The 57488-nt window shown below is 75.3% G+C and carries 52 protein-coding genes (2 of these 52 cut by a window edge); 30 read left to right on the plus strand and 22 right to left on the minus strand.

The window, feature by feature from the left end; translation table 11 throughout:
• From IEY37_RS22295 to IEY37_RS16965, 3 genes are all read left to right on the plus strand, one after another.
• Positions 1-442: the 3' portion of a sulfurtransferase gene (locus tag IEY37_RS22295; RefSeq protein ID WP_229674552.1), read on the plus strand. Its footprint begins 701 nt before the window's first position; only the last 442 of its 1143 coding nucleotides appear in the window; its start codon lies beyond the left edge, outside the window; its stop codon occupies positions 440-442.
• 583 nt (positions 443-1025) lie between these two features.
• Positions 1026-2210, plus strand: a complete 1185-nt coding sequence (locus tag IEY37_RS16960) for an acetoin utilization protein AcuC (RefSeq protein ID WP_188943687.1) — start codon at positions 1026-1028, stop codon at positions 2208-2210.
• A complete protein-coding gene (locus IEY37_RS16965) occupies positions 2203-5073 on the plus strand; it encodes a bifunctional acetate--CoA ligase family protein/GNAT family N-acetyltransferase (RefSeq protein WP_229674553.1) in 2871 nt (956 codons plus the stop codon). Before IEY37_RS16960 ends, IEY37_RS16965 begins: the two co-directional genes overlap by 8 nt.
• 112 nt (positions 5074-5185) lie before the next feature.
• Here the strand turns inward: IEY37_RS16965 and IEY37_RS16975 are convergent, their stop codons facing one another.
• The 3 genes from IEY37_RS16975 to IEY37_RS16985 all read right to left on the minus strand — a co-directional run bounded on the left by IEY37_RS16975 (position 5186) and on the right by IEY37_RS16985 (position 8455).
• Positions 5186-6211 (minus strand): sigma-70 family RNA polymerase sigma factor, encoded by a 1026-nt coding sequence (locus IEY37_RS16975; RefSeq protein ID WP_229674554.1) that lies wholly within the window; start codon positions 6209-6211, stop codon positions 5186-5188.
• A gap of 263 nt (positions 6212-6474) precedes the next feature.
• Positions 6475-6900 (minus strand): D-aminoacyl-tRNA deacylase, encoded by a 426-nt coding sequence (dtd, locus tag IEY37_RS16980; protein ID WP_188943689.1) that lies wholly within the window; start codon positions 6898-6900, stop codon positions 6475-6477.
• Between the two features lie 4 nt (positions 6901-6904).
• A complete protein-coding gene (locus tag IEY37_RS16985) occupies positions 6905-8455 on the minus strand; it encodes a DUF7782 domain-containing protein (RefSeq protein ID WP_188943691.1) in 1551 nt (516 codons plus the stop codon).
• Positions 8456-8529: 74 nt separating this feature from the next.
• Between IEY37_RS16985 and IEY37_RS16990 the strand changes: the two genes are divergently transcribed.
• The 5 genes from IEY37_RS16990 to IEY37_RS17010 all read left to right on the plus strand — a co-directional run bounded on the left by IEY37_RS16990 (position 8530) and on the right by IEY37_RS17010 (position 15581).
• Positions 8530-9132 carry an HhH-GPD-type base excision DNA repair protein gene (locus IEY37_RS16990; RefSeq protein WP_188943693.1) on the plus strand — a complete coding sequence of 201 codons (603 nt, stop codon included), beginning with the start codon at positions 8530-8532 and terminating at the stop codon, positions 9130-9132.
• A gap of 128 nt (positions 9133-9260) precedes the next feature.
• Entirely contained in the window at positions 9261-9605 is a 345-nt protein-coding gene (locus tag IEY37_RS16995; RefSeq protein WP_229674555.1) for a DUF3099 domain-containing protein, read from the plus strand.
• A gap of 198 nt (positions 9606-9803) precedes the next feature.
• A complete protein-coding gene (locus IEY37_RS17000) occupies positions 9804-12650 on the plus strand; it encodes an ATP-binding protein (protein WP_188943694.1) in 2847 nt (948 codons plus the stop codon).
• A gap of 32 nt (positions 12651-12682) precedes the next feature.
• Positions 12683-14203 carry a CYTH and CHAD domain-containing protein gene (locus IEY37_RS17005; RefSeq protein ID WP_188943696.1) on the plus strand — a complete coding sequence of 507 codons (1521 nt, stop codon included), beginning with the start codon at positions 12683-12685 and terminating at the stop codon, positions 14201-14203.
• A 118-nt stretch (positions 14204-14321) separates the two neighbouring features.
• Positions 14322-15581: an acetyl-CoA C-acetyltransferase gene (locus IEY37_RS17010; protein WP_188943698.1), complete on the plus strand. Its 1260-nt coding sequence runs from the start codon at positions 14322-14324 to the stop codon at positions 15579-15581.
• Between the two features lie 155 nt (positions 15582-15736).
• Here the strand turns inward: IEY37_RS17010 and glpK are convergent, their stop codons facing one another.
• Together glpK and IEY37_RS17020 are read right to left on the minus strand one after the other, a co-directional pair.
• On the minus strand, positions 15737-17260 hold the full coding sequence (gene glpK, locus IEY37_RS17015; RefSeq protein WP_188943700.1) for a glycerol kinase GlpK: 1524 nt from the start codon (positions 17258-17260) through the stop codon (positions 15737-15739).
• A 37-nt stretch (positions 17261-17297) separates the two neighbouring features.
• On the minus strand, positions 17298-18038 hold the full coding sequence (locus IEY37_RS17020; RefSeq protein ID WP_188943702.1) for an MIP/aquaporin family protein: 741 nt from the start codon (positions 18036-18038) through the stop codon (positions 17298-17300).
• A 568-nt stretch (positions 18039-18606) separates the two neighbouring features.
• On the opposite strand from IEY37_RS17020, the gene folP reads away from it, so the two are divergent.
• Both folP and IEY37_RS17030 read left to right on the plus strand, forming a co-directional pair.
• Positions 18607-19419: a dihydropteroate synthase gene (gene folP, locus IEY37_RS17025; protein WP_188943775.1), complete on the plus strand. Its 813-nt coding sequence runs from the start codon at positions 18607-18609 to the stop codon at positions 19417-19419.
• Positions 19416-20234: a class III extradiol ring-cleavage dioxygenase family protein gene (locus tag IEY37_RS17030; protein WP_188943704.1), complete on the plus strand. Its 819-nt coding sequence runs from the start codon at positions 19416-19418 to the stop codon at positions 20232-20234. Before folP ends, IEY37_RS17030 begins: the two co-directional genes overlap by 4 nt.
• Here IEY37_RS17030 and IEY37_RS17035 read toward each other — a convergent pair.
• Complete coding sequence (locus IEY37_RS17035; RefSeq protein ID WP_188943706.1) at positions 20204-21127, minus strand: carbohydrate kinase family protein; 924 nt, start codon at positions 21125-21127, stop codon at positions 20204-20206. The two genes, IEY37_RS17030 and IEY37_RS17035, sit on opposite strands and share 31 nt — an antisense overlap.
• Complete coding sequence (locus IEY37_RS17040) at positions 21127-22041, minus strand: pseudouridine-5'-phosphate glycosidase (protein WP_188943708.1); 915 nt, start codon at positions 22039-22041, stop codon at positions 21127-21129. Before IEY37_RS17040 ends, IEY37_RS17035 begins: the two co-directional genes overlap by 1 nt.
• 73 nt (positions 22042-22114) lie before the next feature.
• On the opposite strand from IEY37_RS17040, the gene IEY37_RS17045 reads away from it, so the two are divergent.
• Positions 22115-22354, plus strand: a complete 240-nt coding sequence (locus tag IEY37_RS17045) for a DUF3039 domain-containing protein (protein WP_188943710.1) — start codon at positions 22115-22117, stop codon at positions 22352-22354.
• Between the two features lie 197 nt (positions 22355-22551).
• On the opposite strand, the gene IEY37_RS17050 is transcribed toward IEY37_RS17045, so the two are convergent.
• Positions 22552-23574, minus strand: a complete 1023-nt coding sequence (locus IEY37_RS17050) for a YihY/virulence factor BrkB family protein (RefSeq protein WP_229674557.1) — start codon at positions 23572-23574, stop codon at positions 22552-22554.
• 831 nt (positions 23575-24405) lie between these two features.
• Between IEY37_RS17050 and IEY37_RS17055 the strand changes: the two genes are divergently transcribed.
• The 3 genes from IEY37_RS17055 (at position 24406) to IEY37_RS17065 (ending at position 27693) form a co-directional block, all read left to right on the plus strand.
• The gene (locus IEY37_RS17055; protein ID WP_229674558.1) at positions 24406-26217 is read left to right on the plus strand and encodes a DEAD/DEAH box helicase; all 1812 of its coding nucleotides are present in this window, start codon (positions 24406-24408) and stop codon (positions 26215-26217) included.
• Between the two features lie 92 nt (positions 26218-26309).
• Entirely contained in the window at positions 26310-26918 is a 609-nt protein-coding gene (locus IEY37_RS17060) for a sulfite oxidase-like oxidoreductase (protein WP_188943781.1), read from the plus strand.
• Entirely contained in the window at positions 26911-27693 is a 783-nt protein-coding gene (locus IEY37_RS17065; RefSeq protein ID WP_229674560.1) for an FAD-binding oxidoreductase, read from the plus strand. Before IEY37_RS17060 ends, IEY37_RS17065 begins: the two co-directional genes overlap by 8 nt.
• A gap of 49 nt (positions 27694-27742) precedes the next feature.
• Here IEY37_RS17065 and IEY37_RS17070 read toward each other — a convergent pair whose 3' ends face one another.
• From IEY37_RS17070 to IEY37_RS17085, 4 genes are all read right to left on the minus strand, one after another.
• On the minus strand, positions 27743-28285 hold the full coding sequence (locus tag IEY37_RS17070) for a hypothetical protein (protein ID WP_188943712.1): 543 nt from the start codon (positions 28283-28285) through the stop codon (positions 27743-27745).
• Between the two features lie 112 nt (positions 28286-28397).
• On the minus strand, positions 28398-29231 hold the full coding sequence (locus IEY37_RS17075) for a GAF and ANTAR domain-containing protein (protein WP_188943714.1): 834 nt from the start codon (positions 29229-29231) through the stop codon (positions 28398-28400).
• Positions 29232-29611: 380 nt separating this feature from the next.
• Positions 29612-30406, minus strand: coding sequence for a DUF2231 domain-containing protein (locus IEY37_RS17080; protein WP_188943716.1), 795 nt, complete (start codon positions 30404-30406; stop codon positions 29612-29614).
• A gap of 157 nt (positions 30407-30563) precedes the next feature.
• Positions 30564-30758: a DUF7455 domain-containing protein gene (locus tag IEY37_RS17085; RefSeq protein ID WP_188943718.1), complete on the minus strand. Its 195-nt coding sequence runs from the start codon at positions 30756-30758 to the stop codon at positions 30564-30566.
• Between the two features lie 451 nt (positions 30759-31209).
• Between IEY37_RS17085 and IEY37_RS17090 the strand changes: the two genes are divergently transcribed.
• The 4 genes from IEY37_RS17090 to IEY37_RS17105 all read left to right on the plus strand — a co-directional run bounded on the left by IEY37_RS17090 (position 31210) and on the right by IEY37_RS17105 (position 35133).
• The gene (locus IEY37_RS17090) at positions 31210-31557 is read left to right on the plus strand and encodes a BlaI/MecI/CopY family transcriptional regulator (RefSeq protein ID WP_188943785.1); all 348 of its coding nucleotides are present in this window, start codon (positions 31210-31212) and stop codon (positions 31555-31557) included.
• A 7-nt stretch (positions 31558-31564) separates the two neighbouring features.
• Complete coding sequence (locus IEY37_RS17095) at positions 31565-32590, plus strand: M56 family metallopeptidase (protein WP_188943720.1); 1026 nt, start codon at positions 31565-31567, stop codon at positions 32588-32590.
• Positions 32591-32616: 26 nt separating this feature from the next.
• A complete protein-coding gene (locus IEY37_RS17100) occupies positions 32617-32919 on the plus strand; it encodes a hypothetical protein (RefSeq protein ID WP_188943722.1) in 303 nt (100 codons plus the stop codon).
• A gap of 162 nt (positions 32920-33081) precedes the next feature.
• The gene (locus IEY37_RS17105; protein ID WP_188943787.1) at positions 33082-35133 is read left to right on the plus strand and encodes a S9 family peptidase; all 2052 of its coding nucleotides are present in this window, start codon (positions 33082-33084) and stop codon (positions 35131-35133) included.
• Between the two features lie 87 nt (positions 35134-35220).
• Here IEY37_RS17105 and IEY37_RS17110 read toward each other — a convergent pair whose 3' ends face one another.
• The 3 genes from IEY37_RS17110 to cei all read right to left on the minus strand — a co-directional run bounded on the left by IEY37_RS17110 (position 35221) and on the right by cei (position 38749).
• A complete protein-coding gene (locus tag IEY37_RS17110; protein WP_188943724.1) occupies positions 35221-36600 on the minus strand; it encodes an RNA polymerase sigma factor in 1380 nt (459 codons plus the stop codon).
• A 450-nt stretch (positions 36601-37050) separates the two neighbouring features.
• Positions 37051-37812 (minus strand): polyphosphate--glucose phosphotransferase, encoded by a 762-nt coding sequence (gene ppgK, locus IEY37_RS17115; protein WP_229674563.1) that lies wholly within the window; start codon positions 37810-37812, stop codon positions 37051-37053.
• Positions 37813-37975: 163 nt separating this feature from the next.
• Positions 37976-38749 (minus strand): envelope integrity protein Cei, encoded by a 774-nt coding sequence (gene cei / locus IEY37_RS17120; protein WP_229674573.1) that lies wholly within the window; start codon positions 38747-38749, stop codon positions 37976-37978.
• A 613-nt stretch (positions 38750-39362) separates the two neighbouring features.
• On the opposite strand from cei, the gene IEY37_RS17125 reads away from it, so the two are divergent.
• From IEY37_RS17125 to IEY37_RS22300, 4 genes are read left to right on the plus strand one after another with little or no spacing between them, the layout of a single operon-like run.
• Entirely contained in the window at positions 39363-39662 is a 300-nt protein-coding gene (locus tag IEY37_RS17125) for a DUF4193 domain-containing protein (RefSeq protein ID WP_188943728.1), read from the plus strand.
• Positions 39655-40110 carry a pyrophosphohydrolase domain-containing protein gene (locus IEY37_RS17130; RefSeq protein WP_229674564.1) on the plus strand — a complete coding sequence of 152 codons (456 nt, stop codon included), beginning with the start codon at positions 39655-39657 and terminating at the stop codon, positions 40108-40110. Before IEY37_RS17125 ends, IEY37_RS17130 begins: the two co-directional genes overlap by 8 nt.
• Before the next feature lie 32 nt (positions 40111-40142).
• Positions 40143-40511: an OB-fold nucleic acid binding domain-containing protein gene (locus IEY37_RS17135; RefSeq protein WP_188943730.1), complete on the plus strand. Its 369-nt coding sequence runs from the start codon at positions 40143-40145 to the stop codon at positions 40509-40511.
• A complete protein-coding gene (locus tag IEY37_RS22300; RefSeq protein WP_229674565.1) occupies positions 40508-41410 on the plus strand; it encodes a DUF3159 domain-containing protein in 903 nt (300 codons plus the stop codon). The genes IEY37_RS17135 and IEY37_RS22300 overlap by 4 nt, the downstream gene beginning before the upstream one ends.
• A 16-nt stretch (positions 41411-41426) precedes the next feature.
• On the opposite strand, the gene IEY37_RS17145 is transcribed toward IEY37_RS22300, so the two are convergent.
• Together IEY37_RS17145 and IEY37_RS17150 are read right to left on the minus strand one after the other, a co-directional pair.
• Complete coding sequence (locus IEY37_RS17145) at positions 41427-42080, minus strand: potassium channel family protein (RefSeq protein WP_188943732.1); 654 nt, start codon at positions 42078-42080, stop codon at positions 41427-41429.
• Entirely contained in the window at positions 42080-42745 is a 666-nt protein-coding gene (locus tag IEY37_RS17150) for a potassium channel family protein (protein ID WP_188943734.1), read from the minus strand. Before IEY37_RS17150 ends, IEY37_RS17145 begins: the two co-directional genes overlap by 1 nt.
• Positions 42746-42918: 173 nt before the next feature.
• Between IEY37_RS17150 and IEY37_RS17155 the strand changes: the two genes are divergently transcribed.
• The 6 genes from IEY37_RS17155 to IEY37_RS17180 are packed head-to-tail and all read left to right on the plus strand — an operon-like array spanning position 42919 to position 49923.
• On the plus strand, positions 42919-45168 hold the full coding sequence (locus IEY37_RS17155) for an APC family permease (RefSeq protein WP_229674566.1): 2250 nt from the start codon (positions 42919-42921) through the stop codon (positions 45166-45168).
• Entirely contained in the window at positions 45161-46741 is a 1581-nt protein-coding gene (locus IEY37_RS17160; RefSeq protein WP_188943737.1) for a class I SAM-dependent RNA methyltransferase, read from the plus strand. Before IEY37_RS17155 ends, IEY37_RS17160 begins: the two co-directional genes overlap by 8 nt.
• Before the next feature lie 18 nt (positions 46742-46759).
• Entirely contained in the window at positions 46760-47149 is a 390-nt protein-coding gene (locus tag IEY37_RS17165; RefSeq protein WP_229674567.1) for a lycopene cyclase domain-containing protein, read from the plus strand.
• A complete protein-coding gene (locus IEY37_RS17170; RefSeq protein WP_188943739.1) occupies positions 47142-47528 on the plus strand; it encodes a lycopene cyclase domain-containing protein in 387 nt (128 codons plus the stop codon). The genes IEY37_RS17165 and IEY37_RS17170 overlap by 8 nt, the downstream gene beginning before the upstream one ends.
• Complete coding sequence (locus IEY37_RS17175; protein ID WP_188943741.1) at positions 47525-48340, plus strand: class I SAM-dependent methyltransferase; 816 nt, start codon at positions 47525-47527, stop codon at positions 48338-48340. The genes IEY37_RS17170 and IEY37_RS17175 overlap by 4 nt, the downstream gene beginning before the upstream one ends.
• Entirely contained in the window at positions 48337-49923 is a 1587-nt protein-coding gene (locus IEY37_RS17180) for an FAD-dependent oxidoreductase (protein ID WP_188943742.1), read from the plus strand. The genes IEY37_RS17175 and IEY37_RS17180 overlap by 4 nt, the downstream gene beginning before the upstream one ends.
• Here IEY37_RS17180 and IEY37_RS17185 read toward each other — a convergent pair.
• The 5 genes from IEY37_RS17185 to IEY37_RS17205 form a co-directional block, all read right to left on the minus strand.
• Complete coding sequence (locus IEY37_RS17185) at positions 49887-50810, minus strand: Rieske (2Fe-2S) protein (RefSeq protein WP_188943795.1); 924 nt, start codon at positions 50808-50810, stop codon at positions 49887-49889. The two genes, IEY37_RS17180 and IEY37_RS17185, sit on opposite strands and share 37 nt — an antisense overlap.
• A gap of 100 nt (positions 50811-50910) precedes the next feature.
• The gene (locus IEY37_RS17190; protein ID WP_188943744.1) at positions 50911-51918 is read right to left on the minus strand and encodes a phytoene/squalene synthase family protein; all 1008 of its coding nucleotides are present in this window, start codon (positions 51916-51918) and stop codon (positions 50911-50913) included.
• On the minus strand, positions 51915-53399 hold the full coding sequence (locus IEY37_RS17195) for a phytoene desaturase family protein (protein ID WP_188943746.1): 1485 nt from the start codon (positions 53397-53399) through the stop codon (positions 51915-51917). Before IEY37_RS17195 ends, IEY37_RS17190 begins: the two co-directional genes overlap by 4 nt.
• The gene (gene idi / locus IEY37_RS17200) at positions 53396-53956 is read right to left on the minus strand and encodes an isopentenyl-diphosphate Delta-isomerase (RefSeq protein WP_188943748.1); all 561 of its coding nucleotides are present in this window, start codon (positions 53954-53956) and stop codon (positions 53396-53398) included. Before idi ends, IEY37_RS17195 begins: the two co-directional genes overlap by 4 nt.
• A gap of 114 nt (positions 53957-54070) precedes the next feature.
• The gene (locus IEY37_RS17205; RefSeq protein ID WP_188943750.1) at positions 54071-54898 is read right to left on the minus strand and encodes a glycerophosphodiester phosphodiesterase; all 828 of its coding nucleotides are present in this window, start codon (positions 54896-54898) and stop codon (positions 54071-54073) included.
• A gap of 297 nt (positions 54899-55195) precedes the next feature.
• Here IEY37_RS17205 and dxs point away from each other — a divergent pair, with 297 nt between their 5' ends.
• Positions 55196-57208 (plus strand): 1-deoxy-D-xylulose-5-phosphate synthase, encoded by a 2013-nt coding sequence (dxs, locus tag IEY37_RS17210; RefSeq protein WP_188943797.1) that lies wholly within the window; start codon positions 55196-55198, stop codon positions 57206-57208.
• A 1-nt stretch (position 57209) separates the two neighbouring features.
• Positions 57210-57488 carry the 5' end (the start) of a response regulator transcription factor gene (locus IEY37_RS17215; RefSeq protein ID WP_188943752.1) on the plus strand. 393 nt of this gene lie beyond the right edge of the window, so only the first 279 of its 672 coding nucleotides appear in the window; the start codon lies at positions 57210-57212; the stop codon falls past the right edge of the window.

A 57488-nucleotide genomic window follows, 5' to 3' on the forward strand; every position in this document is an offset into this window, starting at 1 on the left:
CGTGAACCTGCCGTTCGCGGAGCTGTACACCGAGCGGGGCACCCTGCGACCGCCCGCCGAATTGCGCGAGCGGCTGGAGGCCGCCGGCGTAGCCGTCCGCCATCAGGCATCGGAGGTGTCGGGGGACCCGTCGGCCACGCCCGAGGCCGACCGGCGTCGAGGGCTGGCGGACCGGGACGGGCCCCGCGGGACGGGCGCCGACGACAGCCACGACGACGGAAGCGCCGACAGCGACGACGACAGAAGCGCCGACAGCGACGCCGACAGGGGCGCGGACAGGGCGGTGGCGTCCTGCGGTTCCGGGGTGACCGCCTGCCACCTGGTGCTCGCGGGACGGGTCGCCGGCATCGACCTGGCGCTGTACCCCGGCTCGTACAGCGAGTGGTCGGGGGCCGGGCGCCCGGTGGCGACCGGGCCGGAACCCAGGTCCGCGGCCGGCTGATGGGGGAAGGGCGCCGTGCCGCGCCGGCAGTCGAGGCAGCACTCCGGTCCCGCGTGTCCTACCCACCGCGGCTCGTGCGTCCCGACCGACCCGAGCCCGCAAGTACCTGCCGTCGCCCGACCCGGGTCAGGCGCTGCGCGGAGCGGCTGACGAGCAGCGCCGCCCGGCGGCACAGCATCGACGGCGCTGCTCGGAGCAGCGCGGCAATGCTCCAGGTCCGCGCCAACAGGACCGCGCCGACAGGACGGCGCTCGGCGGCACGGCGTCGACCACGCTGCGCGGACCGCGCCCCAGCGCTCCGGGACCGCGCTCGGCGGCACAGCGTCGACCACATCTGCACGTAGCCCGCCGTAGTGCTCCAGGTCCGCGCCGGCAGGTCCGCGCCGACAGGACGGCGCCCGGCGGTGCGGCGTCGACCACGCTTCGCGGACCGCGCCGCAGCGCTCCAGGACCGCGCCGACAGGTCCGCGCCGACAGGGCTGCGCTCGGCGGCACAGCGTCGACCACCATGCTCGGAGCGCGCCGCAGTGTTGCAGGTCCGCGCCGACAGGTCCGTGCCCGCGTCCCGGTCTAGCCTGTGCCGATGGCAGCGCCGTTGGTCGTGTGGGACCCGGCCATGGCCGAGTACGACCTCGGGGGCCGCCACCCGCTGCACCCGTTGCGCTGGCAGCTGACCTGGTCGCTGGCCCGATCGCTGGGCGTGCTGGACGGCGTGGACCTCGTCCCGCCGCCGCCGGCCACCGACGACGAGCTGCTGGCCGTGCACCGGGCCGACTACCTGGCGGCGGTGCACGCCGCGTCCGCGGTCCCGCCGCTCCGGCATCCCGGCCACGGGCTCGGCACCACCGACAACCCGGTGTTCCCGGACATGCACCGCACCGCCGCGCTGATCACCGGCGGGTCCATCGCCGCCGCCAGGGCCATCGCCCGCGGCCAGGTCCGTCGGGCGGTCAACATCGCCGGCGGCCTGCACCACGCGATGGCCGACCACGCGTCCGGCTTCTGCGTCTACAACGACCCGGCGCTGGCCATCCACGCCCTCCTCGACGAGGGCGTGCGCCGCGTCGCCTACGTGGACGTCGACGTGCACCACGGCGACGGCGTCCAGGCCGCCTTCTACGACGACCCGCGAGTGCTGACCGTCTCGCTCCACCAGTCGCCGGCCACGCTCTGGCCGGGGACCGGGTGGCCGGCCGAGGTGGGTGCCGGCGCGGCGGCCGGCACGGCGGTCAACGTCCCGGTCCCGGCCGGCACCGGCGACCGCGCCTGGCTCCGGGCCTTCCGCGCCGTCGTCCCGGGGGTACTGCGTGCGTTCCGACCGGACGTCCTGGTCACCCAGCACGGTGCGGACTCGCACGCCGAGGACCCGCTCGCCGACCTCCGGCTGACCGTCGACGGGCACCGCACCGCGCAGCAGGAGCTGCGCGCGCTCGCCGAGGAGCTGACCGGCGGCCGGTGGCTCGCCCTGGGCGGCGGCGGCTACGCCCTGGTCCGTGTGGTGCCGCGGTCGTGGACGCACCTGCTGGCCGCCGTCCTGGACCGGGACCTCGACCCGCGCACGCCCGTCCCCGCCGATTGGCAGGAGGAGGCCCGGCAGTCCCGGCCGGGGACCCGGCCGCCGGAGGACATGTCGGACGGGTCCCCGGACGGCATCCCGGTCACGCCCTGGTCCGGCGAGACCGAGGAGCCGGTCGACGTGGGCATCGACCAGGTACGCCGCGCCGTCTTCCCACTGCACGGGCTGGACCCGTTCGATCCCCGTGACTGAGCGCCCCTACCCCCAGCACTGGGAAGCCGACGTGGTGCTCACGGACGGCGGGGTGGTGCACGTCCGGCCGATCGGAGCCGAGGACGGCCCGGCCATCCTGGACATGCACCGGCGGATGAGCGACCGGACCCGGTACCTGCGGTACTTCAGCGCCACCCCGGTGATCGGCCCGGCGCAGCTGCGGGTGTTCACCGAGGTCGACCACCACGACGCCATCGGGCTGGTCGCCGAGCTCGGCGGGCAGGTCATCGCCGCCGGCACCTGTCACCGCGACGACCGGGACCCGGTGTCGGCGGAGGTGGCCTTCGTCGTCGAGGACGCCCAGCAGCGGCGCGGTCTCGGGTCGATCCTGCTGGAGCACCTGGCCGCTGCGGCCGCCGAGGTGGGCATCCGCCGGTTCACCGCTGAGGTGCTGGCCGAGAACCAGCAGATGGTGCGGGTCTTCGCCGACGCCGGGTACGCGGTGCACCGCCGCTACGAGTCCGGCGTCGTCGACGTGACCTTCGACATCGCCCCGACGGCCCGGTCGCGGGAGGTGCTGGCCGGCCGGGAGCACCGGGCAGAGGCCCGCTCGCTGGCGCGTTTGCTGGCGCCCCGGTCGATCGCCGTCATCGGCGCCTTGGCGGAGGTCGGCAAGGTGGGCCACGCGGTGCTCGAGAACCTCCTGCGGGCCGGGTTCACCGGTCCGGTCTACCCGGTCAACCCCGACGCCCGGTCCGTGCAGGGTGTCCGCGCGTACGCCCGGGTCACCGACATCCCCGACCCGGTGGACGTCGCGGTGGTGACCGTCCCGGCCGGCACGGTCGCCGAGGTCGTGCAGGGGTGCCGCGCCAAGCAGGTCCACGGTCTGGTGGTGGTCACCAGCGGTTTCGCCGACGCCGGCGGGAACGGCGCGGAGGCGCAGCGGCACCTGGTCGCGGTGGCCCGCGGCAGCGGCATGCGGGTGCTCGGGCCGAACTGCCTGGGCATGGTGAACACCGACCCGGCGGTCCGGCTCAACGCCACGCTCGCCCCGGTGGTGCCGGGGCCGGGGCGGGTGGGGTTCTTCTCGCAGTCGGGCGCGCTGGGCATCGCGATCCTCGCCGACGCCGCCCGCCGCGGTCTCGGCCTGTCCAGCTTCGTCTCGGCGGGCAACCGTGCGGACGTCTCCGGCAACGACCTGCTGCAGTACTGGTACTCCGACGACCGCACCGAGGTGGTGCTGCTGTACCTGGAGTCCTTCGGCAACCCGCGCAAGTTCGCCCGGCTGGCCCGGGTGCTGGCCAGGACGAAGCCCGTCATCGCGGTCAAGTCCGGCCGGCACGCCCTGGTGCCGGCCGGCCTGGCGGCCAGCAGCGCGCCGCTGTCGAACACCTCGGTCGCCGCGCTCTTCGCCCAGTCCGGCGTGATCCGCACCGACACCCTCGGCGACGCCTTCGACGTCACCCAGCTGCTGTCGACACAACCGGTGCCGCAGGGCGACCGGATCGCGATCCTGGGGAACTCCACGGCGCTGGGCATCCTCGCCGTCGACGCCTGCCTCGACGCCGGCCTGCGGGTGGTCGACGGCGAGCCGCGCGATCTCGGCGTGGACGTCACCGCCGCCGAGCTGGGCGTCGCGGTGCACGCCACCGTCCGGCGGGACGACGTCGACGCCGTGGTCGTGGTGTTCGTGCCGCCCGTCGCCGTGGACGGGCGCGACCACGCCACCGCGCTGAAGGTCGCCGCCCAGGGCGCCGCGGTGCCGGTGCTGAGCACCTTCCTGGCGGTCACCGGGCTGGCCGATGCGCTGCAGGTGGCCGACGGTCAGGGAGGCGCGGCGCGCGGCTCGGTGCCGTCCTACGCGACACCGGAACGGGCGGTGGCGGCGCTGGCGCACGCGGTGCGCTACGGCGAGTGGCTGCGCCGGCCGCCCGGCGCGCCCGTCCGGCCGTCCGGCATCGACGCGGCCGCCGCCCGGACCCTGGTGGACGGCTGGCGCGCGGCGCCCGGCGGGGCGGGCAGCGGGGCGGGCAGCGGTGCGGGCATCGACGCGGGCATCGACGGGAGCACGGAGAGCGCCGGCAGCGCGAAGAGCACCGGCCGTGCGGGAAGCACCGACAGCGGGGCAGGCACCGGCACCGGCAGCACGGACGGCACCGGCAGCGGGGCAGGCATCGGCAGCGGGGCAAGCACAGGCAGCACCAGCCCCGTCACCGGTCCAAGGGCCGTGCAGGACCTGACCGACGCGCAACTGGTGGCGCTGCTCGGCTGCTACGGGGTGACGCTGCTGCCGTTCCGGACCGTCCCCGGCGCGGACGAGGCGGTGGCCGCCGCCGGGGAGCTCGGCCTGCCGGTCGCCGTCAAGGCGTTCGACGAGTCGTTGCGGCACCGGATGGACCAGGCAGGGGTGCGGCTGCACCTGGCGACCGAGGACGACATCCGCCGGGCGGTCGGCGAGCTGGCCGCGGTGGGCTCCTCGCGGGTGTACGTGCAGCAGATGGCACCGGCCGACCGGTCGACGGTCCCGACGGTGTTCCAGGTGACCGCCGACCCGAGCTTCGGCGCGCTGGTGTCGTTCGGCGTCGGCGGGGTGGCCACCGACCTGCTCGACGACCGCGCGTACCGGATCGTCCCGTTGACCGACGTGGACGCGGCCGAGTTGGTCCGCGGCCCCCGGGCGGCGCCGCTGCTCGAGGGCTACCGCAATGCGCCGCCGGTGGACCTGGCGGCGCTGGCCGACGTCGCGCTGCGGCTGTCCTGCCTGGCCGACGACGTCCCGGAGCTGCTCTACCTGCAGCTACAGCCGGTGCTCGCGGGACCCGCGGGCGTGGCGGTCACCGGTGCGGTCGGCCGGCTCGGGGAGGCGTCACCGGCCGTGGACGACCGGCGCCGGCTCCGGTGACCGGATCCTGCGCCGACCGGTCCCGGAGAAACGAGAGACCGGGCTCGCTGTGCACGAGCCCGGTCCCTCCGGCCTGCGGCGTGGCGCCGCTCTCGACGTCGTGTGCCAGGTGTCAGCTGGCGTAGGCGCGCAGCGCCTCGCTGCGGTCCCCGGTGCGCAGCTTGGCCATCGAGTCGCGCTCGATCTGCCGCACCCGCTCGCGGGAGATGCCGAACGCCCGCCCGATCTCGTCCAGCGTGCGCGGCCGGCCGTCGTCGAGCCCGTAGCGCATCCGCACCACGGTGCGCTCCCGGTCGTCCAGCGTCCGGAGCACCTTGTTGATGTCCTGGTGCATGAACCCGGCGACCACCATCGCCTCGGCCGAGGTCGACTCGGCGTCCTCGATGAAGTCACCCAGCGGGGCTTCCTCGTCGCTGCCGACCGGCATGTCGAGGCTGACCGGGTCACGGGCGTGGTCCAGCAGGTCCGCGATCTTCTCCTCGGGGATGCCGGACTCGGCGGCCAGCTCCGCCATGGTGGCGTCGCGGCCGAACTGCTGGTGCAGCTCCCGCTTCAACCGGGACAGCTTGTTCACCTGCTCGACGAGGTGGACGGGCAGCCGGATGGTCCGACCCTGGTCGGCCATGCCCCGCGAGATGGCCTGGCGGATCCACCAGGTGGCGTACGTGGAGAACTTGAAGCCCTTGGTGTAGTCGAACTTCTCGACCGCCCGGATCAGCCCGAGGTTGCCCTCCTGGACCAGGTCCAGCAGCGGCATGCCGCGGCCGGTGTAGCGCTTGGCCAGCGAGACGACGAGCCGCAGGTTCGCCACCAGGAGGTGGTTGCGGGCACGGTTGCCGTCCCGGACCACGGCCCGCAGGTCGGCCCGCTTCTGCGGGGACAGCCGGGTCGCGGTGTCCAGCTTGTGCTGCGCGAAGACGCCGGCCTCGATCCGCTTGGCCAGCTCGACCTCCTGCTCGGCGGTCAGCAGCGCGGTCTTGCCGATGCCGTTCAGGTAGACGCGCACCAGGTCCGCCGAGGGACCCTGGGCGTCGAGGTCCTCCGCCGCCTCACGACGGGCAGCGGCCGAGCTGTCAACAAGTGTGTCGCCGGCCGACGTATCGTCGAAGGCGTCGTCCACCATGGGGGAGACGGACATGTGGTGCTCCCTTCCGTATCAACTGCCGGACGCGGAGATGAGCGGCGCCGGCATATCATTCGAACGTCGACCTGCACCGAATCGTTCCCCGATCCGGTGGCGATGACGCGTCGACGGGTATCCGGAGTCCTGCGGCGCACCGATCGGGTGATGGGAGTAGATCCCGCGCACCGCCACAGCGCGCTGTGCCGCCCATGGGAACCGCATGGGAACGGACCTCGCCCGGCGGGACGCCGGATCGCCCGGAGCCCAGCGCCGGGCCGTCAGTTGTCCAGGACGAGGGTGAACGGTCCGTCGTTCTCGCTGGTCACGACCATCTCGGCGGCGAAGACGCCGGTCCGGACCTCGGCGCCGCGGCGGCGCAGCTCGGCCACCACCTCGTCGACCAGCGGCTCGGCGACCGGTCCCGGAGCCGCGTCGGACCAGCTCGGCCGGCGTCCCCGGTCGGTCCGGCCGTACAGGGTGAATTGGCTCACAACGAGCACCGGGGCACCCGTCTGGGCGCTGGACCGCTCGCCGGGCAGGATCCGCAGCTCATGCAGCTTGGCGGCCATCGCCCGCGCGGTCTCCGAAGTGTCGGTGTGCGTGACGCCGACCAGCGCCAGCAGGCCCGGCGCGGAGAGCTCGCCCACCACGTGACCGTCGACCCGGACGCTGGCCGACCGGACCCGGGACACCACGACGCGCACCGGATCAGGCCGCCGGGTCGGTGTGTTCGACGGGGTGCAGGAGCCCGCGGGTGATCCCGTCCCGCACCGACGGCAGCACCGCGGCCGCCACGGCGTCGGGGTCCAGCCCGTGCGCGCCGGCCAGCAGCTCCACCAGCAGACCCAGCGGCGCCAGCCCGGTGCAGCCGGCCAGCAGGGACCGTCCCCACTCGTCGACCTGCAGCGTCGCCCCGGGGCCGGTGGGCCGGCGCAGCATCCGCAGCACGCCCGTCCAGCCGTCCGGGCCGGGCAGCGAGCGCTCTTCGAGCAGCACGTCCGGCGCCAGGGACAGCCGGGTCGCCAGAAGTCCGCGGTCGTCGACGGAGCGCAGCCACCGCCGCCGGGCCAGGAAGGCCGCCGCCTCCTCACCGGTCACCTCGTCGCCGGGGCCGGTCAGCTCGTCGAGCACCACGTCGGGATCGTCGGCGCCGGACCTGCGCAAGGTGATCACGCCCATCCCGATCGCCTCGACGTCCTGCTGCTGCAGCCAGTCCAGCCACCGACCGGCGACCGCGTCCGCGGCGGCGCCGGTCTCGCCGGCGTCCTTGCCCCACAGCGCCACGTACTCGGCCGGGTCGGCGAGCTCCCGCTGCACCACCCAGGCGTCGCAGCCGGTCTCCTGCACCCAGCCGCCGACCCGGCTCCGCCAGTCGGTGCCGGTGCGCACCACCCAGTTGGCCAGGAACTGCGCGGTGCCACCGGGCCGCAGCCGCTGCGCCGCGCCGGTCACCAGCGCGCGGCACACCTCGTCGCCGGCCATGCCGCTGTCCCGGTAGGTGTAGCGGGTCTCGCCGGGGCCGACGACGAACGGCGGGTTCGACACCACCAGGTCGAAGGTCTCCGTCCCGACCGGCTCGTACAGCCCGCCGAGCCGCAGGTCCCAGTCCAGGCCGTTCAGCCGGGCGGTGGCGCCGGCCAGCGCCAGCGCCCGCGGGTTGGTGTCGGTCGCCACGATGGAACCGGCGTGCGACGACAGGTGCAGCGACTGGATGCCGCAGCCGGTGCCGATGTCCAGCGCGTGGTCGACCTCCGCGCGGATCACCGCCCGGGCCAGGCTGAGCGACGCCGCGCCGATCCCCAGCACGTGGTCGGGCCGCACCGGTCCCGGCCGGAGCTCGAAGTCCGGGTCGGAGACCACCAGGTACTCGGCGACGTCGTCGGCGTGCGGCCGGACGTCCAGCGCCGCGCGCAGCCGGTCGCCGGCCCGCTCCAGCACGCCCTCCGCGACGGCCCGGTCGGCGCCGAGCCGGGGCAGCGCGGCGGCCACCGCGGACGCGGGCTCGTCCAGCCCCAGCAGGAACAGCCGCACCAGGGTCTCCAGCGCAGCGCCGCCCCGGGTCACCCGCTCGGCGGCGAACACCTCGCCGCGGCCCAGCGCCCGGTGCGCGGACGTTCCGAGCAGTTCGGGCACCGTGCCGGCGTCGAAACGGGCCTCGCGCAGGTCGTCGCCGAAGGCGTCCACGGCCGCCGGGTCGGCCAACGGGGACGGTGGTCCGGCCGTCGCGGACGGGGGCGGGGCGGCGTCGGGACGCGTCATGGCGGCCCACGCTATCCCGCGCCGACTCCTCCGCGGGCGGCCCGGACCCGGCGTCGGTGTGCCAGGCTCGGCCCATGGCTCGCACGCTGTACCTGACCGGGGACCCGGACGCCGACACCCTGCTGGCCGCCGACCCCAACGCGCTGCTCCTGGGCATGGTGCTGGACCAGCAGATCCCGATGGAGAAGGCGTTCTCCGGGCCCGCGGTGCTGGCCCGCCGGATGGGCGCGCTCGACGTCCGCGCGATCGCCGACGCCGATCCCGACGGCTTCACGGCGCTGTTCGCCGGGCCGCCCGCCGTGCACCGCTTCCCCGGCTCGATGGCCGCCCGGGTGCAGCAGGTCTGCCGCACCCTCGTCGAGCAGTACGACGGGGACGCCACCGGGCTCTGGGACGGCGTGGCATCCGGCGACGAGTTGCGCGGGCGCATCGCCGCGCTCCCCGGCTTCGGGGCGCAGAAGGCGGCGATCTTCGTCGCGCTGCTGGGCAAGCAGTACGGCGTGACGCCGCCCGGGTGGCGGGAGGCCGCCGGGGACTACGGCCAGGAGGGCAGCTTCCGGTCGGTCGCGGACGTCGTCGACGCGGACAGCCTGGAACGGGTGCGGGCGGCCAAGCGGGCGGCGAAGGCCGCGGCCAAGCAGGCGGCCGGCCAGCAGGCGGCGTCCCGGAAGGGGTGACCGGCGGCACCGGCGACGCCCACAGCGTGGCCCTACAGCGGGCGTACCGTGGCGATGGGTGGCCGGCCAGACCGCCCCGCGGCTCCGGTTTCTCGCCGGTCGGCCGCCGACCGAGCAGGAGGCCGCCGGTGTCCGCACCGGGTGTACCCACGGAGGGCTCGTCACGGGCCCGCTCCGACGTCGCGGTGATCACCGCGGCGGAACTGCCCTACGACGCCCAGGTCCGCGCCCGCCGAAAGCGGTACGTGCTGATGATGAGCATGCGCGTGCCGCTGCTCGTCGCCGCGACGCTGTGCTACCGCATCCCGTGGCTGGCGATCGCCCTGCTCGTGGTGTCGATCCCGCTGCCCTGGATGGCGGTGCTCATCGCGAACGACCGGCCGGCCCGCAAGGCGCGCATGGCCGTGCCGGGCACGCTCAACCACGAGCGTGCGCTGCCGCCGGCGCCGCGGGAGATCATCGACAGCGAGTAGGCCCGAGGCGGAGGGCGACCCGCCGTCCGCCCACATCCGCACCGACACCCACGCCGACACCCACACGGCACGTCCGGACGAGGCCGGCTCCCCGCAGCGGGAGCCGGCCTCGTCCGCGTCCGCGGGACCTCCCACCCCCGTACCATCACCTGACCGGCCCCGGCGCGTCGGGGCCGATCGGGTGAACGGGGAGAGTTCGTGGAGTTCGGCGTTCTGGGACCGCTGCGCGTCCTCGGTCCGTCCGGTCCGGTCGCGGTGGGGTCGCCGCAGCTGCGGACCGCGCTGGCCGCGCTGCTCGTCGACGTGGGGTCCGTGGTGTCCGTCGACGTGCTGGTGGAGCGGCTCTGGGGGCCGGACGCGGTGGGCCGCGCCGCCCAGCGGCTGCACCCCTTGATCTCCCGATTGCGGTCCGCGGTGGGTCCGGACGTCGTCGCGCTGCAGGCGCCCGGCTACCGATTGGCCGCCCCGCCGGACTCCGTCGACGCGGTCCGGTTCGCCGACCGGGTCGCGCAGGCCCGGCGGCTGGCCGAGGACGGCGACCTGGTGGCCGCCCGGGCGCGGCTGCGCACCGGCCTGGACCTGTGGCAGGGCGACGCCTACGCCGACGTCCCCGCCGACTTCGCCCAGCGGGAGGCCGCCCGCCTCGGCGAGCAGCGGCTCGCCGCGCAGGAGTTCGCCGCCGACCTGGACCTGCGGCTGGGCAACTACGGCGAGCTCGCCGAGGTGCTCCCGGACCTGGTCCGGCGCTTCCCGCTGCGCGAGGGGCTGCGCGCCAGCCTGATGCTCGCGCTGTACCGGACCGGTCGCCAGGCCGAGGCGCTGGCCACCTACCAGCAGGGTCGCGAACTGCTGCAGGAGGAGCTGGGCATCGATCCGGCCCCGCGGCTGCGCGACCTGCACGAGCGCATCCTGCGCCAGGACGCCGACCTGGCGCCCACCACGCCGCCCGTCGAGATCCTGACGGGGAAGGGGCCCGGACCCGGACCGGGGACCGGGGCGACGGCGTCCCGGGCGGCCGGTACCCGCCGGGCGGCCACCCCGCTGCTCGGCCGCGAGCACGAGCTCGAGCGGCTCGCGGAGCTGCTCGGTCGGTCGCCGGTGGTGACCGTGCTGGGCACCGGCGGCGTCGGCAAGACCCGGACCGCCCAGGAGCTGCTGGCCCGGCGCGCCGACGCGGACGGCCCGTGGTGGGTGGACCTGGCTCCGCTCAACGACGGCCGGCTGGTGGTCGGCGCGGTCGCCGCGGTGCTCGGCGTCAGCGGCGCGGCGGACCCGGCCGCGCTGGCCGCGGCGGTGGCCGACCGCTCGCTGCTGCTGGTGCTGGACAACTGCGAGCAGGTCGCCGTCGACGTCGCCGAGCTGGTCGAGGAGCTGGTGGCCGGGTGTCCGGGGGTGACCGTGCTGGCCACCAGCCGCGAGGTGCTCGGGGTCACCGGCGAGGTCGTGTACCCGTTGCCGCCGCTGGACCCGTCGACCGCCCACCTGCTGTTCGCGGAGCGGGCCCGGCGGTCCGCGCCGGACTGGACGCCCTCGCCCGCCGACGACGAGACGGTGGCGACGGTGTGCCGGGATCTCGACCACCTGCCGCTGGCGATCGAGCTGGCCGCCGCGCAGCTGCGGACGCTGTCCGTCCGCCAGCTCGCCGGCATGCTCGGCGACCGTTTCGAGCTGCTGGCCGGCGGTCCGCGGGCCAACCGCCGGCACGCCACCATGACCGCCGCCGTCGCCTGGTCCTACGACGGGCTGCCGGCCGACGAGCGGCACGCGTTCGAGGCGCTGTGCCTGCTGCCCGGCACCTTCGACCTGGCCGCCGCCGGGGCGGTCGCCGGGACGCCCAGGCCGCTGTCGCTGCTGCGGTCGCTGGTCGACAAGTCGATGGTGGTGGCGGTCGACGGCGAGCCGCGCCGCTACCGCGTGCTGCAGACCCTGCGCCAGTACGCCGATCTCCACCGCTCGCCGGACCGGACGACCGAGGCCGCAGCACGTCTCGTCGCCTGGGCGGTCGAGCTGACCGCCGGCGCGGACGACGGGATGCGGGGTCCGGACAGCGCCGCCTGGATGGCCCGCCTGGCCGCCGAGAACGACAACATCCGCGCCGCACTGGATCTCGCCACCCCGGACGTTGCCACCGGGTTGGGCATCGCCACGCAGGTGTTCTGGTTCTGGTACCGGACCGGGAACGTCGTCGAGGGCGTCGCCGTGCTGCGCCGGCTGCTGGACGCGGCGGGCCCGGACACCGGGCTGCCGCTGCTGATCCGCGCCCGGGTGGCGCTGGCGCTGATGACCTACCTGGCCGGCGACCTGGCCGCCGTCGTCGAGAACCTGGCCGTCGTCGGGGACCTCGTGGGACGGACGGCCGAGACCGAGGTGCAGGCGTTCGCGCTGTGCACGCTGTCCTACTTCCGGGCCGCCGTCGGCGCGCCGGACGCCGCGGAGCTGGCGGCGACCGCGCTGCACGTGGCGCGGGCGTCCGGCACCCCGCAGCGGGTGGCCGAGGCCCTGCAGTCGGCCGGCCTGGCGTCCTTCCGCGCCGGTGACCTGGAGCAGGCCGAGCAGCAGCTGCGCGCGGCGGTGGCCGAGGCGGACGCCTGCGGCTACCTGTGGTGCGCCGGTTCGGCGCTGTGGTTCCTGGCCAAGGTCCGGATCGCCGCCGGCGACGTGACGGCCGACACCGCCGCGCTGCTGCTGCGGATGACCGAGGACTGCGAGCGGGACGCCGACCGGACGTCCTGGCTGGTCGGCGCGCTGACGCTGGCGTACGTGCTCTTCCGGCGCGGCGACGGGGACGCCGCGACCCGGCTGTGCGGTGCGGCGGCGGCGTACGGGCGGTCGCTGGCGTTCGTGCCGCAGGCGATGGACCCGGTGGATCTGCACCGCTACGTCACCGAGATGGCGGCGGCCCGCACGCCCGAGCAGGACGAGCTGTTCACGACCCTCGCAGCCGAGCCGTCGGCGCGCGCCGCCGAGCGGATCCGGGCGGAGCTGGCGACCGTGCGGCAGCGGGGGCCGGCATCCGGATCGGTACCGTCGGCAGCGGGCAGGTGACCGTCGGCCGGCGCCGGCGAGAGGGGAGCGACATGGCCGACACCCAGGACGAGCGCGAGTACAAGTTCGAGGCCTCGGACGGTGCGGCGCTGCCGGCGGCCGACGACCTGGTGCCGCCGGGCGGCCGGGTCGAGCACCTCGAGCTGCACCTGCACAGCGTCTACTTCGACACCGCCGACCGGGACCTGCTGCGGCACGGCATCACGCTGCGCTGCCGCACCGGCGACGCCGACTCCGGGTGGCAGCTCAAGGTCCCCACCGACGCCGGAGGCAGCGGGGGCGCGCGATCGGGCGACGGCCCCGCGTCGCGGACCGAGATCCGGCTGGACGGCGAGGTGCGCAGCACGTCGGTGCCGCGGGAGCTGGCCGGGCTGGTCACCGGCGTGCGCCGCGGCGCACCGCTGCGGCACGTGGTCACCATCCGGACCCGCCGGACGGTCACCCGGCTGCTGGCCGCCGACGGCCGGACCGTCGTCGAGATCGCCGACGACACCGTCGCGGTCGCCGCCCCGGGCGGCGGCCGGGGCACGCTCACCGACTGGCGGGAGGTCGAGGTCGAGCAGGGACCGGCCGGAGACGCCGACCTGCTCGGGGCCGTCGCCGACCGCATCGCCGCCGCCGGCTTCACCCGGTCCGCCGCCGCCAACAAGGTGGCCAGGGCGATCGGCGCCGCCCCGTCCGCGACGCCGGCAGCGCTGCCGCGCAAGCCCACGGCCGGACAGGTGGTGCGGGCCTACCTGGCCGCGCAGGACACCGCGCTCGTCGAGGGCGACCTGCAGCTGCGGCGCGGACTGGGCGGGATCCACCCGACGCGGGTGGCGACTCGCAGGGCGCGCAGCACCCTGCGCATCTTCGCCGACCTGTTCGACGCCGACCGCGCCTCCGCGTTCGACGCGGAACTGAAGTGGTGGGCCGAGTTGCTGGGCAACGTCCGCGACCGCGAGGTGCAGCGCGAGCGCTTCGCCCGGGACGTGCACGCGCTGCCGGCCGAGCTGGTCCTGGGCCCGGTGGCGGTGACGATCGAGTCGGACTTGCTGGCCGAGCAGCTGCGGCACACCAAGGCGCTGGAGCGCGCCATGCGCAGCCGCCGCTACCTGGCGCTGCTCCGGGAGTCCGCGCGCTGGGCGGCGGAACCGCCGTTCACCGCGGCCGCGGACCGGCCGGCGCGGAGCCTGCGGCGGGACGTGCGGACCGCGTTCGGGAAGGTCGACCGGCACCTGCGCCGCGGGCTCGCGTCCGGCGTCGACGACGAGCTGCACCGGGCCCGGAAGGCGGCCAAGCGCGCCCGCTACGCGGCCGAGCTGGTCGAGCCGGTGGGCGGTGTGAAGAAGGCGACGCGGTCCGTCAAGCGCTACCGGGAGCTGCAGGACATCCTCGGCGAGCACCAGGACGGCGTCGTGGCGGCGGACATCCTGCGCCGCCTGGGCGCGGCCACGGCCGGCCGGCCCGGCGAGAACGGTTGGACCTACGGCGTGCTGTACGCCGGCGAGCTGCAGCGCGCGCAGCAGAGCCGGGACCTGGCGGCCCGCTGGGCGGACCGCCAGTCGGGCTGACGGCGCCTGGCGCCGCCGCACGGCCGGCGCGGTCCGTCCCTACCATCGGGGGACCGGCCGGCCTCCCGGCCGGGTCGCCGCCGTCGCCGCCGGGCGACCGCACCGAAGGGACAACGCCGTGCCCGAGGCCGTCATCGTCGCCGCCGCCCGCAGCCCGATCGGCCGGGCCCACAAGGGGTCGCTGGTCTCCGCCCGCCCGGACGACCTGACCGCGCAGGTGGTCCGCGCGGCGCTGCAGCAGGTGCCCCAGCTGGATCCGGCCACCCTCGACGATCTCCTGCTGGGCTGCGGGATGCCCGGCGGTGAGCAGGGTTTCAACATGGCCAGGGTGGTCGCCGTGCTGCTCGGGCTGGACGGCGTCCCCGGCGCGACGGTGACCCGCTACTGCTCGTCGTCCGTGCAGACGACGCGGATGGCCCTGCACGCCATCCGGGCCGGTGAGGGTCACGCCTTTGTGTCGGCCGGCGTGGAGATGGTGAGCCGGTCCCCGCGCGGCACGTCCGACAACCCGCCGGTGGAGCCTGGCGCGGATCCGCGGGCCAAGGACGGCAACCCGTGGGTCAACCCGGCGTTCCGGCCCGCCGCCGCCCGGTCCGCGGAGCGCGCCCGCGGCACCGCGGATCCCTGGTCGGACCCGCGGCTGTCCGGCGAGCTGCCCGACGTCTACGTGGCCATGGGACAGACCGCCGAGGACGTCGCTGCCCTGTGCGGCGTCAGCCGCCAGGACCAGGACGAGTTCGCCTGCCGGTCGCAGAACCTCGCCGAGAAGGCCGTCGCCGACGGCTTCTTCCAGCGCGAGATCGTCCCGGTCACGCTGCCCGACGGCACCACGGTGAGCACCGACGACAGCCCCAGGGCCGGGACGACGATGGCGGGGCTGGCCGCCCTGCAGCCGGTGTTCCGGCCGGGCGGCACCGTCACCGCCGGCAACGCCTGCCCGTTGAACGACGGGGCCGCGGCCCTGGTGGTGATGAGCGACGTGCGGGCCCGGGAGCTGGGCATCCAGCCGCTCGCCCGGATCGTGTCCACCGCGGTCACCGCGCTGTCCCCGGAGATCATGGGGCTCGGCCCGGTCGAGGCGTCCCGGCGGGCGCTCGCGCTGGCCGGGATGGGCATCGGCGACGTCGATCTCGTCGAGATCAACGAGGCGTTCGCCGCGCAGGTGGTGCCGTCCTACCGGCAGCTGGGGGTGGACGTCGACCGGCTGAACGTGCACGGCGGCTCGATCGCCGTCGGCCACCCGTTCGGCATGACCGGCGCCCGGATCACCACGACGCTGCTCAACGGGCTGCGCACCCGGGACCGGACGGTCGGCCTGGAGACCATGTGCGTCGGCGGCGGTCAGGGCATGGCGATGGTGCTGGAGCGGCTGTCCTGACCCGGCGACGAACCGCCCCGGCCGTGCCGGTCGTCCGGGAGGCGCCGGACCGCCCGGCCGCGCCGGCCGGGCCGGCGCCGGGGGCTGCGTGGTCCGCCCCGACGCCGGGGGCTGCGTGGTCCGCCCCGACGCCGGCCCGGCCGACCCGTGGGGGCTCAGTCCTGGTCGTCGTCCTCGACCCAGTCGAAGGTCTTGGTGACCGCCTTGCGCCAGCGGGCGTACAGCCGCTCCCGGTCCGCTGCGTCCAGCTGCGGCTCCCAGCGCTTGTCCTCTGCCCAGTTGGTGCGGATGTCGTCCTCCGAGCTCCAGTAGCCGACCGCCAGCCCGGCTGCGTACGCGGCGCCGAGCGCGGTCGTCTCGGCGACCACCGGCCGGATCACCGGCACGCCCAGGATGTCGGCCTGGAACTGCATCAGGGTCTCGTTGGCCACCATGCCGCCGTCCACCTTGAGCTCGGTGAGGTCGACCCCGGAGTCGGCGTTCATGGCGTCGAGCACCTCCCGGCTCTGGAAGGCGGTGGCCTCGAGCACGGCCCGCGCCAGGTGGCCCTTGTTCACGTACCGGGTGAGCCCGACGATGGCGCCGCGGGCGTCGGACCGCCAGTACGGGGCGAACAACCCGGAGAACGCCGGCACGAAGTAGGCGCCGCCGTTGTCCTCCACCGTCTTCGCCAGGTCCTCGATCTCCGGTGCCGACCCGATCAGCCCGAGGTTGTCCCGGACCCACTGCACCAGCGAGCCGGACACCGCGATCGAGCCCTCCAGCGCGTACACCGTCGGCTGGTCGCCGATCTTGTAGCAGACCGTGGTCAGCAGCCCGTTCTTGCTCGGCACCTTCTCCGTGCCGGTGTTCAGCAGCATGAAGTTGCCGGTGCCGTAGGTGTTCTTGGCCTCGCCGACGGCCAGGCAGGCCTGGCCGAAGGTCGCCGCCTGCTGGTCACCGAGGTCTCCGGCCAGCGGCACGCCGGCCAGCACGCCCCGCGGCCGGACGTTGCCGTACACCTGCGACGACGACCGGATCTCCGGCAGCATCGACACCGGGATGCCCATCTCGCCGGCGATCTCGTCGTCCCAGGACAGCGTGTCCAGGTCCATCAGCATCGTGCGTGACGCGTTGGTGGGGTCGGTGATGTGCAGGCCGCCGTCCACCCCGCCGGTCATGTTCCAGATCAGCCAGGTGTCCATGTTCCCAAACACCAGGTCGCCGCGCTCCGCGCGCTCCCGTGCGCCGTCGACGTTGTCGAGGATCCAGCGCACCTTCGGGCCCGAGAAGTACGTCGCCAAGGGCAGTCCCACCTTGGCCTTGTAGCGGTCCGCACCGCCGCCCCGGCTGCCCAGTTCCTGGCAGATGGCGTCGGTCCGGGTGTCCTGCCAGACGACGGCGTTGTACACCGGCTCGCCGGTGGTGCGGTCCCACACCAGCGCCGTCTCGCGCTGGTTGGTGATGCCCACGGCGGCGATGTCGTCGTGGGTCAGGTCGGCCCTGGCCAGCGCGCCGGCGGTGACCTCGCGGGTGTTGTTCCAGATCTCGACGGCGTCGTGCTCGACCCAGCCGGCCCTGGGGAAGATCTGCCGGTGTTCCTTCTGGTCGACGGCCACCACGCGGCCCTCGTGGTTGAAGATCATGCACCGGGTCGACGTGGTGCCCTGGTCGACGGCGGCGATGTACTGGTCGGACATCGGGTGGGGATCCTCTCGGGGCGGGGGTCAGGAGCGGTCAGGAGGTGGCGGTGGGGAACAGGCTCTGGGCGTCGATGGCCTTGAAGACCAGCGCCGCGAGCACGGCGCCGATCACCGGGCCGAGCACCGGAACCCAGGAGTAGGCCCAGTCGGAGCTGCCCTTGCCCTTGATCGGCAGGACGGCGTGGGCGATCCGCGGACCGAGGTCGCGCGCGGGGTTGATGGCGTACCCGGTCGGCCCGCCGAGGGACGCGCCGATCCCGACGACCAGTAGCGCCACGAACAGCGGCCCGAGACCGGACGGGGTGCCGCCGGCGACCAGGATGACGAAGATCAGCACGAAGGTGGCGATCACCTCGGTGACCACGTTCCACGGGTAGTTCCGGATGGCCGGGCCGGTGGAGAACACGCCCAGCTTCTTGCCGGGGTCCGGCTCGGTGTCGAAGTGGTCCCGGAAGGACAGCCAGCACAGCACCGCGCCGAGGAAGGCGCCGACGAACTCGCCGGCGAAGTAGACGAAGGCCTGCCCGGCGGAGACGTTGCCGAGAATCCATTGCGCGACGGTCACCGCCGGGTTCAGGTGCGCACCGGTCGGGAAGGCGACGTAGACGCCGGCGAACACGCCGAGGCCCCAGCCGAAGTTGATCAGCAGCCAGCCGCCGTTCTCGCCCTTGCTGCCGCGCAGGATGGCGGTCGCGACCACACCGGTGCCGAGCAGCAACAGTGTTGCGGTGCCCAGCGTTTCGTACAGGAAGATGTGCCCGTAGCTCGGGTTCATCGGGGACCACCAGGGACGGACGGATGCACCGGATCTCTCCTCGCGACGACGGGACCGGCGGTGCGGGGACCCGCACCGGCAGGGGACGGCGGAGCGGCAGCCGGCGACGGGCGGGCGGCTGCCCGACCGGCCGCTGCACGGGCGGGGGCGCGGCCGGCGGGACCGCCGACCGGCCGTCCGGGCAGAGCCATCGGTGGACCCCCACGTCCGTGCGCCGGCGGCGACCGCCGGCGGTGTGGCGGGCCGCAGGATGCGGCCCGGTTCGGACGGTCCCACACGGCGCCGCGGCCGACAACCGGAACCGGCGCGCGACACCGGCGCGTAGCGTGGCCACCGTGCCCCGGCCGGCCCAGAGAACCACTGGTGACGCGGGTGCAGGGTCACGGACGGCCCGCACGTGAGCGGCGTGAGCGGCGGGAGCGTGGGCGCCGGCGGCAGTGAGGTGAGCGGCGGCAGCAGCGTGAGCCGCGGCAGCGGCGGTGACGTGGGCGCCGGCGGCGGTGAGGTGAGCGGTGCACCGCACTATCTGCTGCGGGACCGGACGGTGCGCCGGGGCGAGCTGCTCGTCATGGCGATCGTCAACCGGACACCCGACTCGTTCTACGACCGGGGCGCCACCTGGGCCGAAGGTGCGGCGTTCGAGCGGGTGCGGGAGGCCGTCGCGGCCGGGGCCGACCTGGTCGACGTCGGCGGGGTGAAGGCAGGTCACGGGTCTCCCGTCGACGTGGCCGAGGAGATCCGCCGCACGGCCCGTTTCGTCGCCGCGGTGCGGGACGAGTTCCCCGACCTGCCGATCAGCGTGGACACCTGGCGGCACGAGGTCGGCAGGGTGGTGTGCGAGGCGGGCGCCGACGTCCTCAACGACGCGTGGGGCGGTCACGACCCGCGCCTGGCGGAGGTCGCCGCGGAGTTCGGGGCCGGGCTGGTGTGCACGCACACCGGCGGCGCCACCCCGCGGACGGCCCCACACCGGGTCGCGTACCCCGACGTGGTCGCCGACATCGTCGAGCGCACAGCGGCGCTCGCCGAGCGGGCCGAGCGGCTCGGCGTCCACCCGCGGCGCATCCTGGTCGACCCCGGCCACGACTTCGGCAAGAACACCTGGCACTCGCTGGAGGCCACCCGGCGGCTCGGCGAGCTGGTCGCCACCGGCCGTCCGGTGCTGGTCTCGCTGTCGAACAAGGACTTCGTCGGCGAGACGCTCGACGCCCCGGTCGGCGAGCGGCTCACCGGGACGTTGGCGGTGTCGGCGGTCAGCGCCTGGCTGGGCGCCACCATGTTCCGGGCGCACAACGTCGCCGAGACCCGCGCGACGCTGGACATGGTGGCCGCGGTCCGCGGCGACCGGCCGCCGGCCCGCGTGCTGCGGGGGCTGGCGTGATCGTCGCGGCGGCGCTGTGCCCGGAGCCGCCGCTGCTGCTGCCCGGGGCGACGGGCGGGCCGGTGCCCGAGGTGGAGCGGTTGCGCGCGGCGTGCCGGGCGGCCGTGGCCGTTCTGTGGGCGTCCCGGCCGGACGAGGTCGTCGTCGTCGCGGGCGACCCCGGGACGGCGCAGCGCGACGGGCGGGACGCGGACGCCGAGCTCGGCGAGGGGGCGTGGCGACCGATGGAGCCGGGCGCGGGAGTCGGGCGCTGGCTGCCCGCTCCCGGCCGGGACGGCGGGACCGGGGGAGCCGCGCCGGTCCTCGGTCACCTGGTCGCCCTCGCCGTTCTCGACGACAGCGGTGCCGGCGCACCCGACCTGCTGCGGCTCCTGGCGGTGCCCGCGGACCTGACGCCGGCGGACTGCGCGCGGTGGGGCGCCGCCCTGGATCGGCGTCCGGGACGCACCGCGCTGCTGGTCACCGGCGACGGGTCCGCGCGGCGCAGCACCTCGGCGCCCGGTTATCTCGACCCGCGCGCCGCGGCCTTCGACGACGCGGTGGCGGCCGCGCTGGCCGCGCCCGATCCCGGCGCCCTCGCCGCGCTGGACCCGGTGCTGGCGGCCGAGCTGCTGGCCGGCGGGCGTGCCGCGTGGCAGGTGCTGGCCGGTGCGCTGGCACCGGACGGGCACGGCGGGCCGGACGGGCACGGCGGTCCGGACAAGCGCTGCGGTCCGGACGGGACGGCAGCGCGGAGGCGGTGGCGGTCGGAGCTGCGCTACCTCGACGACCCGTACGGGGTCCGCTACCTGGTGGCGTCGCTGACGGCCGGCTGAGCGCCGCGCGCGCCGACGGCGCCGGCGACCGCGGTGCCGGCCCGCACCCCGGCGTCCAGCGCCTCCCGCGGGCCGGCACCGGACAGCCAGGCCGACAGCAGCCCGGCGTCGAAGGCGTCCCCCGCCCCGGTGGAGTCGGTGGCGTGGACGGCGCGCGCCTGCACGGACACCCGGCGGTCCCGGTCGCACCAGGAGGCACCGCCGGGACCGTGGGTGACCGCGACCGCCGCCGCGTGTTCCAGCACTGTCGCGAGGCCGCCCAGTTCGGCCAGCTCGGCGTCGTTGGGCAGCACCAGGTCGATGCCGTCGATCCAGGACAGGAAGGTCGCGGCGCCGACCTCGCCGAGATGGGTCGTGGTCTGCGGGTCCACCGACACCGTCCACCCGGCCGCACGGGCCTCCGCCATCGCGGCCAGCGCCCCGGCGCGGGAGTCGTCATCGAGGAGCACGTAGCCGGAGACGTGCAGGTGCGGCGGGCCGGGCAGGTGGCCGGGGACGTCGGGCAGCGCGGCGTCGGCGACGGAGAACGCCCGGTTCGCGCCGCGGTCCGGCAGCATCGTGCGCTCGCCGTCCGGCCCGACGAGCACCACCACGCAGCAGGTGGGCAGCACCGGGTCGACGGCGAGCCGGCACCGCACGCCGGCGGCGGACAGCTCGGCGCGCGCGGAGCGGCCGGCCTCGTCGTCGCCCACCCGGGCCAGCAGGGTGACGTCCACACCGTGCCGGGCCAGGTGGACGGCGGTGTTCGCGCCGGCGCCGCCGGGCGTCACCAGCACCCTGGCCCTGGTGTCCTGGCCGAAGACCACCGGGCCGTCGGTGCGCGCCAGGACGTCGAGCCCGACGTCGCCGACCACCACCACGGGACGCGGCGCCCGCCCCGGGTCCGGTGCCATCACCGCTGCTCGGCCAGCGCGGCCGCGATCTGCCCGGCCAGCAGGGCGTTGGACAGCACCAGGTCCACGTTGACCGCGAGGCTGGCGCCGGCGGTGACCTCGTGGAAGTGGGCGAGCAGCCGGGGCGTCACGTCCTTGCCGGTCACGTGCTCCCGCTCGACCAGCTCCAGCCCGGACGCCAGGGTCCGGTCGTGCAGCCCCCGGTCGAGCTCCGACTCCGGCGGCACCGGATTGGCGACCAGCACGCCGGCGCCCGGACCGCCCAGCCCGCGCCGGTGGGTCAGCACGGACGCCACCTGCTCCGGGATGTCCACCCGCCACGGCGCCGGGAACCCGGAGTCGGCGAGGTAGAAGCCGGGGAAGGCGTCGGTGCGGTAGCCGAGCACCGCCACCGACAGTGTCTCCAGGTACTCCAGGGTGGCGCCGACGTCCAGGATCGACTTGACGCCCGCGCACACCACGACGATCGGGGTGCTGCCGAGCACGGGCAGGTCGGCGGAGACGTCGAAGGTCTCCGCGGCGCCGCGGTGCACCCCGCCGAGGCCGCCGGTGGCGAACACGGCGATGCCCGCCCGGTGGGCCAGCGCGGCCGTCGACGCGACCGTCGTCGCGCCGTCCCGGCCGAGCGCCAGCGCCGGTGCCAGGTCGCGGACCGAGAGCTTGGCCACGTCGTCGCCCGCGCACAGCCGGTCCAGCTGATCGGGTGTCAGACCGACCCGGACGGCGCCGTCCAGCACGGCGATGGTGGCCGGCACCGCGCCGCCGCGGCGGACGGCCGCCTCGAACCGGTCGGCGGCCGTGCGGTTGTCACCGCGGGGCAGCCCGTGGGCCAGGATCGTCGACTCGAGCGCGACGACGGGACGGTGGTCGGCGACGGCCTGCTCGACCTCGGGATGCAGCTGCACGACGGACATGGACGGGCAGCCTCTCACGTCGCGGCGGCTGGCATAGTTGGCGGTGCCGATCAGCGAGGGAGAGGAGCTGCCGATGAGCACCCAGGTGCTGGAGCAGCCGGACACCGACACCCGGGACACCACGGGGGACGACACCCCGAAGATGTTCCACTACGTGCGGAAGTCCAAGATCGCCGAGAGCGCGGTGATGGGCAACATGGTCGTCGCGTTGTGCGGCGAGACCTTCCCGGTGACGCGGAGCCCCAAGCCCGGGTCGCCGGTGTGCCCGGACTGCAAGAAGATCTTCGACTCGCTGCCCAAGGGCCGCGACTGAGCGGCGCCGCCACCGGGTGAGCCGGGCCACGACGGACCGGCCGGGCACGGGGGCAGCGCCGCGCCACGAGCAGGCCGCCCGGCTGCCGCGGCGCGCGGAGCCCGTCCCGACGACCGTGACCGCCACCAGCGTTGCCCCGGAACCCTGGTGCCGCGAAGGGCAGTGGAGCCGGCTGGTGGCGGCCGTACCGGGTCGGCCTACTGCGCCGGCTCCAGGGCGGGCGGCTCGACGTCGGGGTGGTACCGCCGCCACTTGCGCAACTCGCGGCGGGACCGGCGCGGCGGGTAGTACTCCAGCAGCGCGTTGTTGAACTGGGCGCCGATGATGATCGCCATCGAGACGAAGTAGTAGAAGAGCAGGAACGTGATCGGCGTCGCCAGCGCGCCGTAGGTCAGGCCGTGCGAGTACACGTACGCCAGGTACAGCCGCAGCCCGAAGCTGGCGACGAGGAACACGATCGCGGCCAGCAGGGCGCCGGGCAGCCCGCGCTTCCAGGTGTGCCGGTGCTTGGGCGCGACCTTGTACAGCGTGGTCAGCAGGAGCAGCAGCCCGATGGACAGCAGCGGGTAGTAGACGATGTTGACCACCGTGGTGGCCGTGTCCTCCCAGCTGTGTGGGAACAGCCGGGGCAGGTAGGTCGGCCCAATGGCCAGCAGCGGCAGCATGAAGATGCCGGACACCAGCGCGACGAGGTAGAGCCCGAGCGCGAAGAACCGTTCCACCACCGGGTGCCGGACCTCGTGCTGGCAGTAGGCGATGGTGATCGATTCGACGAACGCCGACATGGCCGAGGAGCCGGCCCACAGGCTGATCACCAGGCCGACGGACACCACGTCCGACCGGCCGTTGCTCAGGATCGTGTTCACCGTGTCGCCGACCAGGTTGGTCGCGACCTCGGGGTTGAACAGGCCGTGCAGGAACACGTCGATCTGCTCGCGGATCTGCCCGAGCGTGTTCGGTCCGAACAGCGGCGCGACGAAGCCGACCAGGCCGAGCAGGGCCAGCAGCAGCGGAGCGGTGGACAGCGCGCACCAGAACGCCGCCTGCGAGCTCATCCCGAACAGCGAGTCGCTCCACGCCTTGGACATCGTCCGCCCGGCCACCTTCCGCCATCGGTGCCGCACCGGCCCGTCCAAGGTCGGGATCGGCCCGGTGCCGTTGAGGTGCCACGGGTAGGTGCGGTGGTCGCGCTCGGGACGGCGTTCGGGACGGTCGAGCACGGTGGTCGGGGAGCCGGGTGGGCCGGCGACGGGATCTCCGGCGGGTTCGTCCTGGGGTCCGGCGGGCTCCGGGGACTGCGGGGGTGCCGGTGCCGGTGCCGGGTTGGTCACGGCTGCCCGGCTGGGCGGCCCTGCAGGTGCGGGTGCAGGTGCCGGTGCGGGTGCCGGAGCAGGGCGGGCCGACGGTGCCGGGCGCGCCGCGGGGCCGGGAGCCGGGCGCGCCGCGGGGGCCGGGTGGGGCTGGGCCGTGGCTGCTCGGTGCGGCTGGCCTCCGCGCGCCGGCGGGGAGGTGCGCGCACCGGTGGGCTGGCCAGCCGGGCGGTCGAGCGCCACAGTGTCGACGGTGTCGACGGTGTCGACGGTGTCGACGGTGTCGACGGTGTCGACGGTGTCGACGGTGTCCACCGTCTCACCCGGTGACGCCGCGGGCCGGCGCACCGGGGTGGCGGCGACCCGTGCGGACGCGGCGCCGGGCTGCTGGCCCGGACCCGGCAGCAGGCCGGCGCGGTCCTGGTCGCCTGGACTGACGCGGCTCACCGTTCGAGGATGCCTGGTCGGCGGGGTGGCCGACGACAGGACGCGGCATCTGTGACCAACATTCACCCGCGGATGCGCCGGCTGCCGACGACCGGTGCAGCGTCGAGGCGGACCCGCCCGTTGCGTCGCCGTCCCGCCACGCGCGGGGACCAGCGACGATCCCGGACCGTCCGTCGCCCGGTGCCGCGGCCGGTAGCCTTCGTGGGTCGCCGTGCCGGTGGGCCGGCGATTTCGTCTGTGCCGGCGCACTTCTCGGGTGTGACCGGCGGCACGGCTCGGCCGGGAGGGGGTGCGGTGACCTCGTCCGCCGCGCTCCGGCTGCCCGGGCCCCCGTCCGGCCCGCTGCCGGCGTCCGGGCTGCGGCCCTGGCAGCAGGAGGCGGTCGCCGCCTACCGCGCGGCCGGCGGCCGGGACTTCCTGGTCACCGCCACCCCGGGGGCCGGCAAGACGACCTTCGCGCTGGCCGTGGCCACCGGCCTGCTGCGGGACCGGGTGGTCGACCGGGTGGTCGTGGTGTGCCCCACCGACCACCTGCGGACCCAGTGGGCCGACGCGGCCGCCCGGGTCGGACTCGTCCTGGACCCGCGGATGACCAACGCGCAGGGCCCCGTCCCGGACGGCGCGCACGGCTACGTCACCACCTACGCGCAGGTCGCGCAGCGGCCGGCGATCCACGCGGCGCGCGCCACCCGCCGGCGCACCCTGGTGGTGCTCGACGAGATCCACCACGCCGGGGACGGCCTCAGCTGGGGCCAGGCGGTCGGCGACGCCTTCGGCGAGGTGCACCGAAGGCTCAGCCTGACCGGCACGCCGTTCCGCACCCGCGCCGAGGAGCGGATCCCGTTCGTCGACTACCACACCGACGGCGACCTGCTGCGGTCCGTCGCCGACTACACCTACGGGTACCGCCAGGCGCTGGCCGACGGGGTGGTGCGGCCGGTGGTGTTCGCCGCGTACACCGGCGTCTCGCGATGGCGGAACAGCGCCGGCGAGGTGGTGGCCGCGTCGCTGTCGGACACGGCGACCCGGTCCGTGGAGGCGGCGGCGTGGAAGACGGCCCTGGACCCGGCCGGTGGCTGGGTGCCGCACGTCATCGCGGCCATGGACGAGCGGATCAGCCATCTGCGGGCGTCCGGCACCCCGGACGCGGCCGGGCTGGTGCTGGCCAGCGACCGGGACGACGCCCGCGCCTACGCGTCGGTGGTGCGCCGGATCACCGGGCACGCGCCGGAGCTGATCCTGTCCGACGACCCCAAGGCGTCCGCCCGGATCGAGCGGTTCCGCGACTCGGACCAGCGCATGGCGGTGTGCGTGCGGATGATCTCCGAGGGCGTCGACGTCCCGCGCGCCGCGTGCCTGGCCTGGATGACCAGCTATCGGACGCCGCTGTTCTTCGCGCAGGCCGTCGGCCGCGTGGTGCGGGCCAGGGCGGCGCACGAGACGGCCACGGTCTTCCTGCCGGCGGTCCGGCCGCTGCTCACGCTGGCGGCCGAGATGGAGGTCGACCGCGACCACGTGCGGATGCCGCCGCCGCGCTCCGGTGCGGACGACGACCTCGCCCAAAATCTGCTCGACCTGCCCGAGGACCAGGAGCCGCCGGACCGGTCGCGGCGCGTGGAGGGGCTGGCCTCGGAGGCCGAGTTCGCCCACGTCCTGCACGGCGGCCGGGCGGTCACCGCGGGACCGGGCTCGGCCGGCGCGGCGGACGGCGGCGCGGCCGGCACCGTCGGGCTCGAGGACGAGGACTTCCTGGGGCTGCCCGGCCTGCTCACGCCGGAGCAGACCGCGTCGCTGCTGGCCCGGCGGGACGCCGATTTGCGCCGCCGGGTCGACGGCATGGCCCGGCACCGGCCGGACGACGACGCGCCGGTCTCGGACGACGCGCCGGGTGACGGGCCGGCCGGGTCGGCGGCGCAGGGCTGGCGGGCGGCGGCGGAGCTGCGCCGCGAGGTCAACCAGCTGGTCGGCCGGGTGGCCGCGCGCACCGGCGAGCCGCACGCCCGGGTGCACGCGCAGATCCGCCGGGCCGTGCCCGGGCCGCCGTCCGCGGCGGCGTCGGCGGAGCTGCTGGAGCGCCGGCGGGACCACCTGCTCGGCCTCCTGTAGGCCGCGGCGCCCCACGCCGGCGCCGGATGGGCCATGATGCTGGGCGGCAACGACGCCGTGCTGCGCACCTGCGACGACGAGAGGCGGTGGCCGTGCCCGGCTTCACCCGAGGATTCACCGGACGCGCGCGACGGGCGGACCCGCGGCTCCCGCCCGGCCAGTACGACGTCGGGACCGACTTCCCGGTGCTCACCGCGGAGGTGACCCCGCGGGTCCGCACCGAGACCTGGACGATGACCGTCGACGGGCTCGTCGAGCGGCCGTCGACGTGGAGCTGGGACGAGATCCACGCCCTGCCCGCCTCGGAGTACCGCGGCGACATCCACTGCGTGACGACGTGGTCCAAGCTGGACACCAGCTTCGGCGGCGTCTCGCTCGACGTGCTGCTGGACGCCGCCGGGCCGCTGCCGTCGGCGACGCACGTGCTGGCCACCTCGACCACCGGCTACACCACCAATCTGCCGCTGGAGGACGTCACCGGCGGCAAGGCCTGGATCGTCTGGACCCACGACGGCCACCCGCTGCCGGTGCAGCACGGCGGTCCGGTCCGGCTGCTGGTGCCGCACCTGTACTTCTGGAAGAGCGCCAAGTGGATCACCCGGGTGACCCTGCTCGACCACGACCAGCAAGGCTTCTGGGAGCGGAACGGCTACCACGACCACGGCGACCCGTGGAAGCAGGAGCGGTACAGCGGTGACTGAGCCGGCCGGCCACCCGGTGCCCGGACCGGCCGCACTGTTCGACCCCGGCGCGCCGGACCTGCCGACCGCGCCCATCGGCGGCTGGCGGACGGCCATCGTCCACTCGGTCCGCCACCCGACGCCCCGGTCGGTGGCGATCCGGCTCGACGTCCCCGACCGGGTCGACCACTGGCCCGGCCAGCACTACGTCGTGCGGTTGACCGCCGAGGACGGCTACACGGCCAGCCGGTCCTACTCGGTGGCGTCGGCACCGGCCGACCCGCAGCTCGAGCTGTACGTCGAGCGGCTGGAGGACGGCGAGGTGTCGTCCTTTTTGGCGGACGAGCTGCGGCCGGGGGACCCGCTGGAGATCCGCGGGCCGATCGGCGGCTGGTTCGTGTGGACCGGGGGACGCCCGGCGACCGCCGTGGGCGGCGGCAGCGGCGTGGTGCCGTTCGTGTCGATGCTCCGGCACGCCGTCGACCTGGACCGCACGGACCTGCTGAGCCTGGTGGTGGCCGCCCGGACGCTCGCCGACCTGCCCTACGCCGACGAACTGCGGGCCGCCGGCGCCCGGATCGTGCTGTCCCGCGAGGACCGGCCGGACCGCCCGGCCGGGCGGCTCTCCGCCGCCGACCTGGCCGGGGTGCCCGTCGCCGGTGCGCGGTGCCTGGTGTGCGGGTCGGCCGGCTTCGCCGAGACGGCCAGCCGGCTGCTCGTCGACGCCGGGGCGGACCCGGCGCAGGTGCGGGTGGAGCGGTTCGGTCCCAGCGGCGGTCCGGCGCCGCTGTTCTGACCACGCCTCCGGCGGCCGCGGTGCGCGGAGGCCGCCGGGCCCGGGCAGGTCAGCCGGCGAGGGCCTTGGCGGCGCCGCCCACGCCGACCAGACCGGCCACCAGGAACAGGTACCAGCCGGGACCGGCCACCGAGAACACCTGACCGAGCGAGCGACCCAGCAGGCTGTGCGCCCGGGCCAGCCACCACACCGCGGCGGCGACCATCCCCAGCGAGAGCAGCAGCGCGACCGCGCCGAGCGGTCGGTGGTCCACCGGGGTCAACAGCGCCAGCCCGAGCAGCACCACCGCCCCGCCGGCCACCCCGACGCCGACGACGGAGTACGCGCTCACCGCGGAGCTGACCGACAGCGACGCCGCCGCCTGTGCCGACCGGAACACGTTCCAGCCGGTGACCCCGCCCTCGATCGGCAACCCGACGCTGGGCGCCACCGACGTCCACGACAGCAGGAGCTGGAGGATGCCCAGCACACCGCCGAGCACGGTGACCACGGCGGCCAGCGGGTCGGCACGCGGGACGCCCCGGGCGGGAACCGGGCCGCCACCCGCCGGGCCCGGGGCGACCGGCGTGGACCAGCCCGACGTCTCGCTCATCACCCGTCCTCGAGGCGCAGCGGACGGGCGCGGGCCGACCGGCCGCGCGGCTGCCTCCGCCTGCCGGTCCATCTTGGCCCATCGGCGTCCCGCGGCGGGCGCGCCGGGCGGGTCAGGCCCGCGGGTGCCGGGGCCGCGGCGGGCGGGTGACGGCCGTGCGGACGTGCGCGTCGACGTCGGCCGGCAGGGTCGCGCCGTCGGCGAAGTGGACCTCGAGCTGCTCGGCCAGGTCCCGCACCTTGCGGTTCGTCACGCTCGACAGGTAGCGGAGCGTGGCCCACGCGGTGTCCCGGTCGGCGGGCATCGCGAGCATCAGCATGCCCACCGCCCGGCCGATGGCCGTGCGCCCGTCCATGGCCCGCTCGAGCTGGACGACCTGCTGCTCCAGGTCGGCACATCCGGACGGCGCCGCGGAGGTCGCGGCGACGGTCACCGCCAGCAGGTCCGCGGCGGCGCGGAGCAGGATCCGCTCGTCGAGCACGAAGGACAGCCGGGTCCGGGAACCGAAGGACACCGTGCCGACGGTGAGCCCGGCGTGCAGCAGCGGCACGCTCAGGTAGGCGGTCAGCCCGAGACCCTTGGCGACGGCCAGCTGCGGGTCCGGGATCCGCTGGACGTCGTCGAACCACTGCGGCTGTCCGGAGGTCGCCACCGCGCCCGAGACCGTGCTGCGGTCCAGCGGCCAGGCCCGCAGCCGCCCCGCCGCCGAGGCGGCCAGTCCGGCTGCCGCGCCGAGCACCAGCCGGTCGGACCCGGGCCGCCGGGTGTACTGCAGGACCATGTCGACGCCCAGCGGCAGCCGCAGGTCCTCGACCAGGCCGGAGCACAGCTCGGCCGAGTCGGCACCCAGGGCCAGCCCGGCGGCGAGCCGGCGCAGCACCACCGACTGGGTTGCGGCCAGGTCGTCACGACCGTCGGGGGCCAGGTGTCGGATGTCGTCGGTCACGGCGTCGACCTCTCACGCTGCATGGATGAGCGACGCCCGAGGCAAGGGCCCGGCGGCGGAGCGGCGAGCCACCCCGCCGACCGACGTGGTGCGGCTCTCCCCTCCGAGAGTACGCATCGCGGCGGGGTTACGGCCAGGATGCGGGCAGCAGAAGGCCCGAGGCGGCCATCGCCCCGCCGGATGCAGTGCCGGGCGGGTGCGTGTGGCCGGTCCGGGAAGCTCAACCCTGCCGTGCGGAGACCGTCCGGACGTTCTCGGCGGCCACCCCCTCGTCCGGCTCGTCGTCGCGGCCGTCCTGTCCCCGGGTCACCGCCGGCCGGCGACCCGCTCGACGATCGCCAGCAGGGCGAGAACGCGGCCGTGGGACGGCAGCGTGGACGTCACCGGTGCACCACCGGTGCGGCGACCGGCTGCTCGGCGTCCGACAGCACCTGCGGGCGGACGCCGACGCCCTTGCGGTAGGACAGGTCGCCGCCCAGGAAGCCGCCGACACCGACACCGAGCAGCGCCGAGGTCGACAGCACCCGGCCGGCCCGCCGCAGGCCGACCAGCCGCGCGGCCAGCGACACCAGGTACAGCGTCAGGCCGGTGGCGTTGACCGCGGCGTGCACGGCGGCCTCGCGGCGGCTGTCGTCCCGGGTGTCCAGGTACTGGACCCAGCCGGTGACGACGGCGGGCACCGCGCTCACCACGCCGACCCGCAGCGCGGTGTCGGCGGCCTTGGCGTCGGCGGGCCGTCCGTGCCGGGCGTGCCGCAGGTCGAACCAGCTGCCCAGCACCCAGGCGCCGATCGGCACGGTGACCAGGATCGGGTGCGACGGGTGGCCGATCGTCTCGTTGCCGCGCAGCAGCGGTGTCACCGCCCGCCCGGCCGGGGTGCCGGTCAATCGCCCGACGCGCTGCTGGGCCCGCAGCGCGATCCGGTCCAGCGCGGAGCCCGACTTCGGCAGCAGGCGGTCGATCAGCCCACCGAGACCGTCGGACGCCGGCCGGCCCGCCGCGTGCCGGGCAGAGCTCCCGGACCCGGGGGAGCCGGTGGCGGACCCCGTCGCCGCGGTCGCCGCCGCGGTGGAGGTCGCGGTCGAGGAGGGGCCGGTCCCGGATGCGGCACCGGCCGCCGCGGTGCTCGCGGGCGTGGCTCCCGGCGTCGAGGTGGCTCCCGGATCGAGGGTCAAGGGCGGGCTCCTTGCACGGCGGGACGGGACGCTACCGGGCCGGTGCCCAGGCCCGTCCGGCGCAAAACCGCCCGCGGGACGCCGCAGGGGCGGGCCGCGATGCGCGACCCGCCCCTGCGGCGGTGCGGCCCGGAGGCCGCCGATAGGGGTGCGTCGATCAGTTCTCGGCGCGCGAGTCGAACAGCTCGGCGGCCATCTGCTCGAGCCGGGCGGAGTGCTCGCGGGCGTGGTGGCCGCAGAAGAGCAGCTCACCACCGGTGGGCAGGACCGCGCGGACGAGAGCCGCCGCACCGCACCGGTCGCACCGGTCGGCTGCGGTCAGCGCCGATGGGCTGGTCAGGGTTCCGGTCACTGGGTCCTCCTGTTCACGGCCTCCGCACGAGTGCGACGGCACTGCATCAGTACATCCGCCGGAGAGATCGGGTGCCACCTCGTTCAGTCCAGACGTCAGGGCTGACGGGGATGTTCCCCCGCTCCGGTAAGGATCTGGTGACGATCACGTTTCGCCAGGTTCCCGGACACCCGCAGTTCATTCGGCACGACCGGGCGCTGCGATCGGTCGTCCGGCTGATCCGCGGTCCCGCCGGTCGTCACCGTCCGGCGGGGCGTGCTCCGGGGCCGTGCGTCCCCCGAACGCCGTCCGGGCAGCACCCGGACCGGTCCATCGTGCGTCCGGGCCGGGCCGGAACGGCGGATCTTCGCCACGAGCGAACAGAGGCGTGGGCCGCTCCCGGATCTCCGCAGTTCTACGCGCCGTAGAACGCTCGGCGGTAGACTGGGTGGGACAAGGGGAGGTGAGCCGGGTGGTCGGCCGCGGCGAGCTCGAGCGTGCAGTGATCGAGGCGCTGTGGGCATCCGGCACCCCGATGACCGCCCGCAGCGTCACCGAGTCCCTCGCCGGTCGGGAGCTGGCCGTCACCACCGTGCTCACCGTGCTCAGCCGGCTGGAGAGCAAGGGCGTCGTCCGCCGCACCCGGGACGGCCGGGCGCACACCTACCAGGCCGTGGCCGGCCGGGCCGAGCACACCGCCGACCTGATGCGCCAGGTGCTCGAGGGCGCCGGCGACCGCGACGACGTGCTGACCCGCTTCGTCGGCTCCGTGTCGGCGGAGGACGTGGCCGCCCTGCGCCGGGCACTGGACGAGCGGTAGTCCTGCCGTGCCGACGGCGGCCGCGCTGGCGGCGGCGCTGGCACTGACCAGCCTTCTGCTGGCCTCCCCGGTCAGCGCCGCGCTGGCGCGCTCGACCTGGGGGTGGCGCGCCCCGCGCCCGGCGCTGGTGCTGTGGCAGGCGGTGTGCCTGTCCGCCGGGGTCAGCGCGGTCGGCGCCGGCGTGGCGCTGGCCGTGGAGCCGCTGGGGGACGACGTCGGGTCCGGCGTCCGGACCTGGTTCCGCAACGTGGTCGACGGCCACCCGTTCCGCGGCCAGACCCCGGCCGAGATCGCCGTCGGCGCCGCCTCCTCCGCGATCGCGCTGGTGCTGTTCGCGGTGCTGCTGCGCAGTCTGGCGCTGACGCTGCGCCGGCGGCGTGCCCACCGCGCCCTGCTCGTCCTGCTGACCGACAGCTGCCCGGCCACCGCGGTCGACCGGGCGGACCTGCTCGCCGGCGTGCGCATCCTGGACCACCGGACGGCCGTCGCCTACAGCCTCCCGGGCTGGCACTCGCAGGTGGTGCTGTCCGCCGGGCTGCTGGACCTGCTGACCCGGGACGAGCTGGCGGCCGTGATCTCGCACGAGCGCGCCCACATCCGGTCCCGCCACGACCTGCTGGTGCTGCCGTTCCAGGCGTGGGGGAGTGCCCTCGGTCGGCTGCCCGGCGTGCGGCAGGCGGCGGTGGCGGTGGGCGAGCTCGCGGAGATGCTCGCCGACGACATCGCGGTGCGCGGCACGGATCCGCGGGTGCTCGCCCGGGCGCTGGCAAAGGTGGCGCTCGCCATGTCGCCGGCCACCTCGCCGGCCGGGGCGCCGGCCACCTCGCCGGCCGGGGCGCCGGCCGCGCCGGCAGTGGTGCCGGTCGGCGCGCCGCCGGCCGCCTCGTCCGTGCCGGGACCGGTGGTGTCGGCGCGGGTGACCCGGCTGCTGGACCGGCGGCGCCCGCCCCGCTGGCAGGTCGCGGCGGTGTACGCACTGGCCGTCGTCCTGCTGTGCGTGCCGGTGGTGCTGCTGCTGCAGAGCTGGCGCTGAGCCGGCGGGTGGCAGCATGGGCCGCCATGGCGAGCCGTGCGACGTGGTCCCTGTCCTCCGGCCGGCCCCGGCCGGTGCTGCACGAGGTCTGGCTGGAGCTGTGCAGCGGCAGCCGGGTGGTCGTCGGCCGGGACCTGCCGGACGTGGCCGCCGCCAACGCCGTCGCGTCCCGGTGGATCGCTCTGGCCCGGGACCGCCCCGACGACCTGCACGAGACCGGTGCTGGGAGCGGATGTGTCGTCCGGGGCTCGGCCGTCGTCGCCGTCAAGGCGCAGCACCAGCCGACCGGCGGACGGCTGCGCGGCCCGCGCGAGGGCGTCTGGCTGTAGCCGCGCGGACGGTCCGGAGGTCGCACCGTCGGCCCGCCGTGGTAGGACCGGACGGTGACCGACAACACCCCGTCCGAGCCCGTACCGGCCGAACCGGCCGGAACGCCCACCGCCGCCGCCACCCCGTTCCACGATCTGGACGAGTACGTCCGGCTGCCCCGCATGTCCGGCCTGGTGCTCTCGCCGGACGGGTCCCGGCTGGTGGTCGGCGTCGCGGTGCCCGACACCGAGCGCACCCGCTACGTCACCTCGCTGTGGGAGGTCGACCCGGCCGGGCGCAACCCGGCCCGCCGGCTGACCCGCGGCGTCACCGGGGAGGCGTCGGCGGCCTGGACCGCCGACGGCGACCTGCTGTTCACCAGCCGGCGGCGGGACCCGGAGGCCGACAAGCCGGACGACGAGGCCGTGCCGCTGTGGCTGCTGCCCGCCGCCGGCGGCGAGGCCCGGGTGCTGCTCACCCGGCCCGCCGGCGTGCACGGCGTGCTCACCGCCCGCCGCGCGCCGACCGCACTGCTGCTCTCACCGGTGCTGCCGGGAGCCACCGACCCGTCCGACGACGACGCGCTGCAGCGCGCGCGGAAGCAGGCCGGCGTGACGGCGGTGCTGCACTCGGGATACCCGGTGCGGTTCTGGGACCACGACCTCGGGCCCGAGCGCCCGCGGCTGCTGCGGGTCGACCTCGGCGCCGGCGCGGCGGAGGAGCCCGGCCGGCCCACCGCGCGGCTCGAGCCGGTCGACCTGACGCCGGACGCCGGCGGCTCGCTGGACGAGGTGGAGACCAGCCTGTCCGAGGACGGCCGGACCGCCGTCACCGCCTGGTACCGGCCGGTGGGCCGGGGGGACCGGCGCAGCGAGCTCAAGGTCGTCGACGTGGCCACCGGGGACCGCCGCACCCTGCTCGCCGACCCGGACGCCGACCTGGGTTCGCCGCGGATCTCGCCGGACGGCCGGCGGGTGGCATACCTGCGGGAGACCGTGACGACGCCGGACGCCGCCCCCCAGCTGTCGGTGCACGTCGTCGAGCTCGCCCCGGACGGCGGTGCCGCGGAGCCGGTGCAGCTGGCCCGCGGCACGGACCTGTGGATCACCGGCATGGCCTGGCTGCCGGACGGCAGCGGCCTGGTGGTCGCGGCCGACCGGAACGGGCGTGGTCCGGTCGCGCTGGTCCGTGGCGACGACGTGCAGTGGCTGACCGAGGACGACTGGACGTACACCGACCTGCGACCGGCGCCGGACGGCAGCGCGGTGTACGCGCTGCGGACCGGGTATCTGGCGCCGTCGCACCCGGTCCGCATCCCGTTGACCGGTGACCGGGTCGGGCAGGCGTTGCCGCTGCCGGCGCCGGTGGCGCCGCCCGAGCTGCCGGGCCGGTTGACGGAGGTCACCGCGACGGCGCCGGACGGCGTCCCGGTGCGGGCGTGGCTGGCGCTGCCGGAGGCGTCGGCCGAGCACCCGGCGCCGCTGCTGCTGTGGGTGCACGGCGGGCCGCTGTCGTCGTGGAACGCCTGGACCTGGCGCTGGAACCCGTGGCTGATGGTGGCCCGGGGATACGCGGTGCTGCTGCCGGACCCGGGCCTGTCCACCGGCTACGGGCAGAGCTTCCTGCAACGCGGGTGGGGTGCCTGGGGCCAGGCGCCGTTCACCGACCTGATGGCCGTCACCGACGCGGTCCAGGCCAGGCCGGACATCGACGCCGACCGCACCGGCGCCATGGGCGGCTCGTTCGGCGGCTACATGGCGAACTGGATCGCCGGCCACACCGACCGCTTCCGGGCGATCGTCACCCACGCCAGCCTGTGGGCGCTCGACGACTTCGGCGGCACCACGGACGTCGCCACCTACTGGGCCCGGGAGATGACGACGGAGATGGCCCGGCAGAACAGCCCGCACCTGTCCGTCGGGGACATCCGGACGCCGATGCTGGTGGTGCACGGTGACCGCGACTACCGGGTGCCGATCGGGCAGGGGCTGCGCCTGTGGTTCGACCTGCTGTCCGCATCGGGGCTGCCGATGGCCGAGGACGGCTCGACGGTGCACCGCTTCCTGTACTTCCCGCAGGAGAACCACTGGGTGCTGACGCCGCAGCACGCCAAGCTCTGGTACGAGGTGGTGCTCGGCTTCCTCGCCGAACACGTCCTGGGGCAGGCCCCCGCGGCGGTGCCCGCGCTGCTCGGCGGACCGGGGACGCCGGCCCTGGGTGCGACCGGCGCCTGATCCGCACGGGCCCCGGCGGACCAGAAACGACCAGGGCCCGTCCCCGCGGAGGCGGGGACGGGCCCTGTCGGGTCGGACCGGTGCGTCCTACTCGAGGTAGTCGCGCAGCACCTGCGAGCGCGACGGGTGGCGCAGCTTCGACATGGTCTTGGACTCGATCTGCCGGATGCGCTCCCGGGTGACCCCGTACACCTGGCCGATCTCGTCGAGCGTGCGCGGCTGGCCGTCGGTCAGGCCGAAGCGCAGCCGGACCACGCCGGCCTCCCGCTCGGACAGCGTCTGCAGCACGGCCTGCAGCTGGTCCTGCAGCAGGGTGAACGACACGGCGTCCACGGCCACCACGGCCTCGGAGTCCTCGATGAAGTCACCGAGCTGCGAGTCGCCCTCGTCGCCGATGGTCTGATCGAGCGAGATCGGCTCCCGGGCGTACTGCTGGATCTCCAGCACCTTGTCCGGGGTGATGTCCATCTCCTTGGCGAGCTCCTCGGGCGTGGGCTCGCGGCCCAGGTCCTGCAGCAGCTCGCGCTGGATGCGGCCCAGCTTGTTGATGACCTCCACCATGTGCACCGGGATGCGGATGGTGCGGGCCTGGTCGGCCATCGCCCGGGTGATCGCCTGGCGGATCCACCACGTGGCGTACGTCGAGAACTTGTAGCCCTTGGTGTAGTCGAACTTCTCGACCGCACGGATCAGACCCAGGTTGCCCTCCTGGATCAGGTCCAGGAAAGCCATGCCGCGACCGGTGTAGCGCTTGGCCAGCGACACCACGAGCCGGAGGTTCGCCTCGAGCAGGTGGTTCTTGGCGCGCTCGCCGTCCCGGCGGATCCAGTTCAGGTCCCGGCGCATCTGCGTAGGCAGCTTGTCGCCGGCCTCGGCGACCTGGCGCATCCGCTCGACCGAGTACAGGCCGGCCTCGATCCGCTTGGCGAGGTCGACCTCCTCCTCGGCATTGAGCAGGGCGACCTTGCCGATCTGCTTGAGGTACGCCCGGACGGAGTCGGCGGAGGCGGTGAGCTCGGCGTCCTTGCGGGCCTGCCGGAGCGCCTCGGACTCCTCCTCGTCGTCCCAGGTGAACTCCTCGGACTCGGCCTTGGCCGTCGCGGGACCGGGAGTGGCGGCGCCCGCCGGGGCGGCCTCGTCCGTGGAGTCGGACTCGTCGTCCTCGGTCAGGTCCAGCTCGCCCTCGGCCTCGGTGGTGACCTCGAGGGCGTCCGCCACGGCCGGGTCCACGCCGGTCAGGTCGACGTCGCTGGTCAGCGCCTCGTCGAGTTCCGCCGGGTCGACATCGGCGCCCGCGACCTCGATCTCGGACTCGACGACGGCGACCGCGCCGCTCTTTCTGGTCTTGGTCCCACCGGCCGCGCGGCTGCGTGCGGGACCGGACGTGCCGGCGCCCGCATCCGCGGCGGCCGGTGCGCCGGAAGTGTGGGTGCGGGTGCGATGCGAGGAAGCCGGTGCGCCTGCCACTGATGCCCTTTCGCGGAAATGTCGTGGACGATGTGCGGGGCCGCTCCGCGGCGAACCCCCGCGGTCAGGACCCGGTTCGCCGGGAAACTCCCGCAAGACGACCGCTCCAGTGTAACGGCGAATGCCGCGCGACCACGACTTTCGATCGATTCCGGCACTCCGGACGACCCACCGGACGGAGCAGTGGCGCCGCCGCGATGATCACCGGCAGTCACGGCCAGGTGACGCGACGTGCAGCGGAGCGCGCCATCCACCCGAACGGTCGCACCGCCGCGCGCCCGCTCGGCGGGCCGCAGACCTCCGGACGGCAGCCGGGCGGGGCCGGACCGCACCGAGCGGGCGCGGACCGGGGCAACGCCGACGCCGGACGGGGGCGGAGCCGGCGCCGGCCGGGGCAGCGCCGGCGCCCGGCCGGTTAGCCGGTCCGCCGGTCCGCCGCCGTCCTGCCGGTCAGCCGAGCTGCGCCTCGTGGGCGGCCAGCGCGGACCCGACGATGCCGGCGTTGTTGATCAGCTTGGCGATCTTGAGCTCGGTCCGGCACTTGAGCAGCGGGAACCACTTGTCCGGCTTCTTGGAGATGCCTCCGCCGAGGATGAACAGCTCCGGCCAGAGCAGGTTCTCCAGGGCCTGCAGGTACTTGCTCGCCCGCTTGGCCCAGTGCTCCCAGCTCAGGTCCTCGCGCTCGCGGGCCGACGCCGCCGCCTTGGACTCGGCGTCGTGCCCGTCCAGCTCGATGTGGCCGAGCTCGGCGTTCGGGACCAGCACGTTGTTGTAGATGATCGCCGTCCCGATGCCCGTCCCGAAGGTCACCATGACCACCAGACCGTCGTTGTCGGCGCCGGCGCCGTAGCGCACCTCCGCCAGGCCGGCGGCGTCGGCGTCGTTCAGGGCGGTGACCGGGCCCGGCACCTTCCCGCTCATCGCCGCCACCAGGTCCGTGCCGACCCACGCCGGGTCGACGTTGGCGGCGGTGTGCACGGTGCCATTGAGCACCACGCCGGGGAAGTCGACGCCGAACGGGCCCTTGTAGTCGAACGCCGCGGCCACCTGGGCGGCGGTGTCGGTCACCGCCTCCGGCGTCGCCGGGTGCGGGGTGTCGATCCGCCTGCGCTCGGTCTTCAGCTCACCCGTCGCCAGGTCCACCACGGCGCCCTTGATGCCGGTGCCGCCGATGTCGATCCCGAAGGCCGATCCCGTCCGCTGGATGCTCACGCTCGATGCACTCCTCTACCGGAGACCGACCCGGGGCCGGCGCAGGGCCAGGCGGCAGCGCCTGGTGCGGTGATCGTAGCCAGCGGGCAGCCGTGCGTGACCCGGCAGTGGCCGAACCGGCACGGCGGGGCCGTGCACGGCCGCCCGTTGCCGGTCGGTCGGGTCAGCTGGAGCCGGTGGTCGCGCCGGCGCAGTCGGCGGCGGGCAGCGGCGGGATCGGCCCCGCCGGCTTGGCGGTCGCGGTCTGGCCCTCGATGACGGCCGGCGGCGCCGCCGCGTCGTGCAGCGCCTTGAGCTGCGCCTTCTGCGCCGCCGTGGTCGGGGTGTAGTCGTACCGGGCGCCCAGCGCCAGGTCCACGCTCTGGTCGACCCGGTCGTCCATCACCAGCTGCGAGCACGGCGCGATGATCAGCACGGTGCGTGCCTGCGCCTGTCCCGCGGCGCCGAACCGGATCTCGGACTGGCACATCAGGTCGCCGGCCGGGTAGAGCACGTCGTTGTCCGCCGGTTTGACCGAGGCGAAGCCGGCGTCCTGCAGGTCCTTGGTGAGCGTCCGCGCCACGCCACGGGCCGGGCTGGCGTTGTAGACCTGCAGCTCGACGGTGCTCGGGTCGGACGGCCGGACGGCGACCAGGGTGTTCGACGCCACGAAGGTGCCGAGGGTGGTCGTCACCGTGCTGGTGGTGGACCGCGGTGTCGTCCTGGCCGTGGTGCGCGGTCGGGCGGTGCCGGACGGCGTCGACCGCGCGGTGCTGCTGCGGGTGGTCGGTGTCGCGGTGGTCGGCGCCGGGCCCGGGGCATTGCAGCCGGTGGCGGCGGCCGGGCCGGGCCGCAGCACCTGGAACCAGACGACCCCGCCGCCCACCAGCAGGACCACCAGGAAGATCAGGATGGGCCAGGGTCGTCGGCGGCGGTAACGCTCCGCGGGCGAGTCCATCGTCACGGACGGGTCCTCCGCATCGGTGTGCTGTCGTCGGCCGGGGTGCTGCCGGCCGGCCGGGCCCGTCCTCCCCAGGGTGACGCGGGTGCGCCACTGCTGTCGGACACAGGGTAGAGGGGCACGTCGTCAGGTGGGTGTCAGGCGGTGTCGTGTCCGGTGCCGCCGACGAGCGCGGTCCGGCCCTGCTCTCGCCCGTTCCCGCCGGCTCCGCCGATCGGTGACGACGCATCGGTACCCGCGCTGGACCTCGGTCACCAGCTCTGCTGCCGCGGGAGTCCAGCCCTGCGGCCGCGGGATTGACGCGGCATCCGGGGGGAACCGAGCCCCGCGCTAGGAACCCGGGCGTCCGGTCGGCTACCCTGCTGCCGCTCGACGCCGGGGACGGCGTGGACATCCGTCGAAAAGACGGCGGAACAGCGGGCACAAATCCGGGACGGACGGCGTTACCACGGGGCTGCCGCCGACAGGGCGGTGACACGCGCGGCGCGGGTGTGCCCGGTCGGTCGCGTGCGGAGCACCTCGGCACCGCCGGAGCACCGGATCCCGCAACCCTGCGGACCCGGCCGGCCGGTGCGCAGGGTGACGCGACAGGAGATGAAGAGGGAACAGCATGGCAACTGATTACGACGCCCCCCGCCGCAACGAGACGGACGAGGTGGGCGAGGACTCCCTGGAGGAGTTGAAGGCCCGGCGCAACGAGGCCCAGTCGTCGGTCGTGGACGTCGACGAGGGCGACACCGCCGAGTCGTTCGAGCTGCCCGGGGCGGACCTGTCCGGCGAGGAGCTGGTCGTCAAGGTCATCCCCAAGCAGGCGGACGAGTTCACCTGCACGTCGTGCTTCCTGGTGCAGCACCGCAGCCGGCTCGCTGACCAGCGCGGCGATCGCCTGGTCTGCGTCGACTGTGCCTGACGCGCCTGCGCAGGACGACCACGAGGTGCCGTCGGCCGCCACGGCCGGCGGCACCAGCCGTATCTCCACCCAGGTGCGCCGGTTCCACGAGGCCTTCGGGCTGCCGGTGCGCCGTCGGCCGTCGGCCGAGGTGGACGCCCGGGAGGCCGCGCTGAGGACCGCGCTGATCGAGGAGGAGGTCGGCGAGCTGCGGGCGGCCGCCGAGGCCGGCGACGTGGTGGGCGTCGCGGACGCGCTCGCCGACATCGTCTACGTGGCGTACGGCACCGCGCACGTCTACGGGATCGACCTCGACGCGGTCCTGGACGAGGTGCACGCCTCGAACATGACCAAGCTCGGCGCCGACGGCCGCCCGGTGTACCGGGCCGACGGCAAGGTCCTCAAGGGTCCCGGGTACCGCCGGCCGGACGTTTCCGGCGTCCTGGGCCGCTCCGCGCGGGTACCCTGAACAGGACGGACGCTCCCGGAGGAGAAGAGACGATGCCGAGTTCGATCGGCCGCTGGTTCAAGAAGCTGACCGCGGACGACGCCGCCGTCGAGGCCGACGAGCTGTCCTCGGAGGTCGACGCCTCCGGGTGCCAGCACGCGGCGGGCTGCTGGCAGGGTCAGCGGGTGTCGGTGCTCGGCCGGCTGCGCACCGTGGACCTGCGGCCGACCGACGCGCTCGCCACCCTGGTGGCCGAGCTCTACGACGGCACGGACACCGTCCAGCTCATCTGGCTGGGGCGCCGCTCGATCCCCGGTGTCAGCACCGGGCGCACCGTCAAGGCCACCGGCCGGCTGGCCGTCAAGGACGGCCGCAAGACGATCTACAACCCGGAGTACGAGCTGCTCCCGGCCCACGCGTGAGCCACCCGCACGAACCGGCCGGCGCGCCGCCGGCCGGACCGCTGCCGGCCGCCCCGGGAGCGGAGGACGGCGCCGGCCAGGCGGCCGCCCGCACCCGGCCGACGCTCTGGGACCAGCTCGGCGGCCCGATGGGCATGGTCGACTCGGGGCTGCCGGTCGTCGTGTTCGTCATCGTCAACGCCTTCGCCGGGCTCGGCTGGGCCATCGGCTCGTCCCTGGCCTGCGGCGCGGTGATCGCCGCGTGGCGGCTGATCCGCCGCAAGCCGGTCATGCAGGCGATCGGCGGCCTGATCGGCGTCGGTGTCGCGGCGTTCATCGCCTACCGGACCGGCAGCGCCAAGGGCTACTTCCTGTTCGGCATCTGGTCGTTCGTGGTCTACGGCGCCGGCCTGGTGCTGTCCATCCTGGTGCGCTGGCCGCTGGTCGGCGTCGTCTGGGAGGGCCTGAACGGGCGGGGCATGCGCTGGCGGCAGGACCGGTCGCTGGTCCGCCGGTACGACGCCGCCACGGCCGTCTGGGTGTTGGTGTTCGTCATCCGGTTCGTGGTGCAGCGCTGGCTGTACGACACGGACAAGGTGGGCTGGCTGGCGACGGCCCGGCTGGTGATGGGCTATCCCATGTGGTTCCTGGCCATCGTGGCCACGGTCCTGATCGTGGGCAGCGCGGCCGGCATGCACCTGCCCTGGCGCCGGCGAGCCGCCGGCGCGACCGCGTCCACCACGGCGTCCAGCACCGGGACCACCACGGCGTCCACCACCGTGTCCAGCACCGGGTCCACCACCGGGGCCGGTGCAGCCGCCCTCAGCGGCGCCGAGCCGCCGGAGCAGGGGCGGCACTCCGCGGTCGAGACCCGGCGCCCGGGCGACATCCGGCCCCGGCCGGCGACCGGTACCGACTGACGCGCACCGGCCGGGCTCAGACCAGCGCCTCCCGCACCAGGTCCTCCACCTCGGTGGAGGCCACGAAGAGCAGCTCGTCGCCCGGCTCCAGCGGTTCGTCGGGCTGGGGGACGATCACCCGGCCGCCGCGCAGGATGGTGACCAGCGCCGCGTCCCGCGGCAGCTCCAGGTCCCGCACCGGCCGACCGGCCATCGACGTGGACGGCGGCAGGGTGACCTCCACCAGGTTCGCCTGTCCCTGCCGCAGGGTGAACAGTCGCACCAGGTCGCCGACGGTGACCGCCTCCTCGACCAGCGCGGCCAAGATGCGCGGCGTCGACACCGCGACGTCCACCCCCCAGGCGTCGGTGAACAGCCACTCGTTGCGCGGGTCGTTGACCCGGCCGACCACCCGGCCGACCGCGAACTCGGTCTTGGCCAGCAGCGACACCACCAGGTTGACCTTGTCGTCGCCGGTGCAGGCGATCACCACGTCGCAGGTCTGCAGCCCGGCCTCCTCGAGGGAGGACAGCTCGCAGGCGTCGGCCTGCACCCACTCGGCGGCCTCGATGCGCTGCGGCTTGATGGCCTCGGGGTCGCGGTCGATGAGCATGACCTGGTGGCCGTTCTCGACCAGCTCACCGGCGATGGACCGGCCGACCGAGCCGGCTCCGGCGATGGCGATCCGCATCAGGCACCTTCCTCGGGGGACCGGGCGGCCAGCTCGCCGATGTGCAGCACGTCCCGGGACAGCACGGCCGCGTAGACGGCGTCGCCGTCCTGCACGACGGTCTCCGGCCGGGGCAGGAAACCGGTGCCGTAGCGGACCACGAAGGCGGCCCGGACCTGCAGCGCCGACTCCAGCGAGGTTAGCGTCCGGCCCACCCAGTCGCGGTGGTAGGGCACGTTGACGACGGTGACCGTCCCGGACGGGTCCCGCCACTCGCTAATCAGCCCGTCGGGGATGACCGCCCGCATCAGCCGGTCGGTGGTCCACGGCACGGTGGCGACCGTCGGGATGCCGAGCCGCTCGTAGACCTCGGCGCGCTTGGGGTCGTAGATCCGGGCCACGACGGTCCGCACGCCGAACTGCTCCCGGGCCACCCGGGCGGCGATGATGTTGGAGTTGTCGCCCGAGGACACCGCGGCGAACGCGTGCGCCTCGGAGATCCGCGCGGAGATCAGGGTGTCCCGGTCGAAGCCCATGCCGAGCACCTGCTCGCCGTGGAAGTCCGGGCCCAGGCGCCGGAACGACGCCGGGTCCCGGTCGATGACCGCCACCGAGTGGCCGGCCCGGGCCAGCGCCCTGGCCAGGCCGGAGCCGACCCGGCCGCAGCCCATGATCACGATGTGCACGCCGGGCACCCTTTCCTCGACGCCGAGCGGACTTGCGGACGACGGCCGGCGACACCCGGCCGCCGACCGGACCCGAAGGTACCGCCCGCCACACCTGGGAGCCGCCGGGAGCCGTCCGGGTCCGCCGATCGAGCGGATCGCGACGCGGTGCTGCGGACACGTAAACTTCTGCGGTGTCCAAGGTGACGGCCGCGACCAAGCGGTTGGTGGTCGGGCGACCCTTCCGCAGCGACCGGCTCTCGCACACGCTGCTGCCCAAACGGATCGCGCTGCCGGTGTTCGCGTCCGACGCGCTCTCCAGCGTCGCCTACGCGCCGCAGGAGATCTTCGCGACGCTGTCGGTCGCCGGGCTCGCGGCGTACTCCTTCGCTCCCTGGATCGCCATCCTGGTGACCCTGGTGATGCTGGTCGTCGTCGCCTCGTACCGGCAGAACGTGCACGCCTACCCCAGCGGCGGCGGCGACTACGAGGTCGCCACCACCAACCTGGGACCGAACTTCGGCCTGACGGTGGCCAGCGCGCTGCTGGTCGACTACATCCTGACCGTGGCGGTGTCGACCGCCTCCGGCGTGGCCAACATCGGCTCGGCGATACCGGCGGTGGGCGAGCACCCGGTGCTGTGGTCGGTGATCATCATCGTGGTGATCACCGCGCTGAACCTGCGCGGCATCCGCGAGTCCGGCACGGCCTTCGCGATCCCGGTCTACGCGTTCATGGTGTCGATCCTGGTGATGATCGGAACCGGCATCGTCCGGTGGATCGCCGGTAGCGACATGCAGGCCGAGAGCGCCGGGTACACCTTGACCGCCGAGCACTCCATCACCGGCTTCGCGCTGGTCTTCCTGCTCGCCCGCGGCTTCTCGTCCGGATCCGCGGCGCTGACCGGCGTGGAGGCCATCTCCAACGGCGTGCCGGCGTTCAAGAAGCCCAAGTCGCGCAACGCCGCCACGACGCTGGCCCTGATGGGCGGCCTGGCCGTGACCATGGTCCTCGGCCTGGTGGCGCTGGCCCGGATCACCGACGCCAAGATCGCCGAGGACCCGCTGCGGCAGCTGGTCGGCGCGCCGCCGGACTACTACCAGAAGACGATGATCGCGCAGATCGCGCAATCGGTCTTCTCCGGCTTCCCGGTCGCGTTCTACGTGGTGTCGTTCACCACCGGGCTGATCCTGGTGCTGGCGTGCAACACGGCCTTCAACGGCTTCCCGGTCCTGGGGTCGATCCTGGCCCAGGACAGCTACCTGCCGCGGCAGTTGCACACCCGCGGCGACCGGCTGGCCTTCTCCAACGGCATCGTCTTCCTCGCCGTCGTCGCGCTGATCCTGGTGGTCGCGTTCGACGCCAACGTCAACTCCTTGATCCCGCTCTACACGGTGGGCGTGTTCGTCTCGTTCACCTGCTCGCAGGCCGGGATGATCCGGCACTGGAACCGGCTGCTGCGCACCGAGACGGACGGCCGGGTGCGCCGGCGGATGCGCCGCAGCCAGACCATCAACGCCGTCGGCTTCAGCTTCACCGCGGTCGTGCTGGTGATCGTCATCGTCACCAAGTTCACCACCGGCGCGTGGATCGCCATCGCCGCGATGGGCCTGTTCTTCCTGACCATGAAGGCGGTGCGCCGGCACTACCAGCGGGTCGCGGCGGAGATCGCCGCCGACGAGGACGACCTGGTGCTGCCGAGCCGGGTGCACGCGGTGGTGCTGGTGTCCAAGCTGCACCTGCCGACCATGCGGGCGCTGTCCTACGCCAGGGCGACCCGGCCCGACACCATCGAGGCGGTGACCGTCAACGTCGACCCCGAGGACACCGCCGCGCTGGCCCGGGAGTGGGAGGACCGGCAGATCCCGGTCCCGCTCAAGGTCATCGACTCGCCGTTCCGGGAGATCACCCGGCCGATCATGGAGTACGTGCGCCGGGCCCGGAAGGACTCGCCGCGTGACGTCGTCGCGGTTTTCATCCCCGAGTACGTCGTCGGGCACTGGTGGGAGCAGCTGCTGCACAACCAGTCGGCGCTGCGGCTCAAGGGCCGGCTGCTGTTCACCCCGGGCGTCATGGTCACCTCGGTCCCGTGGCAGCTGTCCTCGTCCGAGGCGCTGGACCAGCGGATCCGCGCGCACGCCGACCGCACCCTGCCCTTCCGGACGCGGATGCCCGGCGTGGCGCCCCTGCAGGAGTTCTCCGACGGCGGGTCCGACGGTGGCGGGAAGCGTCGCCCGCCGGCGCCGCCGGGACGGGTGACGCCGGCCCGCGAGGGCGGTGGCCGGGTCGCCGACGGCGGGCGGCGTCCGGCGGCGACACCGGTGGAGCGTTCGGCGGCCGCGCCGGTGGAGCGGCCGGCGGCGGGACCGGTGGAGCGGCCGGCGGGGACCGGCCGGTCGGCGGGCGTCCCGCGCCGCGCCGGGGTGTCGGGCGACGGTGACTGAGCCGGCGGGCGATCCCGGCGTCCCTGTCTACCCGGACGAGCTGGCCGTGGGGGACGTCGTCGAGGTCCGGGTCGACGCGGTCGCCCACGGCGGGCACTGCGTCGCCCGCTACGGCGGGCGGGTGGTGTTCGTCCGGCTCGGCCTGCCGGGAGAGCAGGTCAGGGTGCGGCTCACCGAGGTCCGTCCCGCGTCGTTCTGCCGCGGCGAGGTCGTCGAGGTGCTGGTGCCGCACCCGGACCGGGTCGAGGCGCCGTGCGTGCACTTCCGGCCCGGGGGCTGCGGCGGCTGCGACTTCCAGCACGCGGCCGGCCCACTGCAGCGCGAGCTCAAGGGCGCCGTGGTCGCCGAGCAGCTCCGCCGGCTGGCCGGGCTGGACGTCGCGGTGACCGTGCAGGCCCTGCCGGACGCAATCCTGGAGACAGGACCGGACGCAGCCCCGGACACAGGACCGGACACTGCTCAGGGCGGGGTGGCTCCGGGCTTCGGCTGGCGCACCCGGGTGCGGTGGGCGCTGGACGCCGACGGGCGCATCGGTCCCCGCGCGGTCCGCAGCCACCGGGTCGTCCCGGTCTCCCGGGACCGGCCGTGCCTGATCGCCGCACCGGGGTTCAGCGAGGCCGCCGCCGTCCTCGACGTCCCTCCCGGGGTGCGGGACGCGCCGGTCCGGCCCGGGCCGGACGACCGGCAGGCCGTCGCCGGACCGGGGGGCGCGGCCGGGGTGCCGGAGACCGAGGAGGACGACCGCGGCGCCGGCGGCCGGCCGGAGCAGGACCGCGGCACCGGCGGCCGGCCGGAGCAGGACCGCCCCACCGGGGGAGGCCCGGCGCGGGACCGTCGGAGACGTCCGGACCGGCGATCCGAGCGCGGCCGGGGCGGGGACCGCGGTCGGGGCACCGTGCGCGGCCGGGCCGCCGACCGGGGCCGGCGCCGCAGCGCGCTGCCCGAGGTGATCCTGGTGCAGGCGCCGGACGGCGAGGTGCGCAGCGCCTGGCCCGGCGAGGACGCCAGGCTGGTCGTCGAGCAGGCCGCCGGCCGGGACTGGCAGGTGGCCGGGGACGGCTTCTGGCAGGTGCACCCCGCGGCGCCACAGGTCCTCGCCGACGCCGTGCGGGCCGCGCTGGGCGACGCCGACATCCGCTCCGCGTGGGACCTGTACGGCGGGGTCGGGCTGTTCGCTGCGGTGCTCGCCGACGTCGTCGGGCCCGGCGGCTCGGTCGTCTCCGTCGAGGGCGACCGGCACGCCGCCGAGCTGGCCGCCGCCAACCTCGCCGACCTGCCGGGCGTCCGGACCGTGCGGGGAGCGGTGGCCGACGTCGTCGCCGACCTCCCGGACCGGGTCGACGCCGTCGTGCTGGACCCGCCGCGCACCGGCGCCGGTCCGGCGCTGTGCCGCGAGATGGCCCTGCGCGAGCCGGCGGTGCTCGTCTACGTCGCCTGCGACCCGGCGGCGCTGGGTCGGGACGCCGCGGCACTGGCCGGGGCCGGCTACCGGCTGGACGGCCTGGCCGCGTTCGACTGCTTCCCGCAGACGCACCACGTCGAGTGCGTCGCCCGCTTCGTCCCCGCCGGCTGACCGGCACCGGCACCTACAGTGGGGGTCCCCGCCCCCGACGCCGGCCGCCAGGAGCTCGAGATCGACCACTTCCGCTACCTGTTGCTGATGGCCGGCTGCCTGGTGATCACCGCACCGCTCGAGCTGGTGCTGCACGCCGGCGTGTACCGCCGCGTCCGGGCGCTGCTGCTGTCCGTGCTGCCGGTCGTCCTGGTGTTCTCGGTGTGGGACGTCGTCGGCATCGTCCGCGGCCACTGGACCTACAACCCGCGGTTCGTCACCGGGCTCCAGCTGCCGTTCCGGATGCCGATCGAGGAGCTGGTGTTCTTCGTCGTGATCCCGATCTGCGGGCTGCTCACCTACGGCGCGGTCGGCGCCGTCCTCGACCGCAAGCAGGCCCGCCGGGACGCGGAGGCCCGGGGTGCCTGAGTACACCGCGCTGACCGTCGTGGCCGTGCTGGCGGTGGTCGCGCTCGAGCTGTGGGGGCTGCGGACGGGGATCTTCCGGACCCGGCGGTACTGGATCTCGATGGTCATCGTGCTGGGCTTCCAGATCCCGGTCGACGGCTACCTGACCCGGCTGGCCGACCCCATCGTGCTGTACGACGCCCGGCAGACGCTGGGCATCCGCTTCCCGTGGGACATCCCGATCGAGGACTTCGGCTTCGGCTGGGCGATGGTGACGCTGACCATCCTGCTGTGGCGCCGGTGCACCGACGGCCCGTCCCGCCGCGCCGCGGCCGGCCGGGCGGTCCCCGGTCGCCCGTCGAACGCCGGCGCCGCCGCACACCGGGAGGACGCCCGATGACCACCGTCCGGCCGGACGGGTCCCCGCCCGCCGGGACACCGGGCGCCGGCGGGCTGGACGTCGAGGCCGCCTTCGACGCGGCCGCGCCCCGCTACGACCTGATGGTCGCGCTCAACCCCGGCTACCACCACCACCTGCGGATGGCGGCCAAGGCGCTGGTGGAACGGCTGCCGGCGACCGGTCCGCTGCGCCTGCTCGACCTGGGCTGCGGCTCCGGGGCGTCCACCCGCGCGCTGCTCGACCGGCTGTCCGCGGACGTCGCACCGGACCGCGGTCCGGTCGAGGTCGTCGGCGTGGACGCCTCGGCGGGCATGCTGGCCCAGGCTCGGCGCCGGGCCTGGCCGGCGGTGGTGCGCTTCCTGCACGCCCGCGCCGAGGACCTGGTGCCGCCGGTGCCGGACGCCGTGGACCGGGTGGTCGGCGCGCCGCTGGACGGCGTGCTGGCCGCCTACCTGTTCCGCAACGTGCCGGCCGAGCACCGGGACGCGGTGCTGGCGGCGCTGTTCGACCGGCTGCGCCCCGGCGGCACCCTGGCCGTCCAGGAGTACTCGGTCGCCGGCTCCCGGCGGGCCGGCCGGGTGTGGACGGCGGTGTGCTGGGCCGTCGTCGTGCCGCTGAGCCTGCTCACCTCGGGCAGCAGCCGCATCTACCGCTACCTGTGGCGGAGCGTGCAGCGCTTCGACTCCGTCGAGCAGTTCACCGACCGGCTGCACCGGGCCGGGTTCGTCGACGTCCGGGTGCGGACCGTGTCCGGTTGGCAGCGGGACATCCTGCACACCGTCCGGGCGAGCAGGCCGGCGGCCGGCGGGTGACCGGCTGGCGGCCCGGTCGCGACCCGCGGGCGCACCGCCACCCCGGTCCCGCCGGCGTGCTGCGCGACCCGGGCGGGCGCCGGGTGACCGTCATCGGCGGCGGCATCGCCGGGCTGGCGGCGGCGGCGGGGCTGGCCGAGCGCGGCGTGGCGGTGACCCTGCTGGAGGCCGCGCCGCAGCTGGGCGGCCGGGTGCGGGCCTGGCCGGTGCCGGGGGATCCGGAGCGGACCATGAGCCGCGGCTTCCATGCCTTCTTCCGCCAGTACTACAACCTGCGCGCGCTCCTGCGCCGCGCCGACCCGGCGCTTGGCCGGCTGGTCCCGGTCGAGGATTACCCGCTGGTGCTGGCCGGCGGGCACCGCGACTCCTTCACCGGCATCCCGCGGACCCCGCCGCTGAACCTGGCCGCCTTCGTGCTGCGCAGCCCGTCGTTCACCGTGCGGGACCTGGCCAGGGTCGACGTGGCCGCCGCCCTCGAGCTGCTCGACGTGCGGTTCCCGCGCACGTTCGCCGACTACGACGGGGAGAGCGCCGCGGAGTTCCTGGACCGGTTGCGCTTCCCGGACGCCGCGCGGCACCTGGCGCTCGAGGTCTTCGCGCGCAGCTTCTTCGCCGACCCGCGGGAGTTCGCCGCCGGCGAGCTGGTCGCCATGTTCCACAGCTACTTCGTCGGGTCCGCCGAGGGCCTGCTGTTCGACGTCCCCGACGACGACTACGACACCGCGCTGTGGGCGCCGCTGGCCCGGTACCTGCAGCGGCGCGGCGTCGAGATCCGCACCGGTGCCGAGGTCCTCGGTGTCGACCTGACCGGTCCGCAGGCCCGGACGGTGCTCGCGGACGCCGAGCACGCCGCGGACGCCGTGGTGCTGGCCGTCGACCCGCGCACCGCCCGCCGGCTGGTCGCCGACGGTGCCGGTCTGCCCGGCGGGTCCTGGCGCGACGCGGTCGCCGCCGGTCGGTCGGCGCCGCCGTTCGCCGTCTGGCGGCTGTGGTTGGACCGGGCGGTCGACGCCGACCGGTCGCCGTTCCTGGGCACCAGCGGCTACGGCCCGCTCGACAACGTCACCGTGCTCGAACGTTTCGAGGCCGGCGCGGCACGCTGGGCGCAGCGGCACCGCGGGTCCGTGGTCGAGGTGCACGCCTACGCCGTGCCGCCCGGCACCGACGAGGTGGCGTTGCGCGAGCAGCTGCGGGCCGAGCTGCACCGGGTGTACCCGGAGACCGCAGCGGCGGGCGTGCGGGCGCAGGAGTGGCTGCTGCAGCAGGACTGCCCGCTGCTGGACCCGTCCGGATGGCAGCGACGACCGGGCGTCCTCACGCCGGACCCGCGACTCGTGCTGGCCGGCGACTGGGTGCGCTCGGACCTGCCGGTCGCTCTGATGGAGCGCGCGGCGACGACCGGCTGGGCCGCCGCGAACACCGTGCTGTCCGGCTGGGGGGTGGCCGGTCACGACCTGTGGTCCACCCCGATGGCCGGCCGGCACCCCGTGGCGGGGGTCACCCGCCGGGTGCTGGCCGGGCGCCCGGGCCGGCGGCGGCCGGGCGGTCAGCCCGGGTACTCGCCCCGGGCGCGCAGCGCGTAGCGGCGTTCGGCGTAGGCCAGGTCGTCGACCCACAGGCGCCGGGCGGTGCGCTTGATCGCCGGGCGGAGCACCGGCGCCAGCGCCCGGGCCACCCCGAACCCGGAACGGGGGGAGTAGGCGATCGTCGCCTCGGTGACCATGGTCCGCGGCCGCCCCGCGGCGTCCACACCGAGCGGGGTGGCGTGGGTCTCGACGACGCTCCCGGCGCCCTCGCCCTCGGTGATCGTCATGACGATGGTGCGGGCGTCGGGGCAGGTGAACGCCGCCCGCACCGGCACGCCGACGTTGCGGCTGAGTCGGAAGGTCACGTCCACGACCAGCGTGCTCTCGTCGCTCGCAGCGTCGTCGACGGTCAGGTGGCTGAACGAGTACGGGTGGAACCACGCCCCGTGCCACGGGTCCAGCCGGTTGGCGATGACGTCCTCGGGCTCGCAGGTGCCCGGCTCGACCATCACCGCCGACACCGACAGGTCCGCCGGCGACCGCACCGGCAGGGCCGGCCGCTCGGTCGGCGTCTCACCCTGGGTCGGCAGCCGGACCCACAGCAGCACGCCGTCGTCCAGGGCCTGGAAGGGCCGCCACGACGCGTCGCCGCGCGGCTCGATCGGGTAGCCGTGCCACCGGCAGTAGAGGGTGCCGTCCGCGACGGTGCACCCGGTCAGCAGCGCGCCCAGGTGCGGGCAGGCGCCCGGCCCGGCGACCAGCGCGCCGTCGGCGTCCCGCCACAGCACCACCTCGACGCCGGCGATGGTCCTGGTCACCGACGTCGACCGGCCGACGTCGCCGCTGGCGCCGACGACGTACCAGCCGCCCGGATCCCGGCCCTGGGCCACCCGGAGGGCGGCGGCGATGCGACTCGGCCGGGCCTGCCGCCAGGACGGCGCCATCCGCTGCTCCGGCGGCTGCGGCGCCCAGGCCAGCGGGATCCGCGCCCGGACGGCCGCCGGGATCCGCGACGGCCGTTGCGGACGGGTGTCCCGGCGAGGCTCAACGGACACGGTCGGCTCCCTCCCTGCCGGCGGCCGGGGACCGGCCTGCCGGGCGTTCTGCGGCACGTCCCCGCGGCGCCGGCGCGCCCGCCGTGGCCGCCCGTCCCGGGCCGGCCACGACGATGCGCGCCGCGGTCGCGGCCTTCTGCCACGTCGGTACCCGGGCGCGGCCGGTGAAGACGTCGTGGTCGGCGCGTTCGATCCGGTCCAGGATGCGCGAGTAGAGCACCCGCGCCGCCCCCACGCAGCGGGCGGACCGTCCCGGCAGCAGGGCGATCCCGGTGTCGGCCTCGCGGTACAGGCGGCGGTTGCGGGAGATCTGGAACGCCATCATCGCCCGCCACTGCGGGGTCACCCGGCGCTCGTGCACGTCGACGCCGAACCGCTCGAGGTCCTCCTGGGGCAGGTAGACCCGACCGCGGTCCAGGTCCTCGTCGACGTCGCGCAGGAAGTTGGTCAGCTGGAAGGCGAACCCCAGCGCCCGCGCCGGCTCCCGGGCGCCGGCACGGGTCGGACGCAGCACCGGCAGCATCATCTCGCCGATGACCGCCGCCGACCCCTCCATGTAGCCCAGCAGGTCCGCCCACGTCCGGTACGTCGTCGTGGTCAGGTCCATGGCCATGGCGCCGAAGAAGCGGTCGAAGCACTCCGGGTCGATGTCGCACCGCAGCACGGTGTCGACCACGGCCGCCAGGACCGGCTCGTCGGCGTCACCGGCGGCCAGCGCCGTGCGGAACCCGGTCGCGAAATCGGCGAGCCGGGCCGCGGTGTCGCCCGGCGCGCCGGTGTGGCCGGCTGTGCCGGTCGTGCCGGGCGGCGGGTCGTCGACGATGTCGTCGGCCAGCCGGCACAGCGCGTACACCGCGTGCACGTGCCGTCGCCGGTCCGGGGCCAGGATGGCGGCGCCCCAGTAGTACGTGGTGCCGTACCGCCAGGTCAGCCGGCGGCACTCGCGGTAGCCCCGGTCGAGCCGGGCCTGCCGCTCCGCGAGGTCCGCCGCGCTCACGCGGCGCCGTCCCGCAGATACCCGCGGACCCGTTCGGCGGCGAGCTTGCCGGACACCAGCACCATCGGCACGCCGACACCGGGCACCGTGCCGGAGCCGGCGAGGAACAGCCCGGGCAGCTCCCGCACCGTGTTCCGGACGCGGAACGGCCCGGTCTGGCCGAAGGTGTGCGCGGTGGCGAACGGCGTGCCGCCGGCCATCCCCATCCGCTGCCACTCCAGCGGCGTGACCAGCTCCTCCACCGCCACGTCCGTCGGGTAGCCGTTCTCCGCGAGGAAGGCGAGCAGCCGGTCGCGCATCGGCCCGGCCTCGCGCCGCCAGTCGATCGCGGAGCCCAGGTGCGGCACCGGCTCCAGCACGAACATCGAGGTGGATCCCGGCGGGGCCATCGACGGGTCGGTCACCGTCGGCACGGTGACCAGCCGGGACGGGTCGGGCATCAGCTCCCGGCGGTCGAGCAGCGCCTCGAACGACTCGTCCCACTGCTCGCCGAAGTGGATGTTGTGGTGGGCGGTGCCCGGCGCCGGCAGCCCGCGCGCGCCGACGTGCCAGACCACCGCGGACGGCGAGTGCCGGGCGCGTCGCACCCGCCGCGGCAGCGAGAGGTCCGGCAGCAGCGACCGGTACGCCGTCTCCGGGTCGAGGGTGCAGACGACGGCGTCGGCGGCGATCCGCTCGCCGGAGTCCAGCTCCACCCCGGCCACCGCGCCGGTGTCCGGCCGGCGCAGCACCGTGCGCACGCCCGTGCCGAGAAGCACCTCTGCGCCGGCCTTCTCGGCCGCGGTGGCCAGTGCCAGCGGGACCGCGTGCAGGCCGCCGTCGGGCCACCACACGCCCTCGATGCTGTCCATGTAGGTGATCACCGCGTAGATGGCCAGCGCCGACTGCGGCGACAGGCCGGCGTAGAGCGCCTGGAAGCTGAACAACCGGTGCAACCGCGGGTCGCGGAAGCGACGCCGGACCGCCGGTCCGAGCCGGCCGAAGCCGCCCAGCCGGACCAGCGTCGCGGCGGCGCGGGGGTCGGCCACCAGGTCCAGCGGGCTGTCGAAGTTGCGGTCGATGAAGTGCGGCATCTCGACCTCGTACAGCCGCCGCAGCCAGTCCACGAAGCCGTCGAAGGCGTCGGCATCGGCGTCGCCGCAGGTGGCGCGGATCTCCTCGCGCATGGCGTCGCGACCGTGCCGGACGTGGATCGTGCTGCCGTCGGCGAAGCGCGCGCGGTACGCGGGATCCAGCCGGCGCAGCGGCAGGACGTCGGCGATGTCGGTGCCCGCGGCCGACAGCGCGTCGGCGATCAGGTCCCGCATGGTCAGCACGGACGGCCCGGTGTCGAAGGTCCAACCGTCCCGCTGCAGCAGGCCGGACCGCCCGCCCGGCACCGGTTCCCGCTCCACGACGGTGACGTCCCAGCCGTCACCGACCAGCCGGCACGCGGCGGACAGGCCGGCCAGGCCGGCGCCGATCACGACGACGCGGCTCATCCGCGGCCGCTCGCCTCGGCGAGCGCGTCCTGTCCCAGTTCGGCGATCTGCCGGACGCTCCACGGGCTGAACGCCCACGGCGCGGCGGCCACTGCGGTCCGCACGGCGTCCCACCCCACCCAGTTGGTCTCCATGGTCTCCGAGGGGTTCGGCCGCACGGCCCCGTCCGGATGCACCGCGCGCCCGACGAACACCGGGCACAGCTCGTTCTCCCAGGTGCCGCCGGCGTCCCTGGCCCGGTACGAGAAGGTGGGCAGCACGCAGCGCAGGCCGGCCACCTCGACGCCCAGCTCGTCGTCCAGCCGCCGGCGCACCGCCTCCTCGACGGGCTCACCGGGTCGCGGGTGTCCGCAGCAGCTGTTGGTCCACACGCCGGGCCAGGTGCGCTTGTCCAGCGCTCGGCGGGTCATCAGCAGCGACCCGGCCTCGTCGAACAGGTACAGCGAGAAGGCCAGGTGCAGCGGCGTCTCCGGCCCGTGCACGGTGCTGCGGTCGTGCTGCCCGATGGGTCGACCGGCCGGGTCCACCAGGACGACCAGGTCGTCGGTGACCGTCATCGCGGGCGGCGGTGGTCGGAGGTGAGGAGGCGGGCGACCGGCATTCCGCGACGATACCCACGCGCCGCGCGGGCACTCCGTCGCGCGGCGGCACGCACGGGCGGGGACGCCGGCTCAGTGGCCGTGCCCGGCCAGCCGGCGGACCAACGCCCCCGGCCGGTTGGTGATGAGGCCGTCCACGCCCAGGTCGTCGAGCCGCTGCCACGCCGCCGGGTCGTCGACCGTCCAGGGCGCCACCGCGACGCCGTACCCGTGCAGCTCGGCCACCAGCCCGGGCCGCTCGTCGAGCAGCCCGAACCACGGGTTCCACGCCACCGCGCCGAGGTCGCGGCACAGCTGCACCGGGTCCAGGGCGACGTCCTCGACCAGGACACCGACCGGGCGGTGCGGCTGCAGCGCCCGGACGTGGCCCAGCGCGTCGAGCTCGAAGGACTGCACGAGCACCCGGTCATCGGCGCCGGACCGCCCGAGGACGTCGAGGACCGCCGCGACCTGCGCGCGGGTGTGGGCGCCCTTGATCTCCAGCAGCAGCCGGCGGCCCGGCGTCAGCGCCGCCAGCAGCTGGGCCAGCGTCGGGATCCGGTGGACGGCACCAGCGGTCGGCGGGCGGTCGCTGCCGGGGGAGGGGTCGCGGTTCGGGTCGGCGGCCGCCGCTACGGCGTCCCGCAGGAACCAGGACCCGGCGTCCAGCTCCGCCAGCTGCGCCGACGTCAACGCCCGCACGGTCCCGGTGCTGCCGGTGGTCCGCTCGACGCTGTCGTCGTGCAGCAGCACCGGGACACCGTCGACGGTGGGCTGCACGTCCGTCTCGAGCCAGGAGGCGCCGGCGGCCCACGCCGCCTCGAAGGCGGCCATGGTGTTCTCCGGGTGGTCCGCGCTCGCACCGCGGTGCGCGATGACCGCCGGCGGTGCGCCGGCCACCCGGCGGAGGGACGGGGTCACGGGCCGGACCGTACCGCCGGCCGCCGTCCCGGCGCCGGACCGGGGCTGCCGTTCCGTCCCCGCCGCCGGGGCAACCGCGACCCGGTGCCGCCCGTCCACCCGTGGAGCGGTCGGGCCGGTACCGTCGACGGGCGGGCGGCCACGCAGGCGCGGCTCAGGCCATCGGGACGCCGCCCGGTCCGTCCGGGCGTGGACGGGGAGAGGTAGGGAGAGCTGGTGCCGCATCGACGGGCGACCGACTCCACCGGCATCCGGCCCAGGACCGGCCGGACCTCCGGGCAGGACGCCCGCAGCGGCCTGCTCGGGCGGCTGCGCGGTCCGGCGGACCTGAAGACCCTCGGGCCGGACGAGCTCAGCGCGCTGGCCGGGGAGATCCGCGAGTTCCTGGTGCAGCACACCTCCGCCCGCGGCGGCCATCTCGGCCCGAACCTCGGCGTGGTCGAGCTCACCCTGGCGTTGCACCGGGTCTTCGACTCGCCGGCGGACCCCATCGTGTTCGACACCGGACACCAGGCGTACGTCCACAAGATCCTGACCGGCCGGGCGGCCGGTTTCGACCGGCTGCGCACCCGCGGCGGTCTGTCGGGCTATCCCAGCCGCGCCGAGTCCGAGCACGACTGGGTGGAGAACTCGCACGCGTCCACCTCGCTGTCCTACGCGGACGGGCTGGCCAAGGCATTCCAGGTGCGCGGTGAGTCCGACCGCACCGTGGTCGCCGTCATCGGCGACGGTGCACTGACCGGCGGGATGGCGTGGGAGGCCCTGAACAACATCGCCGCCGGCAGCGGCCGGCCGCTGGTCGTGGTGCTGAACGACAACGGCCGTTCGTACGCGCCGACGATCGGCGGCATGGCGCAGCGGATGGCGGCGCTGCGGCTGCGACCCGGGTACGAGCGGATGCTCGGCCAGGTCAAGAGCACGCTGCCGCGGGCGCCCGTCGTGGGCCGGCCGCTGTACGGCGCGCTGCACGCGGTGAAGACGGCCGTCAAGGACTGGCTGCTGCCGCCCGCGATGTTCTCCGACCTCGGGCTCAAGTACCTGGGGCCGATCGACGGCCACGACGTCGAGGAGCTGGAGTCGGCGCTGAGCCGGGCCAAGGGTTTCCGCGGGCCGGTGCTGGTGCACTGCCTGACCCGCAAGGGCCAGGGGTACCCGCCGGCGGAGAACGACGACGCCGAGCAGATGCACTCGCCGCCGGCGTTCGACCCGGTGACCGGGCGGCCCAAGGTCACCCCGTCGACGTCGTGGACCTCGGTGTTCAGCCGGGAGCTGCTGCGCGCCGGCGCCGAGCGGGACGACGTCGTCGCGGTGACCGCCGCGATGAGCGGCCCGACCGGGCTGGACGCCTTCGCCGCCGCGTTCCCCGACCGCTTCTACGACGTCGGCATCGCCGAGCAGCACGCGGTCACCTCGGCCGCCGGGCTGGCGATGGGCGGCCTGCACCCGGTCGTCGCGGTGTACGCGACATTCCTCAACCGCGCGTTCGACCAGCTGCTGATGGACTGCGCACTGCACCGGCTGGGCGTCACGGTGGTGCTCGACCGGGCCGGCATCACCGGCGAGGACGGGCCGAGTCACCATGGCATGTGGGACATGTCGCTCGCCGCGTTGGTGCCGGGGCTCTGCCTGGCGGCGCCGCGGGACGCGGTGACGCTGTCCGAGGAGCTGTTCGAGGCGCTGGCCGTCGGCGACGCGCCGACGGTGCTGCGCTACCCGAAGGGTGCTGTACCGCAGGAGGTCCCGGCGCTGCGCCGGGTGACGTCCGGTGACGGCGGCCCGGTCCCGGTCGAGGGCGGCCGAGGTGCGGTGGACGTCCTGGCGCAGCCGCGTGCCGGACACGAGAACGACGTGCTGCTGGTCGCTGTCGGGGCGTTCGGCGGGATGGCGGTGGAGGCAGCGTCGCGGCTGGCCGACCAGGGCATCGGCGTGACGGTCGTCGACCCGCGGTGGGCGCTGCCGGTGCCGCCGGTGCTGGTCGACCTGGCGGCCGGCCACCGGCTGGTCGTCACGGTCGAGGACGGCGGCCGGTCGGGGGGCGTCGGCGCCGCCGTGGTGGACGCGCTCGCCGGCACGGACGTGCCGGTGCAGGTCGTCGCGCTGCCGCAGCGGTTCCTGGAGTCCGCCAGCCGCGCCGAGTTGCTCATCGAACTCGGCCTGACGGCGCAGGTGCTGGCGCGCACCGTCACCGAGACGTTCGCCGACCGGGCCGGACGCCGGTCCGGCGAAGCGGCGACGCCGGCGGGCCCGGACGCGGATCCCTTCGACACTCCCGGCGGGCTGTCCGGCCGCCGACCGGCAGGAGAGGCGTGACATGCGGGTACTGGTGGTCGAGGACGAGCAGCGGTTGGCGGACGCCATCGCGCGCGGCCTGCGCTCGGAGGGCATGGCGGTCGACGTGGCGTACGACGGCAACGAGGGGCACGAGAAGGCCACATTCACCCGCTACGACGTCGTGGTGCTCGACCGGGACCTGCCCGGCATGCACGGCGACGAGCTGCTCGGCGAGTTGATCTCCGCGGGCGACATCGTCCGCGTCCTGATGCTGACCGCGTCGTCGGGCATCGACGCCAGGGTGGAGGGGCTGTCGCTG

Origin of the sequence: Nakamurella endophytica (assembly GCF_014646215.1) — a bacterium.
GTDB classification, from domain to species: Bacteria; Actinomycetota; Actinomycetes; order Mycobacteriales; family Nakamurellaceae; genus Nakamurella; species Nakamurella endophytica.

Bases quoted from the DNA above. Each gene is read 5' to 3' on its own strand.
- IEY37_RS17135 (WP_188943730.1), top strand. From the start codon at position 40,143: ATGCCGAGTTCGATCGGCCGCTGGTTCAAGAAGCTGACCGCGGACGAC.
- IEY37_RS17105 (WP_188943787.1), top strand. From the start codon at position 33,082: ATGTCCGGCCTGGTGCTCTCGCCGGACGGGTCCCGGCTGGTGGTCGGC.
- glpK (WP_188943700.1), bottom strand. From the start codon at position 17,260: ATGTCCGACCAGTACATCGCCGCCGTCGACCAGGGCACCACGTCGACC.
- IEY37_RS17070 (WP_188943712.1), bottom strand. From the start codon at position 28,285: ATGAGCGAGACGTCGGGCTGGTCCACGCCGGTCGCCCCGGGCCCGGCG.
- IEY37_RS17185 (WP_188943795.1), bottom strand. From the start codon at position 50,810: ATGGCGCCGTCCTGGCGGCAGGCCCGGCCGAGTCGCATCGCCGCCGCC.
- IEY37_RS17195 (WP_188943746.1), bottom strand. From the start codon at position 53,399: ATGAGCCGCGTCGTCGTGATCGGCGCCGGCCTGGCCGGCCTGTCCGCC.
- IEY37_RS17040 (WP_188943708.1), bottom strand. From the start codon at position 22,041: ATGTCCGTCGTGCAGCTGCATCCCGAGGTCGAGCAGGCCGTCGCCGAC.
- IEY37_RS17100 (WP_188943722.1), top strand. From the start codon at position 32,617: ATGGCGAGCCGTGCGACGTGGTCCCTGTCCTCCGGCCGGCCCCGGCCG.
- idi (WP_188943748.1), bottom strand. From the start codon at position 53,956: ATGACGGTCACCGACGACCTGGTCGTCCTGGTGGACCCGGCCGGTCGA.
- IEY37_RS17045 (WP_188943710.1), top strand. From the start codon at position 22,115: ATGAGCACCCAGGTGCTGGAGCAGCCGGACACCGACACCCGGGACACC.
- IEY37_RS16960 (WP_188943687.1), top strand. From the start codon at position 1,026: ATGGCAGCGCCGTTGGTCGTGTGGGACCCGGCCATGGCCGAGTACGAC.
- IEY37_RS17035 (WP_188943706.1), bottom strand. From the start codon at position 21,127: ATGGCACCGGACCCGGGGCGGGCGCCGCGTCCCGTGGTGGTGGTCGGC.
- IEY37_RS17145 (WP_188943732.1), bottom strand. From the start codon at position 42,080: ATGCGGATCGCCATCGCCGGAGCCGGCTCGGTCGGCCGGTCCATCGCC.
- IEY37_RS17020 (WP_188943702.1), bottom strand. From the start codon at position 18,038: ATGAACCCGAGCTACGGGCACATCTTCCTGTACGAAACGCTGGGCACC.
- IEY37_RS16990 (WP_188943693.1), top strand. From the start codon at position 8,530: ATGGCTCGCACGCTGTACCTGACCGGGGACCCGGACGCCGACACCCTG.
- IEY37_RS17125 (WP_188943728.1), top strand. From the start codon at position 39,363: ATGGCAACTGATTACGACGCCCCCCGCCGCAACGAGACGGACGAGGTG.
- IEY37_RS17005 (WP_188943696.1), top strand. From the start codon at position 12,683: ATGGCCGACACCCAGGACGAGCGCGAGTACAAGTTCGAGGCCTCGGAC.
- folP (WP_188943775.1), top strand. From the start codon at position 18,607: ATGGCGATCGTCAACCGGACACCCGACTCGTTCTACGACCGGGGCGCC.
- IEY37_RS16985 (WP_188943691.1), bottom strand. From the start codon at position 8,455: ATGACGCGTCCCGACGCCGCCCCGCCCCCGTCCGCGACGGCCGGACCA.
- cei (WP_229674573.1), bottom strand. From the start codon at position 38,749: ATGGACTCGCCCGCGGAGCGTTACCGCCGCCGACGACCCTGGCCCATC.
- IEY37_RS16975 (WP_229674554.1), bottom strand. From the start codon at position 6,211: ATGTCCGTCTCCCCCATGGTGGACGACGCCTTCGACGATACGTCGGCC.
- IEY37_RS17175 (WP_188943741.1), top strand. From the start codon at position 47,525: ATGACCACCGTCCGGCCGGACGGGTCCCCGCCCGCCGGGACACCGGGC.